The 57,671-nt window shown below is 45.9% G+C and carries 50 protein-coding genes and 1 pseudogene (1 of these 51 running past the window's edge); 19 read left to right on the forward strand and 32 right to left on the reverse strand.

Annotated features, from left to right (window positions below; genetic code table 11):
• The coding region (gene tnpA / locus B5X68_RS13830; RefSeq protein ID WP_141110303.1) for an IS66 family insertion sequence element accessory protein TnpA at positions 1 to 264 on the reverse strand (264 nt) is incomplete at its 3' end.
• A 62-nt stretch (positions 265 to 326) separates the two neighbouring features.
• Between tnpA and B5X68_RS13835 the strand changes: the two are divergent.
• A pseudogene (locus B5X68_RS13835) lies at positions 327 to 728 on the forward strand (TIM barrel protein); the annotation flags it as partial.
• 55 nt (positions 729 to 783) lie between these two features.
• Entirely contained in the window at positions 784 to 1,713 is a 930-nt protein-coding gene (locus B5X68_RS13840; protein WP_082215364.1) for a ThuA domain-containing protein, read from the forward strand.
• A 133-nt stretch (positions 1,714 to 1,846) separates the two neighbouring features.
• On the opposite strand, the gene B5X68_RS13845 is transcribed toward B5X68_RS13840, so the two are convergent.
• From B5X68_RS13845 to B5X68_RS13890, 10 genes are all read right to left on the reverse strand, one after another.
• Entirely contained in the window at positions 1,847 to 4,543 is a 2,697-nt protein-coding gene (locus tag B5X68_RS13845; protein WP_212568009.1) for an ABC transporter permease, read from the reverse strand.
• Positions 4,544 to 4,549: 6 nt separating this feature from the next.
• The gene (locus tag B5X68_RS13850; protein WP_082215366.1) at positions 4,550 to 4,882 is read right to left on the reverse strand and encodes a PadR family transcriptional regulator; all 333 of its coding nucleotides are present in this window, start codon (positions 4,880 to 4,882) and stop codon (positions 4,550 to 4,552) included.
• 123 nt (positions 4,883 to 5,005) lie between these two features.
• Positions 5,006 to 5,212, reverse strand: a complete 207-nt coding sequence (locus B5X68_RS29470) for a hypothetical protein (RefSeq protein WP_082215367.1) — start codon at positions 5,210 to 5,212, stop codon at positions 5,006 to 5,008.
• A gap of 402 nt (positions 5,213 to 5,614) precedes the next feature.
• Positions 5,615 to 6,298 carry a hypothetical protein gene (locus tag B5X68_RS29235; protein WP_229208412.1) on the reverse strand — a complete coding sequence of 228 codons (684 nt, stop codon included), beginning with the start codon at positions 6,296 to 6,298 and terminating at the stop codon, positions 5,615 to 5,617.
• 90 nt (positions 6,299 to 6,388) lie between these two features.
• Positions 6,389 to 7,921, reverse strand: coding sequence for an arylsulfatase (locus tag B5X68_RS29240; protein WP_229208413.1), 1,533 nt, complete (start codon positions 7,919 to 7,921; stop codon positions 6,389 to 6,391).
• Positions 7,922 to 7,950: 29 nt separating this feature from the next.
• Positions 7,951 to 9,519 carry a RagB/SusD family nutrient uptake outer membrane protein gene (locus B5X68_RS13870; RefSeq protein ID WP_082215369.1) on the reverse strand — a complete coding sequence of 523 codons (1,569 nt, stop codon included), beginning with the start codon at positions 9,517 to 9,519 and terminating at the stop codon, positions 7,951 to 7,953.
• 68 nt (positions 9,520 to 9,587) lie between these two features.
• A complete protein-coding gene (locus B5X68_RS13875; RefSeq protein ID WP_229208414.1) occupies positions 9,588 to 12,647 on the reverse strand; it encodes a SusC/RagA family TonB-linked outer membrane protein in 3,060 nt (1,019 codons plus the stop codon).
• Between the two features lie 129 nt (positions 12,648 to 12,776).
• Entirely contained in the window at positions 12,777 to 13,847 is a 1,071-nt protein-coding gene (locus tag B5X68_RS13880) for a sterol desaturase family protein (RefSeq protein ID WP_082215370.1), read from the reverse strand.
• Positions 13,848 to 14,329: 482 nt separating this feature from the next.
• Positions 14,330 to 15,643: an MFS transporter gene (locus B5X68_RS13885; RefSeq protein ID WP_082215371.1), complete on the reverse strand. Its 1,314-nt coding sequence runs from the start codon at positions 15,641 to 15,643 to the stop codon at positions 14,330 to 14,332.
• Between the two features lie 79 nt (positions 15,644 to 15,722).
• Positions 15,723 to 16,187, reverse strand: a complete 465-nt coding sequence (locus B5X68_RS13890; RefSeq protein ID WP_082215372.1) for a hypothetical protein — start codon at positions 16,185 to 16,187, stop codon at positions 15,723 to 15,725.
• 199 nt (positions 16,188 to 16,386) lie between these two features.
• Between B5X68_RS13890 and B5X68_RS13895 the strand changes: the two genes are divergently transcribed.
• A complete protein-coding gene (locus B5X68_RS13895) occupies positions 16,387 to 17,994 on the forward strand; it encodes a T9SS type A sorting domain-containing protein (RefSeq protein WP_229208415.1) in 1,608 nt (535 codons plus the stop codon).
• Positions 17,995 to 18,006: 12 nt separating this feature from the next.
• Complete coding sequence (locus tag B5X68_RS13900; protein ID WP_082215374.1) at positions 18,007 to 20,022, forward strand: thioredoxin domain-containing protein; 2,016 nt, start codon at positions 18,007 to 18,009, stop codon at positions 20,020 to 20,022.
• Positions 20,023 to 20,072: 50 nt separating this feature from the next.
• Here B5X68_RS13900 and B5X68_RS13905 read toward each other — a convergent pair whose 3' ends face one another.
• From B5X68_RS13905 to B5X68_RS13915, 3 genes are all read right to left on the reverse strand, one after another.
• Positions 20,073 to 21,107, reverse strand: a complete 1,035-nt coding sequence (locus B5X68_RS13905; RefSeq protein WP_082215375.1) for a Fic family protein — start codon at positions 21,105 to 21,107, stop codon at positions 20,073 to 20,075.
• Between the two features lie 192 nt (positions 21,108 to 21,299).
• On the reverse strand, positions 21,300 to 21,824 hold the full coding sequence (locus B5X68_RS13910) for a DinB family protein (RefSeq protein WP_082215376.1): 525 nt from the start codon (positions 21,822 to 21,824) through the stop codon (positions 21,300 to 21,302).
• A 13-nt stretch (positions 21,825 to 21,837) separates the two neighbouring features.
• The gene (locus tag B5X68_RS13915; RefSeq protein WP_141110304.1) at positions 21,838 to 22,344 is read right to left on the reverse strand and encodes a DUF6265 family protein; all 507 of its coding nucleotides are present in this window, start codon (positions 22,342 to 22,344) and stop codon (positions 21,838 to 21,840) included.
• Positions 22,345 to 22,484: 140 nt separating this feature from the next.
• On the opposite strand from B5X68_RS13915, the gene B5X68_RS13920 reads away from it, so the two are divergent.
• The 3 genes from B5X68_RS13920 to B5X68_RS13930 all read left to right on the forward strand — a co-directional run bounded on the left by B5X68_RS13920 (position 22,485) and on the right by B5X68_RS13930 (position 25,658).
• Entirely contained in the window at positions 22,485 to 23,036 is a 552-nt protein-coding gene (locus tag B5X68_RS13920) for a hypothetical protein (RefSeq protein ID WP_141110305.1), read from the forward strand.
• A gap of 142 nt (positions 23,037 to 23,178) precedes the next feature.
• Positions 23,179 to 24,102, forward strand: a complete 924-nt coding sequence (locus B5X68_RS13925) for a hypothetical protein (protein WP_082215378.1) — start codon at positions 23,179 to 23,181, stop codon at positions 24,100 to 24,102.
• 2 nt (positions 24,103 to 24,104) lie between these two features.
• Entirely contained in the window at positions 24,105 to 25,658 is a 1,554-nt protein-coding gene (locus B5X68_RS13930; RefSeq protein WP_082215379.1) for a phosphatase PAP2 family protein, read from the forward strand.
• Between the two features lie 74 nt (positions 25,659 to 25,732).
• Here the strand turns inward: B5X68_RS13930 and B5X68_RS13935 are convergent, their stop codons facing one another.
• Positions 25,733 to 27,895 (reverse strand): xanthine dehydrogenase family protein molybdopterin-binding subunit, encoded by a 2,163-nt coding sequence (locus B5X68_RS13935; RefSeq protein ID WP_082215380.1) that lies wholly within the window; start codon positions 27,893 to 27,895, stop codon positions 25,733 to 25,735.
• A 29-nt stretch (positions 27,896 to 27,924) separates the two neighbouring features.
• Complete coding sequence (locus tag B5X68_RS13940; RefSeq protein ID WP_082215381.1) at positions 27,925 to 28,416, reverse strand: (2Fe-2S)-binding protein; 492 nt, start codon at positions 28,414 to 28,416, stop codon at positions 27,925 to 27,927.
• A gap of 169 nt (positions 28,417 to 28,585) precedes the next feature.
• Between B5X68_RS13940 and B5X68_RS13945 the strand changes: the two genes are divergently transcribed.
• Positions 28,586 to 29,821 (forward strand): DUF819 family protein, encoded by a 1,236-nt coding sequence (locus B5X68_RS13945; protein ID WP_082215382.1) that lies wholly within the window; start codon positions 28,586 to 28,588, stop codon positions 29,819 to 29,821.
• A 27-nt stretch (positions 29,822 to 29,848) separates the two neighbouring features.
• Complete coding sequence (locus tag B5X68_RS13950; RefSeq protein WP_082215383.1) at positions 29,849 to 30,541, forward strand: molybdopterin-dependent oxidoreductase; 693 nt, start codon at positions 29,849 to 29,851, stop codon at positions 30,539 to 30,541.
• Between the two features lie 65 nt (positions 30,542 to 30,606).
• Here B5X68_RS13950 and B5X68_RS13955 read toward each other — a convergent pair whose 3' ends face one another.
• A complete protein-coding gene (locus B5X68_RS13955; protein WP_082215384.1) occupies positions 30,607 to 31,368 on the reverse strand; it encodes an MBL fold metallo-hydrolase in 762 nt (253 codons plus the stop codon).
• A 5-nt stretch (positions 31,369 to 31,373) separates the two neighbouring features.
• The gene (locus tag B5X68_RS13960; RefSeq protein ID WP_082215385.1) at positions 31,374 to 31,751 is read right to left on the reverse strand and encodes a response regulator; all 378 of its coding nucleotides are present in this window, start codon (positions 31,749 to 31,751) and stop codon (positions 31,374 to 31,376) included.
• A gap of 185 nt (positions 31,752 to 31,936) precedes the next feature.
• Between B5X68_RS13960 and B5X68_RS13965 the strand changes: the two genes are divergently transcribed.
• From B5X68_RS13965 to B5X68_RS13990, 6 genes are all read left to right on the forward strand, one after another.
• Positions 31,937 to 32,596, forward strand: coding sequence for a DUF1684 domain-containing protein (locus B5X68_RS13965; protein ID WP_082215386.1), 660 nt, complete (start codon positions 31,937 to 31,939; stop codon positions 32,594 to 32,596).
• 136 nt (positions 32,597 to 32,732) lie between these two features.
• Positions 32,733 to 35,162 (forward strand): phenylalanine--tRNA ligase subunit beta, encoded by a 2,430-nt coding sequence (gene pheT / locus B5X68_RS13970; RefSeq protein ID WP_082215738.1) that lies wholly within the window; start codon positions 32,733 to 32,735, stop codon positions 35,160 to 35,162.
• 37 nt (positions 35,163 to 35,199) lie between these two features.
• Positions 35,200 to 35,544: a hypothetical protein gene (locus B5X68_RS13975; RefSeq protein ID WP_082215387.1), complete on the forward strand. Its 345-nt coding sequence runs from the start codon at positions 35,200 to 35,202 to the stop codon at positions 35,542 to 35,544.
• Entirely contained in the window at positions 35,541 to 35,852 is a 312-nt protein-coding gene (zapA, locus tag B5X68_RS13980; RefSeq protein WP_082215388.1) for a cell division protein ZapA, read from the forward strand. The genes B5X68_RS13975 and zapA overlap by 4 nt, the downstream gene beginning before the upstream one ends.
• A gap of 123 nt (positions 35,853 to 35,975) precedes the next feature.
• Positions 35,976 to 37,547, forward strand: a complete 1,572-nt coding sequence (gene rny / locus B5X68_RS13985; protein WP_082215389.1) for a ribonuclease Y — start codon at positions 35,976 to 35,978, stop codon at positions 37,545 to 37,547.
• Positions 37,548 to 37,561: 14 nt separating this feature from the next.
• Positions 37,562 to 39,097 carry a P-loop NTPase family protein gene (locus tag B5X68_RS13990; RefSeq protein WP_082215390.1) on the forward strand — a complete coding sequence of 512 codons (1,536 nt, stop codon included), beginning with the start codon at positions 37,562 to 37,564 and terminating at the stop codon, positions 39,095 to 39,097.
• A gap of 73 nt (positions 39,098 to 39,170) precedes the next feature.
• On the opposite strand, the gene recA is transcribed toward B5X68_RS13990, so the two are convergent.
• Positions 39,171 to 40,238: a recombinase RecA gene (gene recA / locus B5X68_RS13995; protein WP_026631583.1), complete on the reverse strand. Its 1,068-nt coding sequence runs from the start codon at positions 40,236 to 40,238 to the stop codon at positions 39,171 to 39,173.
• Positions 40,239 to 40,579: 341 nt separating this feature from the next.
• Here recA and B5X68_RS14000 point away from each other — a divergent pair, with 341 nt between their 5' ends.
• Complete coding sequence (locus B5X68_RS14000) at positions 40,580 to 41,647, forward strand: aminopeptidase (protein WP_141110306.1); 1,068 nt, start codon at positions 40,580 to 40,582, stop codon at positions 41,645 to 41,647.
• Positions 41,648 to 41,660: 13 nt separating this feature from the next.
• Positions 41,661 to 42,467 (forward strand): DUF3108 domain-containing protein, encoded by an 807-nt coding sequence (locus tag B5X68_RS14005; protein WP_082215391.1) that lies wholly within the window; start codon positions 41,661 to 41,663, stop codon positions 42,465 to 42,467.
• Here the strand turns inward: B5X68_RS14005 and B5X68_RS14010 are convergent.
• Complete coding sequence (locus B5X68_RS14010) at positions 42,442 to 43,431, reverse strand: GNAT family N-acetyltransferase (protein WP_082215392.1); 990 nt, start codon at positions 43,429 to 43,431, stop codon at positions 42,442 to 42,444. The two genes, B5X68_RS14005 and B5X68_RS14010, sit on opposite strands and share 26 nt — an antisense overlap.
• A 57-nt stretch (positions 43,432 to 43,488) precedes the next feature.
• Positions 43,489 to 44,916, reverse strand: a complete 1,428-nt coding sequence (gene dnaA / locus B5X68_RS14015; RefSeq protein WP_082215393.1) for a chromosomal replication initiator protein DnaA — start codon at positions 44,914 to 44,916, stop codon at positions 43,489 to 43,491.
• A gap of 258 nt (positions 44,917 to 45,174) precedes the next feature.
• On the opposite strand from dnaA, the gene B5X68_RS14020 reads away from it, so the two are divergent.
• On the forward strand, positions 45,175 to 46,563 hold the full coding sequence (locus B5X68_RS14020) for a methylmalonyl-CoA mutase family protein (RefSeq protein ID WP_082215394.1): 1,389 nt from the start codon (positions 45,175 to 45,177) through the stop codon (positions 46,561 to 46,563).
• A complete protein-coding gene (gene scpA / locus B5X68_RS14025; protein WP_082215395.1) occupies positions 46,560 to 48,704 on the forward strand; it encodes a methylmalonyl-CoA mutase in 2,145 nt (714 codons plus the stop codon). Before B5X68_RS14020 ends, scpA begins: the two co-directional genes overlap by 4 nt.
• A gap of 8 nt (positions 48,705 to 48,712) precedes the next feature.
• Here the strand turns inward: scpA and B5X68_RS14030 are convergent, their stop codons facing one another.
• The 11 genes from B5X68_RS14030 to B5X68_RS14080 form a co-directional block, all read right to left on the reverse strand.
• A complete protein-coding gene (locus B5X68_RS14030; RefSeq protein ID WP_082215396.1) occupies positions 48,713 to 49,909 on the reverse strand; it encodes a beta-ketoacyl-[acyl-carrier-protein] synthase family protein in 1,197 nt (398 codons plus the stop codon).
• 2 nt (positions 49,910 to 49,911) lie between these two features.
• The gene (locus B5X68_RS14035) at positions 49,912 to 50,178 is read right to left on the reverse strand and encodes a phosphopantetheine-binding protein (protein WP_082215397.1); all 267 of its coding nucleotides are present in this window, start codon (positions 50,176 to 50,178) and stop codon (positions 49,912 to 49,914) included.
• A 98-nt stretch (positions 50,179 to 50,276) separates the two neighbouring features.
• Positions 50,277 to 51,554, reverse strand: coding sequence for an ABC transporter permease (locus B5X68_RS14040; RefSeq protein ID WP_082215398.1), 1,278 nt, complete (start codon positions 51,552 to 51,554; stop codon positions 50,277 to 50,279).
• Position 51,555: 1 nt separating this feature from the next.
• A complete protein-coding gene (locus B5X68_RS14045) occupies positions 51,556 to 52,305 on the reverse strand; it encodes an ABC transporter ATP-binding protein (RefSeq protein WP_082215399.1) in 750 nt (249 codons plus the stop codon).
• 10 nt (positions 52,306 to 52,315) lie between these two features.
• Complete coding sequence (gene darH, locus B5X68_RS14050; protein WP_082215400.1) at positions 52,316 to 53,347, reverse strand: BtrH-related acyltransferase DarH; 1,032 nt, start codon at positions 53,345 to 53,347, stop codon at positions 52,316 to 52,318.
• 4 nt (positions 53,348 to 53,351) lie between these two features.
• Positions 53,352 to 53,750, reverse strand: a complete 399-nt coding sequence (DarG, locus tag B5X68_RS14055; RefSeq protein ID WP_082215401.1) for a flexirubin biosynthesis protein DarG — start codon at positions 53,748 to 53,750, stop codon at positions 53,352 to 53,354.
• Between the two features lie 14 nt (positions 53,751 to 53,764).
• Entirely contained in the window at positions 53,765 to 54,907 is a 1,143-nt protein-coding gene (gene darB, locus B5X68_RS14060; RefSeq protein ID WP_082215402.1) for a dialkylresorcinol biosynthesis protein DarB, read from the reverse strand.
• Positions 54,908 to 54,909: 2 nt separating this feature from the next.
• A complete protein-coding gene (locus tag B5X68_RS14065; protein ID WP_082215403.1) occupies positions 54,910 to 55,818 on the reverse strand; it encodes a hypothetical protein in 909 nt (302 codons plus the stop codon).
• A gap of 25 nt (positions 55,819 to 55,843) precedes the next feature.
• A complete protein-coding gene (locus B5X68_RS14070) occupies positions 55,844 to 56,326 on the reverse strand; it encodes a hypothetical protein (RefSeq protein ID WP_082215404.1) in 483 nt (160 codons plus the stop codon).
• 50 nt (positions 56,327 to 56,376) lie between these two features.
• Positions 56,377 to 57,435, reverse strand: coding sequence for a methyltransferase (locus B5X68_RS14075; protein WP_082215405.1), 1,059 nt, complete (start codon positions 57,433 to 57,435; stop codon positions 56,377 to 56,379).
• A 9-nt stretch (positions 57,436 to 57,444) separates the two neighbouring features.
• Positions 57,445 to 57,671, reverse strand: the 3' end of a protein-coding gene (locus tag B5X68_RS14080; RefSeq protein WP_229208416.1) for a YdcF family protein. It continues 499 nt past the right edge of the window; the window shows 227 of its 726 coding nt (coding positions 500-726); the start codon falls outside the window, past its right edge; it ends in the stop codon at positions 57,445 to 57,447.

Consider the following 57,671-nt stretch of genomic DNA (forward strand, 5'->3'; position numbering starts at 1 on the left):
GCCCTTTTTTGCGAAAAGTTCTTTAAGAATTTGATTGTCCAGGCTCAGGTCGGCAAACATCTTTTTCAGGCGTGAATTTTCCTCCTCCAAATCTTTCAGCCGTTTGACGTCAGATGCTTCCATTCCTCCATACCGGCTTTTCCAGTTATAAAAAGTGGCCTCAGAAATGCCATGCTGCCGACAAATCTCCTTAGTAGTGATGCCGGTTTCCTGCTGTTTGAGGATCGAAACGATCTGGGTTTCTGTGAATCTCGTCTTTTTCATCAGTTTAAAATTAAGTGATATTCTCTAATTTCAAACTGTCTGTCATTTAGGGACACTTACACACCGCTGAAAAGCACAATGTTACGCTGGTAATGGAATTGCTCAACAGCAAAGTAAACCATAAGGATTACATGTGCGACCGCACTTCATGGGGCGCAGGTTTGTGTGAAATGGTGGGTTCCGAGAAATTCAAATTGCTGTATGACATTTATCACATGCAGATTATGGAAGGCGACGTGATCGCAACCATTAAGAAATACCATCAATACATCTCGCATTACCATACCGGCGGCGTTCCGGGCAGACACGAAATCGACGAAACGCAGGAGCTGTATTATCCGGCGATCATGAAAACGATCGTGGACACGGGTTACAAAGGATTTGTGGGCCAGGAATTCATTCCGAGCCGGAAAGATGACATTGCATCCCTAAAACAAGCCATCGGCATTTGCGATATTGCATAATGTCCATCACCTTTGTATAGACAGGAATTTTATAGTTCAACATAAATGATGACAGATGAAAAATAGATTTTTTCTCGCCGGGCTTTTCATACTGTTCGCAGTTTTATCAGTTCAGGCACAAAAGAAAATTAAGGTGATGATCCTGGACGGCGAATCGAATCCATATCACCGCATTGACATTGGTACACAAATCCTGAAAAAGCTCTTGGACGAATATCAGCCATTTGAAGTAGAGGTTGTTTCTGCACCCGGCAAGGATGGTGATTTTAGTAATTTTATGCCAACATTTACTGATTACCAGGCAATTGTTCTGAACTATGACGTACCAACCGAGCGCTGGCCTGACCCGTTGAAAAAATCATTTGAGCAATATATGTCCAATGGCGGCGGACTTGTCATTATACATGCGGCCAACAATTCTTTCCCCGGCTGGGTTGAATTCAATAAAATGATCGGCGTCGGCGGCTGGCGTGACCGCAACGAAAAAAGCGGCCCGTACTGGTATTACAAAGACGGAAAACTCATAGAAGATACCAAGCCAGGAAGTGCGGGAAGCCACGGTGCCAGAACACCTTTTCCGATCAAGCTGGTCAAAACGGATCATCCGATTACCAAAGGATTGCCCCCGGTTTGGATGCACCACAATGATGAGCTTTATGCCAAACTACGCGGGCCAGGTGAAAATATGACCATTCTGGCGACAGCTTATTCCGATCCGGCCAATCAAGGAACAGCTTACGATGAGCCGCAGGTCATGGTGCTGGATTATGGGAAAGGAAGGATTTTCCACCATACCATCGGACACGATGCAGTAGGCATGAGTTCCGTCGATTTTGGCGTCTTGCTGCTTCGGGGAACAGAATGGGCGGCCACCGGAAAGGTAACCCAAAAAGTACCCGCTAACTTTCCAACTGCAACTACTGCTTCTTATCGTACAGATATTGCAGCAATGAATCCCTTGCCTGTCAAGCCTGCCACAAAGTAAACGGTCTAGCGATATTCCATACAAAGACATGTACTACACTTCCATAGCCTTACATCAACCGTGTAAGCTTATGGAAGTGAATGTATCAATCGCTGTCAAGAAAAATTAAAAAAACAGTATTTCCCCTGCCCTTTTACTCCGACCTGAGAGTCTTCACCGGGGTCATCAATGCGGCCTTGATGGCCTGGTAACTCACCGTGAGCAGAGCAATACCGGTTGTTATCACGCCAGCCAGTGCAAAGATCCACCACTCTACGCCGATGTGATAAGCATATTCCCGCAGCCACCAGTTAGCGCCAAACCACGCAACAGGGAATGCAAAGCAGCAGGCGATCAAAACCAGTTTCACAAAATCCTTAGAGAGCAACGCCATAATGCTTAACAGATTGGCACCCAGAACTTTCCTCACACCGATTTCCTTCAACCGTTGTTGTGCCGAGTAGGTAGCAAGTCCGAAGAGACCCAGGCATGCAATGACCACACTGGCCAGGGCTACCCAACCGAGAATCGTTTGGCTGCGCTGATCTTCCATGTAGAACCGGGCGAGCTGCTCGTCAAGGAAGTGGTATTCGAAAGGCTCGCGTTCATCGTTTGCTAGCATGACTGCTTTAAGCTTTTCGAGGGTAGCCTGAATGTTCTGCGGTTGGATCTTCACAGAGTAATAATCGATTGGATAAATCGGGTTGTCGTGGTAGGCAATGATCAATGGCTCTATCTTCGCCCGCAGCGATTGAAAATGGAAATCCTTCACGATGCCTACCACACGCGGTTTAAACGAAGCGTTGATATCGTCATAAACCGGAGCAAAAGAGGAACCGCGGGCACTTTGTGGAATATTAACGGCTTCATTGGAAATATGAGTAATGCCGAGAATCTTTGCGGCCGCCTCGTTGATCAGGATTGCCGAGGTGTCATTCTCATTGCTGAAGTTCCTGCCTTTGAGCAACTCGATCCCATAGGTGGCCAGAAAATCCTTATCCGCGCCAATCACATAGGCTGTGTGCAGTTGATTGCTACCACCATCCTTTTTGAGTTTGACTCTCACTAATGTTTTCCAATCCCCGGGCACGTGCGACGTTACAGACACTTGCTCTACGGCGGCAATCTTGGACATCTCGTTTTTCACCCAATCAAAGTTGGAGCGGGCCTTGAGCACATTCACGTCGATGACCACCATCAGGTCTTTGTTGAAGCCCAGGTTACTCTCGTTTAAAAAACGTACCTGCCGGAAGAGCACAATCGTACCAATGATCATTACAGTCGAAATTGTGAACTGCAGGACGACCAATGCTTTGCGCACCGAGAAATCACTACCACTTTTGAGCACCAGGCCTTTTAGTAATGAAACCGGTTTGAAATAGGAAAGCAACAGGGCGACGTAACCGCCGGAAAGCAAACCCATCGCAATGATCAAGCCTGCCGCAGCGGCCCAGAAACCTAAGCCCACCGAGGAGAAAAGCGAAAACTTTTTATTGACAAATTCATTGAATGAAGGCAGCAATAACGCAACGATGAGCACAGCAAACCCGAAAGCGATCACCATTGTGATGAAGGATTCGACCAGAAACTGCCAGATCAGATTGCTACGCACGGCTCCGATCACTTTTCGGACACCGATTTCCTTAAGCCGGCTCGAGGCCCGGGCTGTGGTCAGATTTGAGTAGTTTATTCCTGCGATCAGCAAGACAAGAATGGCTGTAAATAGGAACACTGTTACGTATACAGGATTGCCTTGCGGAATAGGATCAACATTTGAATTTCTTGCGCCATCGATAATTCCTTCAGATTTCAAGTGCACGTCCTTCAATGGCTGAAGGCTGTACGAAAGTTTTGTGCCGGGTTCGAGCGATGCATTGGCTTGGACCAGGCCAGTGATTCTGCTGGAAACAGAATCAGCATTCACACCAGGCTTTAACAATGCATAGACGGTGTAGTTCTGTGAAGCCCAGTCACTCAGGGCGTCACGCATGAATTCTTCATTGGAATACCGCGTCGACTCCGACAGCACACTGGTAAAAGTAAAGCTGGAATTCTGTGGATGATTTTTCAAGATCGCCGTGATCTTTACTGGATTATCCATGTGGCTGAACTGCAAATTTTTATTGATTACATCAGTCCTGCCGAAGATTCTCATAGCAAGGTCTTCGGTAATAACAATAGAATTCGGCTCTTTTAACGCAGTACGCCGATCGCCCTCAAGAAGCGGGAAATCAAATACCTCAAGCAAATATTGATCCGCGACAGTAATGGCCTCCTGTACATTGACAGGATTTTCGGGATCCACAAGGTTAGCCCGCCCAATGCGTTGCATGCGTGTTGTCTGCTCTACATTCGGGAACTTTTGTTTGGTTTCTTCGGCCACCATATAACCAGCTGCGGCGACTGTTGCAGCTTCATTGTTGGGGCTTTTTTCGTGGGTAATGACACGATAAATTCTTTCCGCCTTACTATGCTGGGTATCGAAGTTGAGCTCATCATATACATAAAGACCGATCAACAGAAAACAAACCATTCCGAATGTGAGGCCCAGCACATTGAGCGTCGAGTAAAGTTTGTTTTTCCGGAGGTTTCTCCACCCCATCATAAAATAATTCCTGATCATACCGTTGGAGGGTATAGGTTGGTGAATGCTAGCCGATCGGATAATTCCCGGTCTAAAGAGGAACAGCACGTCTTTGCACAAGTGCAGGTTTGCCCGGGCTCTCCCCCAGGCTGCTACCCGTCTATCGTAGATTTCAAGCAGGTCTCCTTCGATATCGGCATGATATTCGGGCTTGCAAAACCATTCCAGGAAACGCAAGATGAAACGAGGTGGCTCAGCGCTTTTCATGGCCTTCTATTTAAGATTAAGCACCAGTTGGGGCAGCGCCTTCCAAAGCTCGTCGCGCGATTCTTTACAATAGTCCAGGGCTCTTTTCCCATAAGCTGTGACTTCGAAGAAAAGCTTTGGTCGCCCGCGCCGGCTTTCGGTTGAATCCCCGGGCGTTGAATTCAGGAATCCTTTCGATTCCAATCTTCGCAATGTAACCTGTAAGGAACCGACGGTTACCTCCCTTTTAAGGCGTTGTTCGATCTCATCCTTGATCGTTACTCCGTATGCATTGCCATGCAGCACGCCTACTGTAAGAAGGACAATTTCCTCGAATTCACCGAGCTGAAAACGTTTCATGAGTGAATAATACTATTATGCAGTAATAATAGCGAAGATTTTGTATAAATACTATTTAGTAGTAATAACTATTTTTTGGCGATGTTGAACCCCAGCTGATTGCCTGCCGAGTATGAAGCCTTGTTACATTTTTGACATTCCACGAAATGGTAGGATGAATCCTTTCGCTTCCAGGCTTTTTAGGTAAGCTCCTGCTGTTTTAAGATTTCCTAGACCCGAACTTTCAAGGAAATTCCGTTTAACATAGGGCAGTCTGAATAATACTTCCAGCAGATCCTTTGAATATACTTTGGGCAAGACTTCCTTTATTTGTTCACTCATCTCACTCATCAATTGATCAATTTTTTCGATGCGATCATCTGATCAGTGGCAGGATTAGTCAATTGTGTTGCCGGCAGATTTCGTATTCCCGATCCATTCTCTTTGACGATCCGAACGATTGTAAGCCATATCTGGTGGATTAAACAAGGGCAAGATTTGCCCTTGTAGTCATAACGAGGGCGAAAATAGGCAAAATTCGCCCTCGTTTTTGAGATAATCGCTGCAATAATGTCAAGGGTCCATTTTAGCTTGAAGACTAAATTTCCCGCTTCTATACCAAAACCCTCACTTCCTATAAAAGTTAGCGGCCTTGCTATAATTCGCAAAACGCCATTTCTCCCCTCGGATAGATTTGCAATGTACTCGCGGCTCAATGACGAGATCCGCCACTTTCCTGCGCCAAAGTAAGCCTTATTTCAAGCTGCTTTGCTGGCCGGGATTGTAATCAATGGTTACGTGATTGATTTTCCCAGTAAAGGCAAATGGGACTTTGTAAGTGTCTGCAACAGGCGTCAGGTCATCAAAACCAACATTAACCCCTTCATGCAGATAAACATAACCCGTTGTTTTTTCCAGCTTTGACTCCCCTACTTTGGAATTATTGGCAAACAGAGTGATCTGACCTGCTCCATTATCATCGTATTTTACATCGGCCCGAAGCTGCACTTTCCCTTGCGGCAGAGCCGCATTTTCAGATGTGACCACGTATTTAGTGCCATCACCAACCGCATAAACAAAGTTGAGCTTACGGTTCTGGATAAAAAAGCTCAGTCCTCCCTCAAACCCGCCGCGCGAAAGCAGCACGCCCTGGTCTTCTACGCCGCCAAGGTCCACATCGGCAATCAGGCTGAATGATTTTTTCAAGGCAAATGGCCCTGCAACATCCACGATCGTAGACTGACCCGGATACAAAACAACGCGGTCCAGATCCTTATAGGCAGTTTGCAGCGTGTAACCCTGGGTGCCGTCTTTCAATGGAAAGACATTGTATTTGGTGGCTTCACTGTCAAACAACGCCCGCAGCTCTTTTAATTTCGCGGGCTGCTGCGCCGAAAGATCAGTAATCTCATTGAAATCATCTTTCAGATTATACAATTGCCAGCTGTCAGCATTGAAATCCTGCCCTTTTACGTGCAGGGATCCCGCTTTCCAGCCATCTTTGTAAATGGCGCGTGAGCCGTGGATTTAGTAATACTGCACATTGTGGCGGTCCTTGGCGGCAGCATCATTCAGGCTGTAAGCCAGGCTGGTGCCCTCGATAGGATCTTGTTTGTAGCCGTTGATGTGCTCTGGAACCTTGGCCTGAATCAGTTCCAGTGTCGTAGGCAACAGGTCAATGATATGGCTGTATTGATTGCGTATGCCTCCTTTTTCTTTAATGGCCTTTGGATAAAAAACGATCAGCGGATTATGGGTGCCGCCTTCGGAGTTGGCATCCTGTTTCCACTGACGGAAAGGCACATTGGTGGCCGCTGCCCAGCCCAGGGGATAATTCACTTTGGAGAATTCCGAGCCGATCAGATCTATATTTTCCAGGTTCTTTTTCAAACGCTGCTCCTCGGTAATGCCGGCCCCGTAATGGTTGACTGTTCCCACAAAGGTTCCTTCTTTACTGGCGCCGTTATCGCCAACAGAGACAAAAATGAGCGTGTTTTCCAATTGCCCTGATTCTTTCAAATGGCTGATCACGCGCCCGATCTCGTAATCGGTGTACTCGATAAAACCTGCATACGTTTCCATAAAACGCGCATAAAGCTTTTTCTCGTCGGCACTCAATGTGGCCCATTCTTTCACGCCCACATTACGCGGCGGCAGTTTGGCATCCTTGGGAACTACGCCCAGCTTGATCTGATTGGCCAAAACCTTCTGGCGATACTCGTCCCAGCCACCATCGAATTTGCCTTTGTATTTATCAGACCACTGTTTGGCAACCTGGTGAGGCGCATGTCCGGCTCCCGTGGCAATGTACAGGAAAAATGGTTTGTCAGGATTTCCAGCTTTCTGACCGGAAACATAGCTGATGGCGCGGTCGGCAATCAGCTCATTGAAGTGCTTTCCATCCTGCTGGTCTTTCTGGCGATGCGTTCCTTCCCAAAGCTCAGCATGCCATTGGTCGATGCTTCCCCGGGAGGGAAACCCGTAAAACTGCTCAAATCCACGGCCCGTCGGCCAGCGGTTGAATGGCCCGGCTGGCGTCAGATCGGCCAGAGGCGTAATGTGCCATTTACCCAATGCAAATGTATTGTAGCCGTTCTCCTTGAGAATTTCGGCAGCAGTTGCTTTCTCAAAGGGGATCTGCGCATCATAACCCGGCGTGCCAATAGCAGTTTCAGGAAACAGGCCCATATGCGCTGAATGCGAGTTGCGGCCCGTCAGCAGCGCAGCGCGGGTTGGAGCGCAAATCGCAGTTGTATGAAAATTGGTATAACGCAGCCCGTTATTGGCCAAACTGTCCAGTGTTGGCGTGTTAATAAGCCCTCCAAATGTGCTGATGGCCCCATAACCCACATCATCGAGCAAGATCCAAACCACGTTGGGTGCTCCCGAAGGCGCTTTTTTCTTTTCCGCCCAGGACTCGCTGGTTTCCTTAATGGTTTTACCAATTTTGCCTTTATAGGGCTGGATGGGCGTATGTTGACCGTTGGCAGACTGGCCTGTGCCCATCCACGCCATGGCTGCCAGCACAAGGGCTTTTGCCGGAATTAAAGATCTTTTCATTGTATGGATATTAGCTGTGATTAATGTTTTTATTCAAATCCCGGATTCTGAACCAGTAATTTATTGTTATCAATTTCCGACTGCGGCAGCGGGTAAAGCCTGTGCTTGTCGGCCGCATTGGTTTTGCCGACCTTATGCAGATTGCTCACAAATGTGGATTTACCGCTGCCATCTTTCTGGCGTATCAGATCAAACCACCTTTGATATTCGTAAACCACTTCCAGGCGACGGTCCAGATACAGCGAGTCGCGGAACTGATCTTTGGAAAGCCCTGCGGTAAGATTGGGCAAACCTGCTCTTGTCCTGACCCGGTTCAGCGATTTATAGGCTTTGGCCGTTGGCCCGTTGGCTTCATTTTCCGCCTCGGCGTGGATCAATAGCAACTCTGCATATCGGATAATGGGCACATTAGCGGCCGACTGGTTGGTAACTGCCGTCGAAGCCGGGTCCCACCATTTGCCCCAAAACGGCGTAGAATCATTAGGCACGGCCGGATTGGCGATTGGCAGCGCATACACGCGGCCATTGGCCGGACTCGTAAAGCTTCTTGTGAAAGTGACGGCCCTGCGCTTGTCCTGAGGCTTGTATAACTTGTAGATGCTGAATGATTTGTCATTGCCGTTGGTATAAAACCTAACCATATGAGCATAGTTACCATTCAGTCCAGGAATCCCTGAAAGTATGGCGCGCGGATTCTCATTGTTTCCCTGATTGAGCGAATTGGACTTGAATTGGGCTGAGAATATGTGCTCCTTATTGTTTTTGAAAGCCGGCAAAAACACTTCTGCATAGTTGGAAACAAGCTCATACCCATAAGCGCCCGTTCCCCCATCCGCTGGTGAAAGCGCCTGCTCAGCGGTTGCAATAGCGTCCTTGTAATGCGCTGCAACACTTAATGGCAAAGACGCTTTGGTAAGATAAACTTTTGCAAGGATTGCCTTGGCCGCCCCCGAAGTGGCCCTGCCGACATTTGGCGAGGAATAAGACGCGGGAAGAACGGCAGCGGCCTGGATCAGATCTTTCTCGATGCTGGCATAAACCTCGGCAGAAGCAGATTTTGCGATCTCATATCCGGCCGGGTCAACTGACTTCTGATAATCCGTGATCAGCGGAACATCGCCGTAAAGCCTTACCAGGTTAAAGTAATAAAGTGCCCTTAAAAATTTGGCCTCACCCAAAAGACGCTCTTTTAATGCATTATCAAATTCAATGGCAGGGATCTTTTCCAAAACCACATTGGCCTTTTTGATGGCCGCATAATGCTGCTGCCAGATTTCATAGATGCGCAGGTTGGTTGCTGAATGCGCCAGAACCGACAGTGAGCGAACGTCCGGGTTTGTTGCCCCTGGCCCCGGGTCCTCGTCATCACCGGCCATGTTCATTCCGGTATTAAAAAGCGTGTTATAAGGCGTCTGAACCGAGCTGCCTCCTGAATTCAGAAAGAAATAAACAGCATTTACCGCGTTGATGGCATCGGTCTGTGTTTTGTAATACTGGTCCTCAGAAAGAAAGGCTTCCGGCTCCTCTTTGAGAAACTCCGAGCACGAGGACAGGCCCAGTGAAAGCAGGGCAATCGGAATATATTTTAAAATTTTCATTTGAATTTTCTTATTTAAATGCTTAGTCATCAATGCATTAATATTGGTTTAAATCGCTTTCCTTTATCTTAGAATGACAGAGAAAGGCCAACCTGATAGGACTTATTATTGGGATACACACCTTGGTCGACGCCCTTGTTGATCAGCGACTGGCCGTTCAGGCTCACTTCCGGATCATAGCCTGTATAATTTGTCCAGGTAACCAGGTTTTGCGCAGAGAAATAAATGCGCAGGGCGTCTATCCCCACTTTTGAAAGCACTGATTTGGGCAAATTATAGCCGAATGAAAGGTTTTTCAGCCGGTAATAAGTGGCATCTTCAATGAAGCGGTCAGAGATGGTAATGGCAGGATCCTGGAATGCAGCCTTAACATCGGTGTTGGTGTTGACAGGCGTCCAGCGGTTAAGCATCACATCGGATGCATTTACGTAACCTGTGCCCAATTCAAGGTTCGCGCGGTTGGCATTATAGAGCTTGCCACCGATGGAAGCCTGAAAGAATACGGTCAGATCGAAGCCTTTGTAACTAAATGTGTTGGTAAGGCCTGTGGTAAAACCGGGCTGGTTATCAATTACAACCCTGTCGCCTGCCTGGGTAATGACTCCGTCTCCATTGATATCCTTGTATTTCTGCCCCCCCGGGCTTTTGTTTTGCTGCGGGGTAAGGGCCTGATCTCCCTGCTGAATGATGCCGTCTGTTTTATAGACGATGAAAGAACCCAGCGGCGAGCCCACTTTGGCAATGGAAGGGGCGGATATTACGGGAATGATCTGGTTTACATTCTCGCCCAGGCTCAGGATCTTATTGGTGTTTTTAGCAAAAATAAAGATCGTATTCCACTTGAAAGCACCCGTTGTGTTTTGCGAATTTACATACAGTTCAACACCCTGGTTACTGACCTCGCCAATGTTTTGGTATACCACCGAAGCCTGCCCGTTGTAAAAATCCGAAAGTCCCGAGGTTCCTGCCACTGTTCTTGTCAGCAGCAGATCGGTGGTTCTTTTGTAATAATAATCGGCAATAATGCTGATGCGGTTTTTAAACAAACCCAAATCAATCCCGGCATCAACCTGAAATGTTTTTTCCCAGCCCAGGTTGGGGTTAGGCACTGTATTGGGCGCGTAACCTGAAATGGTGGTATTGGAAAAATTATACCTGAAATAGGCCAGCTGCGAAAGCGATTGATAGGGAGGAATACTCTGGTTACCAGTTGATCCGGCGCTGAGTCTTACTTTGAGCAGGCTGATCTTTTTGAACTGCTGAAAGAATTTTTCATTGTTCAAATTCCATCCGAAAGCGGCAGATGGGAAATATCCCCATTTGTTTCCCTCACCAAAACGTGAGGATCCATCGGCGCGAAGCGTGAATGTTAACAGGTAACGGTCATCAAAAATGTAGTTGACGCGTCCCAGGTAAGAGGCCAGTGACCAGGCGCTGGCCACCGAGCGTGGCGCAACGTTGGTAATTCCCGTAGCCAGGTTATTGTATTCAAATGCATCGGTTGCAAATCCGGCAGCCTCTGCGATAGCTCCTTTCGACTGCGAGGTCTGGGCAGTGAAGCCGACCACTGCATTGATCCTGTTTTTATCATTAATGTCCTTATCATAACTTAATGTGTTCTCATTAAGCCAGTTAGTTGTAAATATCGACCCAACAATCGCATTACCGCTTAATGCCTGACCTTCGGCTGTGGTGCTGGGCAGATAGCGGTTTTGCTTATTGCCAACCACATCGGCGCCGATCAGCACCTTGGCCTTCAAACCGTCCGCAATGGTGTATTCACCCGAAATATTACCCAGAAAACGGTTGGTAATGGTCTCATTGAGCTGGTTATAAAGGGAGTTGATCGGGTTTTGAAGCGCTGATTCAAAAGGGCTGTTGACAACAAAGCTGCCATTGTCCTGATAAATAGGCAATGCTGGCGGCGTTTGCAGCAAATTACCCACAATGGCATTGGGAGCCACATTAGCCTTGGTATTGCTGGCGTTTAAGCTGGCAAAAATCCGGAAACGATCATTATAGTGATGGTCCAGGTTCACCCTGGCGGAAAACCTTCTGAAATCCGTGTTTTGCAGGATCCCGTTTTGTTTGAAATAATTACCTGAAACAGCCAGCCTGGTTTTCTCAGAGCCTGAAAGAATAGACAGGTTATGGCTTTGCTGGGACGCTTTTCTGAAAGCGGCATCCTGCCAGTCGGTTCCCGCCCCGGTTGTATCCAGCGAGTATCCGCTGATATTGGGGATGGAAACCGTTTTGCCCGAATTGGCGGCAGCATCCTTGCGAAGCGCCCACCATTGTCCTGCATTCAGAAGCGGAATGGTGCGGATCACCTGCTGGGTGCCGTAAAAAGCATCATAATGAATGGATGATTTGTCTTTGGAGCCGCTTTTAGTTGTGATAATAACCACACCATTTGCCCCGCGTGAGCCGTAAATGGCAGTTGCTGATGCATCTTTAAGCACATCAATGCTTTCAATGTCGGCCGTGCTCAGTGAGGATAAGGGATTGATCTTTGAGCCGTCGGTAACGCCCGCATCGCTCAGGCTGTAATCGTTATTAATTGGAAAACCATCGATTACATAAAGCGGGTCGCTTCCGGCAGTGATGGAGTTGTTTCCCCGGATCTGCACGCTAACGCCCCCGCCGGGCTGTCCCGAAGTCTGCGTTACCACGGCGCCTGCAACCGAGCCCTGAAGAAGCCGCTCGACGGACGCCACCGGCTGGCTTTTTATTTCAAGCGGAACAGAGGCAATCGAACCTGTGATATCCTTTCGTTTTTGCTCTCCGTAGCCAATTACGACCACTTCATCGAGCAGGTTGGCGGTTTTGAGAACAAGTTCAACCAGTTCTGTGGGCAGCTCGTAGATTTCTATCTCCTGCTGCTGAAAACCGGTAATGTTGACCTGAATGGTAAACGGGAATTCCTTAGCTGCCGGGATGCTGAACTTGCCATCCAGGTCTGTCTGCACATATTTGGAACTGCCCTTCTCGACAACGGTTGCTCCGGGCAGTCCTTGTCCGGTTTCGTCTTTGACAATTCCGCTAATGATGTCCTGGGCCCTTGCCAAAGTGGAAGTAAAAGCCAGCGCACCCAATAGCAAAATCAGGCGTAAGTTTTTAATGATCATTTTCGGAGTAGATAATTGTAGATAGTGATTGGAACTGTTTTATTTAAAAAATTGGGCAAAGATTTCCCGGCGCACGTATAACGGAGTTTGCTATACGTGCGAAGGATTTGATAAGTAAAATGCAGTTAATTAACTGGCTGCTTTCGTTTCCAGGAGCGGCTCGATCTGGATTTGTTTCACAGGGACTTGATCGCCAACCATAGGTCCATCAGCGGAAAGCTCACTTCCTTCTTTTTTGGATTTGAAAATGGGCCACAAAAATTGGGCATACCATTCCTCTTCTTTGTAATGCTTGATGCCAAAAGAGCTCGGGTAGCGGCGCGTTATAATGCCTGTCCCAAAGATAATATCCCATAGAAAGAACATATTTCCGAAGTTTCCCTTGTAATGCCCTACCCCGTCGTCGGTTGTGTCGGCGTGGTGCGCGTAGTGCGTTGCTGGTGTGGAGATAAACCTTTCCAACACCCAGCCAATCGGGTTAAGCCACTTGATCAGGTAAAATGGCTTGTCCCAGGGAATGCTTGAATGCGCTCCGGTAACGATCAGCGATTTAACAACCTTTACAAACAATGCCGCGTAACCCAGGCCCATATAGGTAAGGGCTACGGTCAGATAAGTCTGGGAAAAGAAAATGGTGTAAATGACATTCTGTCTTCCGGCCATGGCCATACCCATGTAAGGAGCACTGTGGTGGGTGCGGTGAAAGCGCCATAGCCAGGGCACCTGGTGGTGCAGGCGGTGATACCAGTATTGCGTGAGGTCATCGGCAACGGCAATAATAGCAAAAGCCCACCAGAATGGAACCCAGGAAAAGCTGTTTTTGGCACCTGGAAGCCATTGCGGTAACAACTGCAGGCTGTAATAGGCCACAACGGGCGGGATTATGATTTTGGGTATTACAAAGCAGACAATGTCCAGGATCCGCTCATTTTTGGTCCATTTGGTCTCGTACAGCCCGGCTGCAAATTCAACAACGCCAATGGCCAGAATGATCACCGGCAATCCCCAGGAGCTGAGATTTTGAAAAACCCCTTCGATGAATGCAGGCACCTTAAATGGTAAACCATTGCTGATTGTCCAGGGTTTGTGATCGGTCAGATGAAAGGTTACAAACATCAGCGCAATAGGGGCCAGATAAAGCAAAATACTGACAAGTGCATCACGCCATATTTTTTGCGTAACATGCTGTTCAATTTTCATAAAGAGCAGTGATTAAATAAGGTTACAGATTAATTGAGAAGACTTTGCGCCAGCCAGATCCCGCCCGCAATCAATGCGAACGGCACCAGGGTCAGAAAAATCCCGACTGCAATTTTTTTTACCAACAGAAGTACATCAGAAAGCGTCATAGCAATGCATGGTTATTGAATTGAAATTTCAAAAGGGAATATTGACAAACGGGCACGGGTAACCATGCCGGATGTTCAGGAGGCGCGTAAGGAAGTTATTGCCCTGAGCTGGTCAGCAACAACAAGGCTGGCTACATCCAGCCAGAGAAGAAAAATTGCGGGTAAAATACCACCTGAATGCCATAGCTGACAATTTTGTTTAAAACAAAAAAAACTTTACAACGAATGTGTTGATGCCTAATGCCTATCTCTCGGGTGGTTCAATTGATAAGCCTACTAAAATGATAGACAAAGTAAAGTAGATTATTTTTATTAAGCAAGAATGGCGAAAATTTAATTCTCACTGTCCTGCATCTGATAGTGATAAGCCTTTTTGGAGGGAATGCGGTAGAGCAAAATCAGACCGAAGATGAATATGACTAAAAGTGCGAGAATGCTGTTTCGCATGCTTCCTGTGAGATACTCGACAGTTCCGTAGATGAAAGTACCAATGACGATGGCGAGCTTTTCGGTGACGTCGTAAAAACTGAAATAAGAGGCGGTGTCTGAGACGTTTTCAGGGATCAGCTTGGAATATGTCGAGCGGGAAAGGGATTGGATGCCGCCCATGACCATGCCCACAGCGCAGGCCACAAAGTAGAACTCCATGGCTTCGGTGGTGTAATATGCGCCGGTGCAAATGCCGATCCAGATCGCGACGCCAACCATCAGCGCAAAAATATTGCCTATCTTTCCTGATAGCCACGCAAATGTGAATGAGCCGATAATGCCCACGATCTGAATTAAAAGAACGGTCACGATCAGGCTTTGAGAAGGCAATTTCAGCTCGGTTGCACCAAAAATCGTTGCTACATACATGACAGTCCTCAGGCCCATGGTGTAAATGAAAAAGGCACTCAGGAATTTAGCCAGAAAAGGCTGTTGTCTCAGATTAAAATAAACCTTCCTTAACTCAGCAAACCCGTTAAAAATCCAGTTTCCCGACTTTTGCTTTGCTGGCTTGTGGGCTGGTAAATATCTGAATGGGATCTGCGCGAAAAGGATCCACCATAATCCGACGGTAAAAAACGAGATCCGGGCAGGCAGTGCTTTATCGGTAATGCCATAGAATGCAGGCGCCAAAATCATACTCAGATTAAAAATCAAAAGCAGCACGCTTCCCAGGTAACCCAGCGAAAATCCCCGGGCGCTATAACTGTCAAATTTATCCTCCGTGGCGATCTCGGGCAGATATGAATCATAAAAAACAATGCTCCCGCTCCACCCTATCAGACTCAATCCAAACAGCAAAACAGAAGGCACCAGAGTGTCTTTGGTAAAAAAATAAAGCAGCATGCAGCTAACAGCACCCAGGTAGCAAAAAAACTTCATAAATCTTTTCTTCTTACCACTATAATCGGCCACTGCCGTGCACAGTGGGATCAAAAGCGCCGTGATCAGAAAAGAGGCCGAGACTGTGTAGGAAAACAATACCGAGCTTTTGATGTGAAAACCCAGAAAATCACTGTATGCGGTCCCGGATGCTTTTAGTGCCGTGGCGCTGAAATAAACGGGAAAAATGCTGGATACAATAACAAGTGCGTGAACCGAATTAGCCCAGTCGTACATACACCAGGCGTTTATAATTTTGGGATCGTTCTTTCTCATCAAAGTGAATTTGGCACAAAATAAGAAAAGCGGCAGAACTAATCCGCCGCTTTTTTGAATTATACCAAAATTTGAGTGCTTATTTGATCACAGGCTCAAAAACCATGATCGTTTCCTGCTCAACGCCGCTGACAGGCATTTTGCTTTTTAGCCTCAGCTTGCTGTTTGTGAGCTCTTCAACACCAAACTCACCTGAAAAGCCGGAAATTTTGATGTCAAGCGTCTTATTTTCGTTTTTCAAATACCACGTTCCGCCGTTGATAACCTGCTTGGAACCCTGATCGATCGCCTTGGTAACATTGTTTTGCAAAAACTGAATGTCCATTACTTCCTTAATGGCGCGCGTCTGGGTATTGAGCTGATTAACGGGAATGTCTTTGCCTGCCAGATCGGTCACCGTTGACATGCGCCATGGATAATTGATCAGTATTTTGTCCTTTTCGGAAGGCTCAGGCGTTGGATTTGGATTGTCGGGTTTGTCTTTGTCGCAGGCCATTAAAAACAGGGCCAGTATAAAAGGGGCAAGCAGCAGTAATCGTCTCATATTGGTTTATATTTTATGTTCCAGGCAATTTCTTTTCTTACTTTGTCATTAATATAATTGAAGTGTCGGGCGTTTCGCGGAAAGCGTTTCGCGGAAAACGTTTCCCGGAAAGCGTTTCGCGGAAAAATCAAATTACCGACGCTGCAAAAGTAACGAATTTGTCCGGTCAATTCTTATGGTTCATTTTACCTATATATATGTGAGAGCTTTTTACACCGCATTATTTTATCTTATGGTTCAATCCTGGCCATTGTATGCGCAGGATTGCCAGCCCGCTTATATACTAAACCCGGTCACGGCCAACAACACGATCGAATGGGGCAAGTTTCCCGAATTTACCCTTCCCTTTAAAATCATTTACAATGCTACGCGCTTTGGCGATACGCAGTCCCAGCCCCTCAAACATGGTTTTAGCCACCTTGCAACCTTCTCGGGACCCGAGCCCGGATCGTTAACGAATGCCAACCGGGCCTTGATCTGGTACGGCGTTGCCACTTCTAGCGGCAACCAGCCCTGGGCGGATAACACGCTGCGCAGTCCGTGGGGAAATGATACGGCCGCTTACCGCAGTTTTTGGGACAATTACGCTGAAACGGCCAAAGGTTACGACATTATCTGCATGGACATTGAGCGCATGCAACGCGAGGACCGCGACATTCTTGCCTTAAAATCCAATAGTAAGATTGCACAGAATTACCGCAATTTATCGGATGCGGATTTTTTGGCAACCTATAAAAGGGACATGAGATGGTGGTATACCGAGGCTGCCAACAGATTAAAATTAAAAGGTGTTAATGCCCCATTGAGCAGTTACAGCGATGTTCCCGTGCGCAACACATGGCTGAACATTACCGCCAACAGCTGGCAGGACTGGACCACCAATGCCGGCCGCACGCATTACCTGGTCCAGGACAATGCAGGCAAAATCGGCGGCAGCTTTTATAACGCGCAGCAGTTTCTGACACCTTCTCCTTATTTTTATTATGGTTACGATAACCCCATCGGAAAGGATTATCTCTCTTACCTGCTTTTTAACATTGAAGTCAACCGCGCTTGGAGCGACAAACCCATTATCCCCTTTGTGTGGATGCGCATTCATGACAGCTATGATCCCAACACGCCGATGATTGCTCCTTTTGTGGCGGAAGCGACAGCGATTTTTCCTTTTTTTTCCGGGGCCAAAGGGTTATGGCTTTGGGAAAATCCGGGCTTCCCAGGCAGCAGACAAGAAAATTATGCGCCTTATGAGCGGTTCATTTACGGACTTTACCGGCTGTCGGCTTTCAAAGATATGTTTGAAGGAAGCTATGAGCTTGTTATCCCGCAATCTGCCCGCGATTTGATGGAACAGCAAAGCCCGATATGGCGCGGTGTTGTGAAAGGGAGCGACATTCTGGTCGCTGCCCAAAATCCATATGCGGCAGATAATGCTGAAACCGAGATCGTTGTTTCACACCAGAAATGGGTTAAGCGCATTAAGCTGAAAGGCAAAGAAGTTTTCCTGTGCAAATTTGATCTCAATGACACGGTTAATTCAACCGAACCGCATCTTTCCGATGCCTTTGTGTATGCCAATCCCGTCGAATTTGAAATGAATGTGGTTTTAAATGGCGTAAATGGCCTTACTGATGTGGCATTTTCTTTATTGAACACGAAAGGACAGGTTGTTGCAGAAAAACAACTTAAAGCCATTGCCGGAGAGACGCGTGAAAAGATTGATTTGCCGCACTTAACTGCTGGCATATATTTTGCCCGCTTCAAGACCCAGAACCGGACCATTACCAAAAAAGTGGTCATTCATCAATAACTTCCTTTGATTATGAACTGTCTGAGCCAGCAAACCAGCCCATATTTACTTCAACACGCACACAATCCCGTTGACTGGTTTCCCTGGGGCGAAGAAGCATTAAGCAAGGCAAAAACCGAAAACAAGCCGATTCTGGTCAGTATTGGCTATTCGGCTTGCCATTGGTGTCATGTGATGGAGCGTGAATGTTTTGAAAAAGAGCCGATTGCCGCCGTAATGAATGAACATTTTGTCTGCATTAAGGTGGATCGAGAGGAGCGCCCTGACGTGGATGCCGTGTATATGGATGCAGTGCAGGCGATGGGCGTGCGCGGCGGCTGGCCGCTGAATGTTTTCCTGTTACCCGACAGCCGGCCGTTTTACGGGGTTACTTATCTGCCTGCGCAAAACTGGGTGCAGCTTTTAAAGAGCATTGATAATGCATTTAAGAAGCATTATGATGAGCTGGCAGGTTCTGCCGAGGGATTTGTGCAAAATATGCTGGTCTCTGATACAGAAAAATACGGGCTTGTAACTGGCAGCGGTGATTATGCCTCTTCCGAGCTGGATATCATGTTTGAGCAGTTGCAGCGCAATTTTGATACGGAAAAAGGTGGAATGGACCGAGCGCCGAAGTTCCCTATGCCCTCAATCTATAAATTTTTGCTGCGTTATTTTGATATAAGCCAAAATCCCCAGGCACTCGCCCAGCTGGAATTGTCCCTGGACCGCATTGCTTTGGGTGGGATTTATGATCACGTTGGCGGGGGATGGGCCCGGTATTCTGTTGATGACGAGTGGTTTATTCCTCATTTTGAAAAAATGCTCTATGATAACGCCCAGCTGCTGAGCATTTACGCCGAAGCCTATTCACTAACCAGAAATCCGCTGTACGAAGACCGTCTTTTAAGCACAATTCAATGGCTGCAAGACGAAATGCGCAATGAGCAGGGCGGTTTTTATTCAGCGCTTGATGCAGATAGCGAAGGCGTTGAGGGTAAATTTTATATTTGGACAAAAGCTGAGCTGCAGCAAATCCTGGGCGAAGATTTTGAATGGTTTGCCAAACTTTATAACGTCTCTGAGCACGGCAACTGGGAAGACGGCCATAATCATCTGCATTTGACCAACACTGTGCGGCAAACAGCCAGTGCATTGAAGCTAGATGTGGCTGATCTTGAAACAAAATACAGTGCCGCACTTAAAAAGTTGGTTGAAAAGCGCGAAGAGCGTATCCGGCCAGGTCTGGATGACAAAACGCTCACATCCTGGAATGGGCTGCTGATCAAAGGATTGGCCGATTCCTACCGGGCGCTGGGCAACGAATACATTCGTGAAATGGCTGTTTCGGCTGGCGTTTTTATCCGCGAAAATATGATCGTGGCCGGCAAGCTCATGCACAGCTACAAGAACGGCCAGGCCACGGTGACTGGCTTTTTGGAAGATTATGCGGCAGTCATCGAGGCATATCTGGCCCTTTACCAGATCACTTTCGATGAACAGTGGATCACGCTGGCCAAAAAACTGGCCGACTACACGATCCACAATTTTTACGACCAAAAAGAGGGCTTCTTTTATTTTACCGACATTTACGGAGAAACGCTCATTACCCGCAAAAAGGAGCTTTTCGATAATGTGATCCCCTCTTCCAATTCGATCATGGCCCACAATCTTTACCTGCTGGGCATGATGCTCGATGAAGATGAATACGCCAGGATTTCGGACGCAATGCTCTCAAAAATGAGCAAAGTGCTTCTGGCTGATGTGCAGTGGGTAACCAATTGGGCCGCATTATATTGTATGAGGGCCTCCCCAACCGCTGAAATCATCATCGTTGGAGCTGAGGCCGACGATATGCGCAAAGATTTTGACCGCTTCTTTGTGCCTAACAAACTGGTAATGGGAACAACCAGCCGCTCAGATCTCCCACTCTTAAAAAGTCGCACAGACATCAATGGTAAAACGGCCATTTACGTATGTTACGATAAAACCTGCCAACTGCCTGTTACGCAAGTAGAGTACGCCCTGGATCAACTGGCCGGGGTTTGAAGGTTGGACTTGACTTTCCCAGTAGTTACTAAATCGCACAGTGAGCGCAACTAAAAATAGGTTTTTACTGCAAACCTGAACTGTTCAATGAAAATTTTCTTAAAAACACTGATATTATTCTGCTCGTAAAAGATCAGCATTGCTTTTTTGTATTCGACTGCGTCAACAGTCCGGAAAGAAATTGGGCAATGTTGGTGAGCAATTAGGATAGCATTACCAATGATGCGGGCTGTTCTTTTATTTCCATCATTAAATGCCTGGATATAGGATAGCAGAACCAAAGCCAGCAATGATTTTTCAAATACATTTTCTTTTCGATTGATCAGCCTGCACATATCTTCCAATGCTTCCCTGATCTGGTGCTCGTTATCCAGTGGTTTGTAGTTGGTTCCTGAAATACCTACCCGACGGCGTCTGATATTTCGGTCCACTTCAAGATCCTTAATGAGAAGGCTATGAATGTCCTCTATCCGTGCAATAGATAATGGAACCACATAGTCCGGGTTGTCAATAATAAAGTTGAGTGCTTCCTTGTGATTCAACAGCATTGTCGCATCATCCTTAGGCTTACCGGCAGCTGTCTCCTTGTCCTTCAACAAACGTTCTGTTTCAAGCAGCGAATAAGTATTACCTTCAATTTGCGATGATTTCCAACTCAAATCAATAGCCAATCTTTCCATCTCCTTGTTATAAGCGGCCGTACTCATATCGTTTACATTCTTGCGAAATTCTTTCTGCAAGTTGGTAAGGCCATTTACCTCGTCTGCTGTAAACAGGTCAACACTACTTAATATCTCGGTGATCAGCTGAAAATTAAAGTCCTCACGGATCTGGCGCTCATCTATCTCCTGCTTAAAATATGCGTCCGTATCAACAGGACTGAAAAGCTGATTTGCTGCGCTCAGGAAATACCTTGTGGCTCTGGTCTGACCTCGGGTCGATAGTTGGCCGGTTTCAACCAGTGCAGCTATCGCTCTTTTGATTGTTGCAAAAGAACCTCTGCCGATCGCCTTATGGATTTCAGCGGACGAACTGAGAGGATGATCCTTTACAAAAAGAAGAATGTCAGAATTTAATGATGACATAAATTATAGCTCGTCATAAAATCAATTTTGGCTCAAATATATACAGATTTGAGCCAAAATTTTTCAAATTTGAGCCGCATCGTACTTTAAGCTCAAAAATCCGAATGTTTAAGCTCACTTTAGGCACTTTTTGAGCCGTACTAAAACTTAACTTGATCCGCAAATTAATTTACTTTGGCTCCAAGATTGAAACTAAGCTAAAAGCAACGGAAAATAACGCTCCTGGATCACCCGCATGTGATGAAGCGGGTGGCCGATGATGACAAATCCTAATGCCAGTGCTGAAATGTCTGATTTGTAAGCAAACCCCGAACGCAGGATCATTTGATGATCCATGCTTTTGAAAAGGGAAATGGTGCTTTGCCTTACCTGGCCGAATTCCTGCATGAGATCTTCAATGCTGCGCTGATTGGCAATGGTGTTTGCTGCCAGAAGCTCTTCGTCATAACCGGGAAGGGTCGTTTTGTCATTTCTGGAAAAGCGCATAGCACGGTAAGCCATAATGCGCTCATTGTCAATTACATGTTGTAAAATATCTTTCACCGTCCATTTACCCTGGGCGTAGGCAAGGTCTTTGAGAGCAGTCAGCTTATCTATGTCGGTGTAGACCTTGCCAGGAGTATATTTGTCGAATGCTTCGATAATGTCCATATCCTCGACCAGATTAATGTAGCGGTCGAAAAACTGGGGCATTGGGTTAATTGCGGATTTCTTCATAAACGGTAAGCTCTTATCTGAGTTTTGAATATTTGTAATCTATATGTCTGGGTTTTGAATCAATAGTGCCTTCAATGTAGGCATGAAGTGAGTCTGCGGGTAAAAATGCATAGCCAATGCGCTGGGGAAAATCGTGCTTGGGATTTTCAAAAATAAACTTTTTCCCTTCAATTGATTTCAAATCGAAAAGTACTTCCTTTTCATCATTCTGTCCAAAAGCAACCGGAGCGTATATAACCCTACGGTTACTTAAATACAGCCGGACTGTTTCAAGCTTAATGGTGTCCCCATTTTCAATCTTATAACTGATGCCCGAAAACTCAACGGGCGAGACCCTGCGCCAGGTTTCATACATATTACCTCCCGAACGCTGCATTTTCCATGAGCCCACGATGGCACTGAGCTTTTCAAAATCACTTTTGGTAAATCCCTCGCCCTGAATCATTGCCGCCGATGCAAGCAGCAAAACCACTAAGCCATTACGCATCACACATTTGGAAAAACCTGTTTGCCTGGTCATTGACAGCGATTTTATTTCAGGTGGTAATTTAAGCAAAATCCGCAGCATGCATTTGCAGAGACGTTGATATATAGTATTTTAAACAACATTTGCTTAATTGGATCGAACTTGATTACATTTGAATATAAATCCTCTTCAAATTGAAAAGACTGTTACCGATAGGATTGTTGGTTCTTTTGCTCTACAACACGTTTGGGCTAACTTTTGCTGTGCTTTTCTTTGATAACCACTATCAGCAATCGTCGGTTTCTTCGCTGGGTGACGAATTAAGGGTCGTTAAAATGCATTTGCCATCTCTGCCCTACTCGGGCGACCTTCAAATTACGGAGGCACCCCAGGGACTGATCCGTCAGAATGATCAATTTTATAACCCTACCCAGGTCCTGCATCAAAACGACACACTTTATGTGACGCTGAAATCAAACCAGGCGGCTCGTGATGAATTTGTTGCTTTGGCCAATGCGATGCAGATCATAACTGATCCGAGCGCCAAACTTCCTGAGGACCCTTACAGCAAAGCCATTAAATTGTTGGATAACTTGCTGAAAAATTATGTTTCAAATGTTGCTTCAATAAGCTTTCCGCCTGCGTCATTTACGGATCCGTTGCCTTTATCAATGGGCGGACGCTCCAAAAATATCTATTCAGCCATCTTCATTCAGCTAACAAGCCCGCCTCCCGAGCTAAGCTGAATCCTTGGCGAGCCTTACCTACCGGCCGCAAGCTTGTTTTTCATTTCGTCAAAATTGCCTTCAAAGCGCAGTATCCATTCTGGTATTGTAAACGCACGGCATTATCCCTCAGTAAAAACAAATGCATTATTCTTTACGAAAAATGAAGCAATCACTCATTTTGCTTTCAATAATTGTCCTGTGCGCAACAGGACGAGCTTTTGCCCAAATGCCCAACGACGCCATCTATATGTCGAAAAATACGGCTTGCCTTGCCCTGTCTTACGGGCATAGCTCCTGGGATAAATACTGGGAAAACAGCCTAAAACGCGAAAATCTCAATATAGGCACCCATACCACGCAAAGCGCAATGGCCATGCTGGCAGTGGGTGTAACCAAAAATCTGAATGTCATTGTTGGCGTTCCATATGTGTGGACGCAGGCCAGCGCGGGTAACTTAAAGTGGCAAAATGGCTTTCAGGATGCGTCTCTCTGGCTTAAATACCGTTTTATTAATAAATCAGGGTTCTCCCTGCATGCCATAGGCGGCGCTTCCATTCCCATGGGCGATTATATCCCTGATTTTTTACCTATGTCGATTGGTATACAATGCAAAACAGCGACGGCAAGGCTGCTGGCCAGATATCGCCATCCCCAAACAGGCATTTATCTGACGGCTTCGGGAAGCTATATTTTCCGCAGCAACATTAAGATCGATCGCGACTCTTATCTCTCAGAGGGTAAGCTGCACAGCACAAATAAGGTAAGCGTGCCCAATGCCTATGATGCCTCTGTCAGACTCGGATATTCCAAAGCTGCCATCCAGGCGGAAGTTTTTGCCGAATACGGCGCATGTGACGGCGGTGATAATATTCGCCGCAATGATATGCCCTTCCCTACCAATAACATGAAAAGCACCGTGGGCGGCGTTTATGCCAAATTTCAGCCAAAAAACATTGGCGTTAATGCCCGGGCCGCCTATGTTTTAGACGGGACCAATGTTGGCCAGAGTACATCTTTTTCTGTTGGCGTGCTGTATCAGTTCCGGTACATCAAGGCTGATAAAAACCCAAACATGCATCAGTAACAATGAAAACATATATATCAAAAAGCAATCTTCTGATTGCGTGCGGATTGCTTCTCACACTGGGGATTTCTTCCTGCACCAAAACGGTCGACGAACCCACAGCTTCTGTCAACAATCCTTCCAGCATGGATGCCAATGCAGGCAACTGGAAGCCATATGTGCTTACTTCATCCAGCGAAATAACGGTTGCAGAACCCAAGGCTGCTTCTTCGGCTGACTATAAGGCAGAAATCACCAAGCTAAAAGAGACAACCTCCAAAATCACCCCGCAGCAGAGAGAAATTGTTAATTACTGGGGCGCTGGGGCAACATTCCGCTGGAATGAGATTGGTCGTGAGCTCGCTGCCCGCTATAATACACCGCCTGCATCTAACCAGGATGGTAAATATCCGCTGCCAGATCCGGCTAACCCGCTTGCAGACCCTAAATTCCCCTTTGCCAATCCGCCCTACACGGCGCGCGCCCTGGCTTATCTGAGCGTGGCGCAGTACGACGCTCTTGTGAGTGCCTGGAATTATAAGTTCAAATTCAACCGCAAAGCGCCTTCAAAAACAGATGAGTCTGTGCAGGCGATTTTGCCGGTGACCGATCTTCCTTCCTACCCTTCTGAGGATGCGGTGGTAGCCGAAGCATCGGTTGCCATTTTAAAAGCAATGTTTCCGGGCGAAGTGCCTTTTTTGGAGCAAAAGCTTGCAGAACATAAAAACAGCCGCTTATGGGCTGGTATGAACGTGGAAAGTGACATTGCTGCCGGCGCAGAACTGGGCAAAGCTGTGGGCGCCAAAGTTATGGCAAGAGCAAAAACAGATGGCATGGGAACAGCCAACAACCAGGCTGCAACGGCTGAAATGATCGCAAATGCAAAAACGATCGGCACTTCTGAGCCTTGGGTGAGCCAGGAATCGCCTGCCCGTCCGCCAATGCTGCCCACTTACGGCTTTGTTACGCCCTGGAATTTTGATAAGGCCACTGTTAAGACAATGCGTCCAGGCCCGCCGCCAGCAATCGGCAGCGCGGAATATCAACAAAATATTGATGAGCTTTTAACCATTGCCAAGAAACAAACCCGCGATCAGGCGCGCATTGCCAGCTTTTGGTCAGATGGTGTGGGAAGTTATACGCCTCCTGGGCACTGGCACAGAAGGGCTGCTGACCTTTGCCATAAGAATTCTTTCAGCGAAGTAAGAACGGCCAGAACCCTGGCGCTTCTGGGCACAACACTGCAAGATGCAGGCATCTGCTGCTGGGATGCGAAATATTATTACTATTACCCGCGTCCAAACCAGATGAACAGAAAAATTAAAACATCTGTGGGTTTGCCTAACTTTCCGTCATACACTTCCGGCCACTCGACGTTCTCAGGTGCAGCGGCTGAATTACTGGCTTACATCTTCCCGCAAGAAAAACAGAAAATCGACGATATGGCCCAGGAAGCTTCTGTATCCCGGATTTACGGACTGATCCATTACCGCTTTGACTGCGAAGCTGGTCTGCAATCCGGGCATAAAATCGGAGAGTATGCAGTGGCAAGAGCAAAATCTGACGGTGCTAAGTAGTTGTTCCAAACCTTATAAAAAATGGCTTCCCGATTGCTCAGGAAGCCATTTTTTATTTATCCAAAAACAGAATACTAGCCCAGATTAGCAATGTCAAAGGGCAGCTTGCGAAGGCGCTTGCCGGTTGCGGCAAAAACCGCATTGCCCAGTGCCGGAGCGATCGGGGGCAAGCCGGGCTCTCCTACTCCGCCAGGCGCAGCACCGCTGTCTATAATGTGGATCTCCATTGCAGGCGTCTCATTGAGGCGCATAATGTTGTATTGGTGAAAATTGCTCTGGTCGCTTACGCCGTTTGTAAATGTAATGCCGTCTTTGATTGCTGCCGTAAGTCCCATGACAATGTTACCCTCGGTTTGCGCTTTGACATTATCAGGGTTCACGTAATGTCCGCAGTCAATCACTGAGACCACTTTATCGATTTTAACGCCCTGATCTTTTTTTGAAACCGTAATGCAACATGCTGAAATGCTGTTAAATGAGCTGAAAACAGCAAGGCCCTTACCAGAACCTTCGGGTAGCTTTTCTTCCCAGTTCGCCTTTTCTGCCAGCGTTTGAAGCACTTTCTTAAAGCGATCATCGGTAAGGATTTCCATTCTGGCTTTCAAAGGATCTTTCTTGGCCAGATGCGCCAGCTCATCCACAAAGCATTCCTGTCCCCATCCAAAGTTAGACGCATATACAGACCGCCACCAAACCACCGGGATGTCTGTTTTTACATTGGTCCAGCTTACTTTGGAGGCGCCCTCAAAGCGGTATTTGTTATTTTCAGTTGCGAGCTCACCGCTTAACCACGGGTCTGCTTCTGTATCTTTCAACTGCTTAAAGACCTGGCCTGCAATGGATTCGCCAATGGCGTGATGATGAAAACCTGTAATTTTTCCGTCATCGACAAAACCCTGCATGTGGCTGAGCATTCCCGGGCGGTAAGGGCCCTGTGAAATGTCGTCCTCACGCGTCCAGATCACTTTAACTGGCTTTTTGACAACTTTGGAAATATGGCAGGCTTCCAATACAAAGTCGTGATATGCTTTGCGGCCAAATGCGCCTCCCAGCAATGTAACATTGATTTTGACCTGCTCGGGTTTGACTTTCATATATCCGCAAACATCACGCAGCGCCCAGTCGGGTCCTTGAACGGGCGCCCAGATCTCCACAGTTCCATCGTCCTTTACATGGGCAACTGCATTTTCAGGCTCTATGGGTGCGTGTGCCAAAAATGGCGTTTCATAATTGGATTCTATCTTATCTTTGGCAGCGGCATATTTTACCGCAAAATCGCCTTTTTCTTCTGCATTGATCCCCTCTTTTTGAGCTGCATCATAAGTGGCGGCATAGTAGCTGGCTGTACTCAATGTTTTCTCCAAATCGCCGTTGTCCCATTTAACCACCAGCGCCTTTTTGCCTTTCAAAGCCGCCCAGTAATTGGTAGCCACCACCGCCACAGCTTCCGAAGTCCGGTGCGGCATAGTCCTTTCCGTCTTGATGACCTGCAAAACGCCCTGAATCTTTTTTGCCTCCGTATCATCAATAGAAGCCACTTTGCCGTGGATCATGGGTGAATGAAGAATGCTGGCATAGACCATTCCGGGCACATCGACATCAATCCCGTAGACCGCCCTGCCGTTGACACGCTCGGGCACATCGAGCCTTTTGTTGTATTTACCAATGATCTTGAAATCCTTGGCTTCTTTCAGTTTCGGGTCCTTTGGAATTTCCAGCTTGGATGCATCATCGGCCAACTCGCCGTATGTCAGGCTTTTGCCGCTGGCCTTATGCATGATTTTTGCATCCTCAGCGTGGCACTCCGAAACGGGCACATTCCATCTTTTGGCTGCCGTAGCAGTGAGCATTTCCCTTGCGGCGGCTCCCGCTTTACGGATCGGGAACCATAACTCTCGTACAGAACTGCTGCCTCCCGAAGTCTGGCTGCCGTATTTGCCCATGCCATCACTTTGAATGATGAGCACTTTTTCCAGGTTTACTTCCAGTTCTTCTGCCAAAAGTGAAGGGACGGCTTGCGTAGATCCCTGACCCATATCAGGCCTTGGGTTAACAAGGGTAATGTTGCCGTTTGTATCAATGATAATAAATGGGTTGATTTCCAGCCTGAGCACCGCCGGGGTAATCTTTTTTAAGGACGCATCCCTGGTGAAACCCGAAATACCCAATGCGAGCCCGAACGTGGTGATCCCTGAGGCTTTCAGGAAATCGCGCCGTGAAGTTTGTATCTTTTCCAATGTTTTTAGAGCTAATGTTTAGGATCTTTTTACCGCTTTCCGATGCCCGCCTCAGAAACTTTCATTTCTGCCGCTGCCTTGTGAATGGCTTTTCTGATTCGATCATATGTTCCGCAGCGGCAAAGATTTCCGCTCATGGCCGAATCAATATCGGCATCCGTAGGGTTTGGATTGGATTTAAGCAGGGCTGTTGCTGACATGATCTGGCCCGACTGGCAGTAGCCACATTGCGGAACCTGCTCTTCAATCCAGGCTTTTTGAATGATATTCAGTTTGCCATCCCCGATGCCTTCAATGGTTGTAATTTTGTCATTTTTACCCACACCGGAAACTGGTAGCTGGCACGAGCGCGTGGGCTCGCCGTTCAAATGCACCGTACAAGCACCGCAAAGCGCCATGCCGCAGCCAAACTTGGTGCCTTTTAATCCGGCAAAGTCACGGACCACCCACAGCAAGGGCATGTCTGGCTCAACATCGACTTTTACCTTTTTTCCATTTAATGATAAATTATATATCGCCATAGTAAAACATTATTGATGTTATTGCTTACAATCTGCATGTAAATTACGAAAAATAGGAATTTTATAAATTTAAATTTCGCTGGATCAACCTTTTACAGGATGAGTGGACAAACGTCTTTCGTCGAAACAAAAAACAACGCTATTTTTACCTGATTCTCATTCGCAATCAATGATAAAAAACGACGCAGTTGTACTTGGGATATTAATGCTGATCCTGGCGGCAATCTTTTATACAGCCTCTATTGAACGCCCTGGCTGGAAAAAGTTCTATGCGCTGGTGCCCCCGCTTTTGCTCTGCTATTTCATTCCGGGTTTACTCAATTCTCTGGGCATTGTCAACGGCAGCACCTCACAGCTTTATCCGGTTGTTTCCAAATATTTTCTCCCGGCATGTCTTGTGTTTTTCACCATCGGCATGGACTGGCGCTCGCTTAGCAAACTTGGTCCCAAAGCACTCATTGCTATGCTCGTGGGCACGTTGGGCATTATGATAGGCGGGCCATTTGCCTTGTGGATCGTGGGCATGGTCAGCCCGCAGACCGTGGCCGGAGAAGGAGCCGATGCGGTTTGGCGCGGACTTGCCACCATTGCAGGAAGCTGGATCGGCGGCGGAGCGAACCAGACAGCATTAAGGGAAGTGTTTCAGCCGAGCGACGCGCTATTTTCACAAATGGTTGCCGTTGACGTGCTGGTCGCAGAGCTTTGGATGGCTTTTCTCATTTACGGCGCCGGCGTCGCCACTCGCATTGACAGCTGGCTTGGAGCCGACATCAGCCAGATCGAAAATATCAAACAACATCTTGATATACAATATAATGCAAATGAAAGAACACCCGGCATGCGGGATTATATCTTCCTTGGTGCGGCAGGGTTTGGCGCAACCGGCCTCGCCCACTTTCTCGCTGACATGATCACGCCTTATCTATCGAAAAATTATCCGTTTTTAGATAGATACAGTCTTACTTCGCCGTTTTTCTGGGTGGTTACCATAGCGACTTTCATCGGAATTGCCCTTTCCTTAACACCACTCAGAAAACTTGAACATGTGGGCGCGTCCAAGTTGGGTTCGGTTTTTCTGTATGTGCTCGTGGCAACGATCGGTATGCAGATGGACCTTGGCGCGGTTGCCGCAAACCCGGGACTTTTCGCCATCGGCCTGATCTGGATCCTGACGCACGCTGTTATTTTGATACTGGTTTGCAAATGGCTCAAAATCCCATTCTTTTTTCTTGCCGTGGGCAGCCAGGCAAATGTTGGCGGGTCGGCCTCTGCATCCGTGGTGGCCGCTGCATTTCACCCTTCGCTGGCAACAGTTGGCGTTTTACTTGCTATCTTAGGTTACGCAATTGGTACATATGGCGGTTATCTGACCGCCCTGGTTATGCAGTGGGTCAGTGAAGGGTAAGCTCGCCGTCTTTAACTTAATAACAACATGGAAGAAAATAGCAAACTCGATAAAATCGTAGATGCCAGAATGAAGCTGAAGGCTCGTTTTGAGCAGCAAATGGCTCTTACACCTTCGGTCTCAGATTTGCGACCGATGGGGACAGGTGAAATAAATCGTCATGGCATGCCCAAACTGCCCGCCGGGCAAGTAAGAACAGAGAAATGGCCTGTGCTGGACCTTGGTTTCAAGCCCGAAATTTCGCATCAGAAATGGAAGCTGGTTATTGACGGGGAAGTAGAGTCGCCCATTACACTTAGCTGGGAGGACTTTATGGCATTACCGCAGGCTGAGGACGTCAGCGATTTTCATTGCGTTACGACCTGGTCGAGAATGGATGTGCCCTGGGCAGGCGTTCGGTTTTCAGATCTTGCTGCCCTTGTCCAGCCCAAGGCCAGCGCCAAGCACATTCTTTGCCATGGATATGATAAATACACAACCAATCTTTCGCTTGAAGAGGCCCTGAAAGATGACGTTCTGCTCGTTCATACGGCCGATAACAAGCCATTGGAGCGCGATCACGGCGGCCCGGTGCGCATGATCACACCGCAGCTTTATGCCTGGAAAGGAAGCAAATGGATCAGCAGAATCGAGTTTTTGTCTGCAAACAAGCTTGGGTTCTGGGAATTAAGAGGTTATTCCAACACCGCTTATCCCTGGCGTAATGACCGTTATAGCTAAAAGTTCTTACTGAGTTCAGGGAAAACCTTTTTCCAAGGTTTAGCCAATTGGAAGTCTTAGTATGGCTACAAATCCAGCACCAGGCCATCGTAAGCCAGATGCACATTGTCAGGCAGCTCGTTTTCAATGTCTGCGTGCTTTCCCAGCCTATGGCTCATATGAACCAGATAAGCGCTGGGAACCTGCAACTTTTTGATTAGTGCCAAAGACTGGCTTAATGTGAAATGCGAAAGGTGCGGCTCTTTCTGCAGCGTGTCCAAAACCAGCACTTTCGAACCGATTATCTTTTGCTGCTCGGCTTCTGAAATAAAATTGGCATCGGTAATGTAGGTGAAGTCTCCGACCCGGTAACCGTAAACCGGCAATTGATGATGCATGGCTTCAATAGGTGTAAATGTCACACCTTGCACATCAAAAGGCTTATTTTCAATGTTATGCAGCTCAAAATGAGGAACACCTGGATATCTTTTTTCGGAAAATGCGTAAGAGAACTCGTTCTGAATCTGCTTTAAAACGCTTTCTCTTCCGTAAAGCGGAATGTCTCGCTGGTTGCGGTGGTTGAAGGCACGGATGTCGTCAAGTCCGGCGGTGTGGTCCTTGTGCTGGTGTGTAAAAACGGCAGCATCAAGATCCTTTACATTGGCCCTAAGCATTTGCTGACGAAAATCGGGGCCTGTATCAATAACAATAGATTTTCCTTTGGCCTGGATCCAAACGGAGGTCCTTAAACGCTTGTCGCGTGGGTCATCGGATTGGCAAACGGCACATTCACAGGCAATAACCGGTATTCCCTGTGATGTGCCGGTCCCTAAAAATGTAATCCTCATCAGGTTTATTCTGTCAAATGCGCGACCACTTCAACCAGACGGTCAAAATTCAAAGGTTTCATCAGCGCATCATCAAATCCTGCTTGCTTAAAATCTTCTTCCGAATAGTTTTTGGCGTTTCCGGTAATGGCAACGATCGGCGTTTTGGCCTTTTTCTCGTTGGGCAATTTACGGATGCTTCTTGCGCACTCCATTCCATCCATCACAGGCATATTGATATCCAGCAAAATAATATCGAAATCCTCTTTTTCAAGAAGTTGCAAAACCTGCTCTCCGTTTTTTACAGAAGTAATCTCGTAATGTTGAAATTCCAGAATCTTCCTTGCCAGATTTTGAATAACTGAGCTGTCTTCGGCAATGAGTACTCGCTTGGTGTATGACATATGATGGGTCAGGTATTGTGTTTAATAATTTGCCAGGTCAATTTAGGGATAAATCATCCAAAGTCGCAACCTGGCCCGGTGCGAAGATTCAAAATTATCATAAAAAAGTAAATAAACATCCTATACTTTTTCAAAGCACGCTTTCGGATGTAAGTTTGTGATCCGTTCATAAATTTTGCAGCCATATGTTTAAAAATAAGGTAATCCGATACAGCACAATCGCCATGATCATTGCGATCCTGGCCTATTTTATCATTGAAAATTTCTCCGGGGCAGGCCTGAATGGCGCAAGTGAAGACCAGATCGCCAGTAATCCCGAGCAGTATAAAACCACGATCCTCAATGAGCGCGCGGCCAAGGATGAGCAGTTCCGCACCACCGAAGACTCTCCTATTGCCGACAAAGAAAGCTTCCACGGTCTGCATTACTTCCAGCCCGATCTGACTTACCGCATCAAAGCCAACATTTCTCCGTATATGAAAGATGATAAGGAAGTTGTGGTTAATTACACAGATGGCACTTCCGAAAAATACGAGAAGTATGGTTATGCCAATTTCAAAATCGGCGACCAGGAAGAAAAGCTGTTACTACTTAAAAATGAAAGCGTTATCTCCGTTCTTTTCAAAGACGCAACCAGCGGAAAAGAAACTTATGGAGGCGGCCGTTATCTGGATTATCCCGTTTCTGAGATTAAAAACAATGTGATCATCCTTGATTTTAACAAAGCCTACAACCCTTACTGTGTATATCAGGAAAGCTACGCGTGCCCCGTTCCACCTAAGGAAAACACGCTTTCCGTGGCCATTTTGGCTGGTGAGCAACTGGAATCGGCGGTGCATAATTAACCACCCCATGCTTTTTTGTGTTTTATTAAAAAAACCAATTACTATTTAAGTCTGAGGGCGCTGTTCGACTTAAATCCTTAATTTTGTAATCCGGCTTAAATGCCGGTTGAAAACCCATTTTTTTGAAAGCATTCGCATGAAGATCTCCTACAAGTGGCTTAAAGAGTTAATAGAAATTACAGAATCCCCGGAAGAAATCGGTAAAATACTAACCGCTACCGGACTGGAAGTTGAAGGCATTGAGGAGATTGAATCCATAAAAGGAGGTTTGCAAGGTGTCGTGATCGGCGAGGTGCTCACCCGTGAAAAACATCCGGAAGCCGACCGTTTGAGCCTGACGACTGTTGATGTAGGCGGTGGAAATCCATTATCCATCGTTTGCGGCGCCGCCAATGTGGCTGCTGGCCAGAAAGTGGTTGTAGCGACCGTAGGAGCAACATTATATCCGACAGGAAGCGAGCAGCCATTGGTTTTAAAAAAATCAAAAATCAGAGGCGCGCTTTCGGAAGGAATGATCTGTGCAGAAGATGAATTGGGCGTTGGCACATCGCACGACGGCATTTTAGTGCTCGATACAGATCTTCCTAATGGCACACCGGCCAGTGAATATTTCGGCATTTCTTCTGATTACCTGATTGAAATCGGCCTTACGCCCAACCGCGCTGACGCTGCGTCACATTATGGCGTAGCGCGCGATCTGAAAGCCTATTTCAATCGTGAGATAAAGCTTGCGTCCGTTGATGCTTTTGCGGTTAATAATGAAAACCTGCCATTTGAAGTTGAAGTAAGGAATTCAGAAGCTGCACCAAGATATACAGGTCTGACCATTTCCGGCCTGAAAGTGGCTGAATCGCCCGATTGGCTTAAACAAAGACTGGCAACCATCGGAATCCGCTCGATAAACAACATTGTTGACATTACAAATTACGTTTGTCACGAGCTGGGGCAGCCTATGCATGCTTTCGATGCCGATAAGGTCATTGGCAACAAAGTAATTGTAACCATGGTGCCTGCCGGGACAACGTTTGTGACGCTGGATGGTGTGGAAAGAAAACTTTCGGATTCTGACCTGATGATCTGCAATTCGGGAACAAACGGAAATCCGGAGCCTATGTGCATTGCCGGGGTTTTTGGCGGGCAAACATCAGGCGTTACCAACGAGACGACATCCATTTTCCTTGAATCGGCTTATTTCTCGCCAATATGGGTTCGTAAAACGGCGCAGCGTTATGCATTAAAAACGGATTCCTCTTTCCGGTTCGAGCGCGGGACGGATCCTAATATGCCGCTGTATGCGCTGAAAAGAGCAGCATTGCTTATTCAGCAAATCGCTGGCGGAACTGTTTCTTCTAACATTACAGACATTTATCCCGAGCCGGTTGCTGATTTCCAGGTAAAAATGACTTACCGCAATATTGACAGATTGATTGGCAAATCATTGGATAAAACACTCATTGGCAACATTCTGAATGGCCTGGATATTCAAATTCAAAACCAGACCGAATCCGGTTTCACGGCAATTGTTCCGCCTTACCGCGTGGATGTGCAGCGCGAAGCGGATGTGATCGAGGAAATCCTGCGAATTTATGGCTTTGGGCAAGTTGAACTATCTGAGGCACTTAGCTCGGATTATTTGTCTGATTTCCCGGTTAATGATCCTGAAAAGCTGAAACTACGCGTTGCTGAACTTTTGGTGGCGAATGGTTTTAACGAAATGATCAATAATTCGTTAACGAAGCCTGATTATCACGTGGCAATTGCAGAAAGCATTCAGGGAAATCCGGTCAAAATCCTGAATTATCTGAGTGAAGATCTCTCGGTAATGCGCCAGACGCTGATTTTCTCAGGTTTGGAAGTGATTGCTTACAATAGCAACCGCCGCCAGAAGGATTTGAAGCTTTTTGAATTTGGCAAAACCTATAATGAGATCGGCGAAAAATATATCGAAAAGGAAAGGCTGGCTGTTTTCCTGACAGGCAACATTGGGCAGGAAAGCTGGTTTGAAAAGTCGCGGGAAGTGATTTTCCACGATCTGGCGGGTTTTGTAATGCAGGTTTTGTCTGCGCTGAAAATCAAAGACGTGGAAAGAACTGAGGCTGATGCTGCGATTTTTAAATTTGGAACAACGCTTACATTAAACCGCAAGCCGGTTGTCACATTTGGTCAGCTTCAAGCAAGCATAGCCAAAAAGCTGGACATTAAAGCGCCTGTTTTTTACGCGGATTTTGATTGGGATTATATGCTCAAACAATATGATGCATTTGTTCAGTACAAAGAAGTAGCCAAATTCCCCGAAGTGCGTCGGGATCTTTCGGTGGTGGTGAACAAAAAAATCACATTCGAAGAGCTGCGTCAGATCGCATACAAAACAGAAAGGCAGCTTTTGCGTGCTGTGAATGTGTTTGATGTGTATGAAGGTGCAAATCTGGAAGGGAAAAAATCCTATTCAGTAAGCTTCATTTTGCAGGATGACCAGCAGACATTGACCGACAAAGTGATTGACAAAACCATGCAGCGGTTGATTTCTGCTTACGAGAGGGAATTTGAGGCCGTGATCAGAAAATAATAGAGTTTTGGTTTGACAGCATTATTAAGGCCAAAAAATGGAAAGGAGCATCGAGCGCATCATTGAACACAAGTTGTCCGACCTTGAGAAAAAACTCGAGTTCCTGATCAACATTAAGGAGAAACTAAACTGGTCAATATCAGAGCTGCAACGCGAAAATGCGGAGCTGCGAGCCTCGAATAGCAAACTCAAGGAAGAAGCAAAAGAAATAAAGAAAAAATACACTAGTTTGGAAAAAGACTTTAATAAGTCTAAAAGTTTCGCTAAAATTGTCACTAGTAAACTGACACCAACAAGCGGAATCGCCGAACTGAAAGACTCAGTTGAAAGATATATACAAGAGATCGATAAGTGCATTGAATTGCTTGAAGATACCTTATGAAAAAAAATAGCATACCCAATCCGGACGTTTCTGTCTTTATAAAACTGCTGGACAGGGGTTTCAAACTGAGCGTTCCGGCGGATCAGGAGAAATTCTACAGGGATGGGTATGAGGTGTTCATGCAACGCGTGCAGCAGCATAAATTAAAAGGAAAAGTTTACGGTGACATTGAAGCAATTGCACTTACTTCTATTGAATGCCTTGTAGCATTACAAAGGAACCAGGAGCAAATGGATAACTTGGTGATGGCTTTTAAAAACAGGGTAGAAAAGCTTGATGAAACCATTACCAGCGCAATAGAAAGCTAAACGCTCAACACCACAAAACCTTTATTTTATACGGATTACTCTTTATCTTCTTTCAATACTTCCAACTTCGGCATTTTCACGCGGTTTAGTCGGTAAAACCAACTATATATAACCATTACTGAAATGTCAAATTCATTAATTTTCATCCTCGTCCTGTCCGACATTATCGCCATTGGTGTGGGGATTTTCGCAGGCAAGTACATCTTTCAGCGATCCTTTGATCAGAAAGAAAAAGAAGCGCAGGAACGCGCAGCCGAAATTCTCCGTAATGCCGAAAGTGCTGCCGAAAACATAAAAAAAGACCGTATCCTTGAGGCCAAGGAAAAATACCTGAGACTAAAAGGCGAATTTGAAGAAGATGCCAATAAAAAACGTGTGATCCTTCAAACCAACGAACAAAAATTAAAGCAACGCGAGCAAAGCCTGAACCAGACCATTGAGGCAAATAAACGCCGCGAAAATGAGCTTGAAACCCTAAAAACAAACCTGAACCAGCAGCTTGAAACGGCAACCAAACGTCGCGAGGAAGCAGAAAAATCACTGCACCAGCAAGTTGCCCAGCTCGAAAAAATTGCAAATCTTACGGCTGACCAGGCGCGTGAACAACTCATTGACGCATTAAAAGCCGAGGCTGACACAAGGGCCGGATCCTATGTGAAAAGTGCGATGGAAGAAGCCCGCCTTACTGCCACCAAAGAAGCGAAAAAGATCGTTATCGAGACCATTCAGCGCACTGCTGCGGAACATGCGATCGAAAACTGCGTTTCTGTTTTCAACATTGAAAACGACGATATCAAAGGAAAGATCATTGGACGCGAAGGACGTAACATTCGCGCTCTGGAAGCTGCTACCGGCGTTGAGATCATTGTGGATGACACCCCGGAAGCTATCGTTATCTCCGGATTTGACCCGGTAAGAAGGGAAATCGCAAGACTTTCGCTGCACCGCCTGGTTCAGGACGGAAGGATCCACCCGGCCAGAATTGAAGAAGTCGTTGCCAAAACACGCAAGAACATTGATGATGAAATCGTTGAGATCGGCGAAAGGACAGTGATCGACATGGGCATTCATGGTCTTCATCCTGAGCTTGTTAAGATGATCGGGCGCATGCGTTTCCGTTCTTCTTACGGGCAAAACCTGCTGCAACATTCACGTGAAGTGGCTAAGCTTTGCGCTACAATGGCCTCAGAGTTAGGACTAAACACGAAATTGGCGAAGAGAGCAGGGCTTTTGCACGATATTGGTAAAGTTTGGCCGGAAGAATCCGACCTTCCACACGCGATATTGGGTATGGAGCTTGCAAAAAAATACAAAGAAAATCCTGAGGTGTGCAACGCAATCGGCGCCCACCACGACGAAATTGAAATGACAAGCATTCTCTCCCCGATCATTCAGGTGTGTGATGCGATTTCAGGATCTCGCCCGGGTGCACGCAGGGAAATGATGGAGTCTTACATTCAGAGGCTTCGTGATCTTGAAAACATGGCATTGTCATTTGACGGTGTTGAAAAATGTTATGCGATCCAGGCGGGCCGTGAGTTGCGCGTGATCATTGACGCAGATAATGTTTCGGATGAAAAAGCGGGAATGCTTTCTTTTGATATTTCTCAAAAAATAGAGAAGGAAATGCAGTATCCCGGACAAATAAAAATTACAGTAATCCGTGAGATGCGTTCAGTAGCGTATGCGCGTTAATCAGCTTAAAATACATGAGTTACTCACTTCTTAGGAGTTCAGAGCTGCTGGAAATCCAAACGCTCGGTGAACTTAAAAAAGCAGGCTATCAATCCCGGTCCATTAAACAGGAACTGCGTGATAACCTGATCGTTAAGATTAAAAATAAAGAAAATATCTTCCCTGGCATCTGGGGTTATGAGGAAACGGTGATTCCTGATGTTGAGCGTGCGATCCTATCGATGCACAACATTAATTTTCTCGGTTTGCGTGGTCAAGCCAAGACGCGTATTGCCAGGATGATGACGAGTCTGCTGGATGAATACATTCCTTATGTACAGAACTCGGAACTGCATGATGATCCATTGCAGCCTTTATCCAGGTTTGCAAAAGACGCTGTGGAAGAATATGGCGATGACACAGCCATTGCCTGGCTTCACCGTGATGAACGCTATACCGAAAAATTAGCGACACCAGACGTATCCGTAGCCGACCTTATCGGTGATGTGGATCCAATCAAAGCAGCGACCTTGAAACTGCCTTATTCGGACGAGAGAGTTATCCATTTCGGCCTTATTCCCCGCTCCCATCGTGGTATTTTCGTCATTAATGAGCTTCCTGACTTGCAAGCCAGGATCCAGGTGGCACTGTTTAATATTTTGCAGGAGGGGGACATTCAGATCCGTGGCTTTAAACTACGCTTACCGCTTGATATCCAGTTTGTATTTACCGCAAACCCGGAGGATTATACCAACCGCGGAAGCATTGTCACTCCATTGAAGGACCGCATTGAAAGCCAGATTGTTACGCATTATCCGAAAACAATTGAGACCGGCAAGAAAATCACAGAGCAGGAAGCAGTTGTTAAAACCGAGCAGGTTGGCCTGATTAAGGTGAATGAGCTTGCGAAAACATTGATTGAGCAGATTGCATTTGAAGCGAGGGAAAGCGAATATGTGGATAGCAAAAGCGGCGTTTCTGCACGTTTGACAATCTCGGCTTATGAAAGCCTTTTGAGCACTGCTGAAAGGCGAGCGCTGATTAATGGAGAAGAGAGCACCTACGTGCGCATTTCCGACCTTTACGGCGTCGTATCAGCAATTTGTGGCAAGGTGGAGCTTGTTTATGAAGGTGAAGTGGAAGGCCCGGTTATTGTAGCACAAAATCTGATCGGCAAAGCAATCCGTACGCAGTTCCTTAACTTCTTCCCGGATCCTGAAAAGAGCAAAAAAAGCAAGATAAATCCGTATGCCAAAGTAATCGAATGGTTTGGTTCAGGCAACGAAATGGAAATGCCCGGTGATATGACGGATCGCGAATACATGGCGCGCCTGAAAACCATTGATGGACTGGATGATTTCGTGGATATGCTTAGCGCTTATTCGAGCGCTGAGGAAAAGCTGTTCATGATGGAATTTGCACTGCACGGCATGGCGGAATTCTCACTGATCGGCAAAATGTCACTGGATCAGGGCATGAAATTCCAGGATCTGGTGAGCAGCATGTTTTCCGGTCCCGGAGAAGACGATTACGATTTTGACGACGATGACGACGATCGAAAACCATTTTGATATACAACAAAAAATGCCCGGCAAATACCGGGCATTTTCTTTATGAGCTATTTCTTTAATCAGCTATTTCAGATCAAAGCGGAGCGCCTTCGTCTACAACATTAGGCTCGCTTGTATCAATCAAAGCATCCGGCTCGTTGTTCACTTTTGCACGAACTTTCGCTTCCAGTTCATCCATTAATTCCGGATTGTCCTTAATAAGCGCTTTTACCGCGTCACGGCCTTGTCCAAGACGGTTACCGTCGTAGCTGAACCATGAACCTGCTTTTTTAACTATATCAAGTTCAACTGCAAGGTCGATGATCTCTCCTACTTTGGAAATTCCTTCACCGTACATGATATCAAATTCCACCACTTTGAAAGGTGGTGCAACTTTGTTCTTAACAACCTTCACACGCGTACGGTTACCCAGGATCTGATCAGCACTTTCTTTAATCTGGCCAACGCGACGGATGTCCAAACGCACAGAAGCATAATATTTCAATGCGTTACCACCCGTTGTCGTTTCAGGGTTACCGAACATGACACCAATCTTTTCACGCAACTGGTTAATGAATATACAGCAGCAGCCGGTTTTGTTGATCACACCTGTAAGCTTACGCAATGCCTGTGACATCAAACGAGCTTGCAAGCCCATTTTGCTGTCACCCATTTCGCCTTCTAATTCTGCGCGTGGCACAAGGGCTGCAACAGAGTCAATTACAATGATATCTACGGCGCCGCTGCTGATCAAATGCTCAGCAATTTCCAATGCCTGTTCACCGCTGTCCGGCTGTGAAATCAGCAAATTGCTTGTATCTATACCCAATTTCTCAGCGTAAGACCTGTCAAATGCGTGCTCTGCATCAATAAATGCGGCAAGTCCGCCTTTTTTCTGCGCCTCGGCTATGCAGTGCATGGATAATGTGGTCTTACCAGACGATTCAGGTCCGTAAATTTCCACAACACGGCCACGCGGAACGCCGCCTACTCCAAGTGCCAGGTCAAGACCCAGCGAACCAGTGGAAATGACCGGAATATCCAAAACCTTGCTGTCGCTCAGGCGCATTACTGTGCCCTTTCCATAGGTTTTGTCCAGCTTTTCCAGCGTGGTTTGTAATGCTTTAAGTTTGTTGTCTTTATCAGTGGTTGGTTGTGCCATAAAAACGGTTACAATAATTTAGTTTGTTCATAAAAAAACGGCCTTTGGTTCACAAAAACCGCTTTATACCTGGTCTTTTTTGATGTGTAAAAATACCGAATTATACGCAAAAATCCAACGGCTTATTCTTATAAAAATATAATTCCAGACTTAATAAATACAGATAATATCAAGAGGAATTTACAACTTACAGCATCCGATTATTTGCCGTTAACAACAACTTACCCACCGGCTTTCAGGCTTGATAAACGGTAAATAATTCCCGGCCATTTTCTATAATTTTGCAACAGTAATATCTGTTTTACAGATTGGTTATGCCCACTTGACTTAATTCCGCATTTGTGTTAAAGAAAATTCTGCTTGCTGTTTTAGTGCTTTGTGTTCTTACAGGGATTTATTACCGGGATCTGCTTAGTTACGGCTGGATGCAGGCTTCCGGTCAGGTGAAGATCCTGATGAACGTGGAGGATGTCTCAGATGTGATGAATGATCCCACCTTTCCCGATTCGTTAAAGGCGCGTATCCGACTGATTGAGGAAATAAAGCAATTTGGTGTTGATTCGCTTGGATTAACCCCTTCCAAAAATTACACAACATTCTATAATCAGCACGGAAAACCATTAATCTGGCTCATTACAGCTTCCGAAAAATATAAAATCGAACCCTATAAATGGAAGTTTCCTATCATTGGCAGTTTTCCTTACAAAGGTTTTTTTGATTCCACCCGTGCAGTAACCGAAGAGCGTCAATTGATGCAGCAGGGCCTGGATACGGACATTGGTGAGGTTTCAGCATGGTCAACTTTGGGTTATTTGAAAGACCCTATTTTATCGAGCATGTTGAAAAGAAGAGCCGGAAGCCTTGCGAATCTGATCCTGCATGAACTTACCCATGGAACGCTTTTTGTGAAAAATAACCTGGAACTGAATGAGAACCTTGCAAGCTTCATTGGCGACCAGGGCGCAATCCGGTTTTTGAAGTTCAAATATGGTCTGGATTCACAGGAATTACGTACATACGAGTATTCGAAAAAATATAACGATGCCTATTCTGGGCATATGCTTAGGGGAATTGCCCGTTTGGACAGTCTTTATAAGACATTCGGTGAAAATCCGGTAGTTAATGTTCACCGCGATTCGCTGAAAAATAACTTGATCATGACGATCCTGGATGATGCAGACACACTTCTTTCCGGGAAGCGGACGTTAACAAACAAAAATCAGCAGGTGCCGAGCCGCCGGGTTGTGAGCCGCTGGCCCGATGGAAAGTTACCTAATAATGCGTATTTCATCAGTTACCAGACCTACAAGTCAAAACAAGACATTTTTAAAATTGAGTTTGAACAAAAATTTGGAGGAAATATTAAAAAATACCTGGCTTGGCTGAAAGAAAAATATCCCTCTCTATAATTACAGTTTTAGCATGAAGAGATCGTACATTGTTATAATTGCTTTAATAACTTTTTCGCTTTTTTTCTCCTTTCGGCAGTTCGAACAACAGGCAGCCGAGAATAGGGTTATATCCAATAAAAGCTTCGGACCGGGTGAAAGAGTGGAATATAGAGTGCATTACGGCTTTATTAATGCTGCGGAAGCAAAGGTTGAAGTCGGTAAATCGGTGTCGATGATTAACAACCGACCGTGTTTTAGGGTCAATGTCTCTGGCCGTACAGTGGGCGCATTTGACCTCATTTCACGCGTGCGGGACACATGGCGCTCCTATATCGACACAACGGCAATCCTGCCACATATGTTTGAGCGTCAGATCCAGGAAAACAAATATCGCAAGGAGGAACGCGTGATGTTTAACCATAACCGGGACCAGGCCGTGTCGAGCATTAAGGACGAGACGAAGACATTTAATGTTCCCAACAACATTCATGACATTATCAGTGGCTATTTCTATTTGAGGACAATAAATTTTGATAGAGTGTCAGAAGGCGATGTCATTGAAGTTCCTACTTTTTTTGATGGAGAAGTCTATAAGCTGCGCGTTCGTTATGTTGGGAAAGATGTGATCAAAACCAAATTCGGAAAAACAAAAGTCCTCAGAATCAACCCGCTAATCCCAGACAACAAGTTTTTCAAGGGCGAGGGCGCAATGAAACTATGGGTTTCAGACGACTCTAATAAAATCCCCTTAAAAGCAGAAGTCGAGCTGAAAATCGGCTCTTTGGAAATGGACCTGAAATCTTACAAAGGACTTAAAAAAGACCTTGTATGGTTCTGAAAAACCGTTTTCGCCAATTCTGAATCTGCTTAAACGGAAACCAGAGGCCGTTCTGGCTTATCGCATAAAATAACACCGGCTTGCTTCCAAAACTTTTGTAAAACCCCGCTATTGAATCTACTTCCGGGCTTTCAAAATCGAAGATTAATGACTTGCCATTACAATTCCTGAAATATTGATCCAGCATTAATGTTCGTGCATTGCCTGTCCTTCCCTGTCGATCGGCCGCATTGAAGAGATAGATAGCTCTTCCCGCAAATTCCACAACGAGTATCCCCGCATGAATTTGCCCATTATATAAGGCATAATAAATTTCCCCTTGCCTCCTGGCCCGCAATGAATTGAAAAGTGCTTTAAGACGAATAAACGCCGTCGGATTTACACCTCCCGGAATGCGTTCGGTTTGATTCTCCGCAAATAATGTGATCAACGGGTCAATGTCTGCGCTCGCTTGAATCTGCCAGTTTAGTGCCTTACCACGTTGCAAATTACGCTTCCTATCCCTGGAATAATCTGCATTCATTTCCGCATAATCGCCTCGAATTTGTAACCAGTGCGTATGTTTTTCAAAGAATTGAAAATCAGATTTTACCGAAGCAAATTCTGACATTCTAACCGAGTTCTCCGGATTAAAGTGGTAAGCCGATATGTAAGAGAATTCCCATGACAAAAAGCGGATGAAGGATTCCAATTCAAACGCAGAAAGCGGCTTCAAGGAAAACAAGCCCAGATATTGGCAAAAAAGCGGTTGATAAATGACCTTAAAGCCCATTTTTCGCTGCATAGGAAGCGGCATGACGATTTCAGGATGCTCAATGGATGGCCAAACCAGCGCTTTCCAACTTTCACAAACAATGTCCAGGTAAAAAGTCTGGGCATAGATCACACATTGAAGCGACTTGCAAATATGTTCATTCCAGGATGCGTCACAGATTTGTGCGCGTTCGACGAGTATTGGCGTCATTTGTACGTTTTTCAGGTTTGAAAAAATTATTATTTCAAACCGTTTAGACGCCAAATGTTATTTAAAGTAACTGCGAAGTTTTTGTAAAGTTTCTTCCACGTCGGGCGTTTCGTCCATGAGCAGGTTAATGCTCTGGATCGAGTGGATTACCGTGCTGTGATCACGGCCACCGAAATGGTATCCGATGGATTTTAGGGGAAGATCGGTGTATTCTTTTGCTAAAAACATGGCCAGCTGACGCGGATAAACCACTTCTTTTTTGCGGCTCTTGCTTTTTAAATCGGCAATTGTAACCTGGAAAAAATCGGCGATAACCTCCTGAATTGTATCAATGGTCACCTCCTTATCCTCATTCATTACAATGTTCCGCAATGTATTCTTGGCCAATTCCACATCAATTTCCCGCCTGGTCAATGAAGCCTGAGCCATAAGCGAAACGATAACGCCTTCCAGCTCACGCACATTGGAATTCACGCTATGCGCAATGTATTCGATCACATCATAGTCAATGGAAATGCCTTCTGACTGGATCTTTTTCTGAATAATAGCAATACGCGTCTCAAAATCAGGCGTTTGCAAATCCGCAGTCAAGCCCCATTTAAACCGCGACAAAAGCCTGTCCTGCAACCCCTGCAGCTCGCGCGGCGGGCGATCACTGGTCATAATGATCTGCTTACCCAGCTGATGCAGATGATTAAAAATATGGAAAAATGTGTCCTGCGTCTTTTCCTTACCAGACAAAAACTGGACATCATCGATCGCCAGCACATCCACCTTCATGTAAAAATCAGTGAAATCCTGCAGCGTGTTGTTTTTGATGGAGTTGATAAACTGATTGGTAAACTTTTCGGAGGAAACATAAAGCACCAGCTTATTTTCAAAGTGGTTCATAATGTAATTCCCGATCGCCTGCACAAGGTGCGTTTTGCCCAGCCCTACCCCACCATACATCATCAGCGGGTTGAACGACGTGAGTCCCGGGCGCTGGGCCACGGCGAACCCTGCGGAGCGCGCCAGACGGTTACAATCGCCTTCAATAAAATTATCAAATGAGTAATTGGGATTCAGGTAAGTGTCCAGGTTCATGGAATCCTGATCTTTGTCCCTATGATTGGAACCTAACCTTGGATCCGTAACGAAATTGTCCGGCTTAGAGTAGTTTGTCGATTTTGGCGTGGAAACGTTCATCGTAAGCGGCTGATGCTTGTCGTTGCCCTTATCAACAATAATAGAATATTCCAATAAACCATCCCTGCCAATGGCGTAATCCAACGCTTTCCTTAAAAGATTGACATAATTATCTTCCAGCCATTCGTAGAAAAACTGGCTTGGAACCTGGATTGTAAGCACTTTACCGTAAAGTTTCAAAGGCCGTATTGGTTCAAACCACGTCTTAAAACTCTGATCAGGAATGTGCTGCTGAATAACTCTCAGGCAGGCATCCCAGATCTGGTCTACTTCTCTATGTGTGCTAACTCTTTCCAATGTATAATTTGCGGAATTCAGAATGTCATAATTTAAAAGGACGGCAAAGATATAAAAATACCTGATCTCTGCAGATTAAAACCAACGTTCAATTTAATACCAATGCAGGCTATCTGCAAACCCACAAAATAAAATCGGTGAATTAATGTCTTAGGTTTGCGGGAGGGGTGCTTTGTGCCAGAAACTGAAAAAGTAACTTCAAATTTGTAGCTTTGTTTACCAGCAAAAAATGCTCACTTCCAACTTATCCCGTTCAAAATGTCTGCCCGTTTATTTTCAGATTTCAGCCCTTCCGGTAAAGATGCCTGGGAAAAACAGGCTGAAAAAGAGTTGAAAGGAAGGCTCAAAACCTTATCTGACTGGACAATTGGAGCCGATTTGCATTTAGCTCCGTATCTGACGAATTCCGAAATCGATCCCGAAAAAATGGCAGCGATGCAGGCTTGTCAGAAAAAGTCACCTGGCTGGCAAAACGTTCCGGTGGTAAAGTTCTCGGAACCGCGGAAGACAAATGTCGGCATGAAGCATGCATTGGAAAACGGGGCTGATGCGATTCTTCTGGACTTGGGAAGTGCTGATGTCGCACATTGCGAATTCCCCAAATTACTACACGGAATCCGGTTAAGTGACACGGCAATTTACTTTCAAACGGCCGAAAATACTGCGGATGTTTTCAAGGAAATATCCAAAAATGCAGGTTACTATCTCAAAGGCGGCATTGCATCCGACCCGATCGCCGAGTGGATGCGCACTGGAAAACATTTCATTGATAACATTAACGCTATTGTTTCTGTATTAGACCAAACCCGCAATATGCGCGAGTTTCGCGTTTATATGGTTGATGGTCAACTGTTTCATAACAATGGCGCCTCGCCTGTTCAGGAATTAGCCATGATGATCTCTGGGATTGTTAATTATGTCGATCTGCTTACGGATAAAGAAATTTCTCCATTGACCGCCTTTAACCGGACAATGTTTTCCCTTTCGGTCGGTCCCGAATTTTTTGCGGAGATCGCGAAATTGAGGGCATTTCGCTTTTTATTAAGCAAAATTTCAGACGCATATCAATTGCCTCGGGCACTATGTAAGCCTTTTTTACAAGTGCAGACTTCTTCATTTTATAATGCGAATGTGGCTCCTAACACAAACATGATCCGCGGATCGTCCGAAGCTATGAGCGCGGTGATGGGCGGTTGCAACGCGTTAACCGTGAGGCCTTTCGATCATCCGTTTAGGGAACCAAATGACTTTTCTGAGCGCATTGCCCGCAATGTGTCATCCATTCTGGCCCATGAAAGCGCGTTAGCGTATGTTGCAGATCCGGCAGCAGGCTCGTATACGCTCGAAAAAATGTCGTTGGATATGGCGGATAAAGCGTGGGAATTGTTTTTGGACATGGAAGCAAAGGGCGGTTTTATCAAATGTTTTGAAACGGGTTTTATTCAAAACGCATTGAAGGCATCACTTGCTCAAAAAGCCAAAGACTTGGGTGAAGACAAGGTTATGATAGGCGTTAACAAGTTCATCGAGGATGCTGATTCCAGCTTTTTCGATGAAAAAGATCTTCATTCCAGTTCGTACAATTTAGCGGACAAAAACCTGTCGCAATGCTTTAAGGCATCCACACTAACAGCTAGTAAGCCATGAAACCGGATTTTAAGAACATTACGGCAGTAAAAACCGGCGATGCTTCACAGGAAGAAGAGAAAGCCGGCAAAGTGGCGTTTACCTCCGAGGGGATTAAACTGAAACCATTTTATAAGCCGAATGACCTCGAAGGAGCTGAACATCTGGAATTCGGCGCGGGCATTCCTCCTTTCCTGCGCGGGCCTTATGCCAGCATGTATCTGGAAAGGCCCTGGACTATCCGCCAATATGCTGGTTTTTCGACGGCTGGTGATTCCAACGCGTTTTATAAACGAAACCTCGCGGCTGGCCAGAAAGGGCTTTCTGTCGCATTTGATCTAGCCACACATCGTGGATATGACTCCGATCACCCTCGTGTAACCGGCGATGTTGGGAAAGCCGGTGTTGCAATTGACTCAGTGGAAGACATGAAGATGCTTTTTGACCAAATTCCTTTGGATCAAATGTCTGTTTCCATGACTATGAATGGCGCGGTGATTCCCATTATGGCATTTTTCGTCGTGGCTGCCGAAGAACAAGGCATATCACCCGAAATGCTCTCCGGAACAATCCAGAATGACATTTTGAAGGAATTCATGGTGCGGAACACCTATATATACCCGCCCGCGGCTTCCATGCGCATTGTAGGCGATATTTTTGCATACACCTCACGTTTCATGCCCAGGTTTAACTCCATCAGCATTAGCGGCTATCACATGCATGAGGCAGGCGCACCGGCACAGATTGAGCTCGCTTACACGCTCGCGGACGGACTTGAATACATTCGCACAGGTTTAGAAGCGGGCATCGGAATTGATGACTTTGCGCCCAGGCTTTCTTTTTTCTGGGGCATCGGGATGAACCATTTTATGGAAATCGCCAAAATGCGGGCCGGAAGATTGCTTTGGTCGAAAATTGTGAATCAATTCAATCCTAAGAATGAGAAATCATTAGCATTAAGGACACATTGCCAAACGAGCGGTTATAGTCTCACAGAACAGGATCCTTATAATAATGTCGCCCGCACGACCATCGAAGCCATGGCTGCTGTAATGGGGCATACCCAGTCGCTTCATACCAACTCGCTTGACGAGGCCATGGCGCTCCCAACAGACTTTTCCGCCCGCATTGCCCGAAATACGCAGCTTTTCATTCAATATGAAACTGATCTCTGCAAGGCGGTTGATCCGTGGGGTGGTTCCTATTATGTGGAATATCTAACAAAAGAGCTCACAGAAAAAGCCTGGCAACTCATCGAGGAAGTGGAAAAGCTTGGTGGCATGACCAAGGCCATTGAAACCGGGCTCCCTAAGATGCGCATTGAAGAAGCCGCTGCGAAAAAGCAGGCGCGCATTGATTCGGGAAAAGACATTATTGTGGGTGTTAATAAATTCAAAACGGACAGCAAAGACACATTTGATATTCTCCAAATTGATAATGAGGCAGTTCGCTTATCGCAGATCGCATCTTTGGAAAAAATAAGGAGGGAACGCGATTCCATTGCAGTTACAAATGCACTGAACAACATTACAGCCGCTTGCCAGCAAAAAGGCGGCAAGGATATGACTGCCAATTTGCTGGCGCTGGCCATTGAGGCAGCACGTAAAAGAGCTACATTAGGAGAAATTTCGGATGCGATGGAAAAGGAATTCGGACGTTATAAATCTACCATTCGTTCTGTTTCAGGGGTTTATCAGGCAGAAGCTTCTGATGACGAAAATTTTCGTACAGCATTGGAGCTGTCGGACCGGTTTGCGGAAATGGAAGGCAGAAGGGCGAGAATACTGGTTGCTAAAATGGGCCAGGACGGACATGATCGTGGCGCGAAAGTAATTGCAACCAGTTTCGCGGACCTTGGTTTCGATGTGGACATTGGTCCGCTTTTTCAAACGCCGCAGGAAGTTGCGCGTCAAGCTGCCGAGAATGATGTGCACGTTATTGGTGCGTCCAGTCTTGCGGCAGGGCACAAAACGCTCATTCCTGAACTCATAGCGGAGTTGAAAAACATCGGTCGGGCTGATATTATGGTGATTGCCGGGGGTGTTATTCCTGCCCAGGATTACGAGTTTCTTTACAATGCTGGTGTAAAAGGAATTTTTGGCCCGGGAACCATTATTTCCATCGCCGCCCAAAAGATTTTGAAAGAACTAATGCAGCCGTAAGCCGGGCCTTACTTGATACGCCCAAAAACCAGGGAAGTGCAGTTTCCGCCAAAGCCGAAAGAATTGGAAAGCGCGTAATTCAATTTTTTGTCAGAAACAAGTGCAGCAACAGGCCGTGCGCTATGCGTGCTCATCGGCGTTTCTACATGTAAACTGGCAAAGATCTCATCGTGGACAATACTCAAAATACTGAAAATTGCCTCCACCGCTCCCGCAGCGCCCAACGTATGACCCGTATAAGATTTTGTAGAATTAAAAGGCGGTATTTTATAAAATAACCGGCTCATCCCGAACAGCTCAACCTCATCATTATTAGGCGTGCCGGTTCCGTGTGCATTAATATAATCAATGCGATCGAAGCTGATGCCTGATGATTCAACGGCTTCCCGCATGGAACGAATTGCCCCTGTTGCCTCGTCCGACATAGCAGACGGGTGATGTGCATCATTTGCATTACCATAACCTGCCACTTCTGCGTAGACCTTTTTTTCACCAACAACGTCTTCCGCTTCCAGCACGAGATAGGCAGCCGCTTCGCCAAGATTGAGGCCATCGCGGTTTTCATCAAAAGGCTTGCAAGCTTTGGAAGAGAGAATTTTTAGCGAATTAAAACCATTAACCGTGTATTTGGCTAAACTGTCAACGCCACCCACAATCACGCGTTTGGCCCTTCCCGACCTGATAAGCCGGGCGCCCATTAAAATGGCATTGGCAGAAGAAGAACAAGCGGTGTTAATGGTGTCAGAAAAACCCCTGATCTTATAATTTTCCAGCAATTTAATTGTGTGGGCAGCGCAACTGTAAGCTTCCAGATATTCCGAGCCGCTCGTTTTCAGATTAGCGTCCTCGTAGAGTTGATCTGTGAGGCACATTCCACCCACGGTTGTTGCGGAAATTAATGCCGTGTCGAATGAAGAAATTTGTTCCTGTGAGAGCTTTGCATCTTCGATCGCTTCGGCAAATGCTTTGCTGGCAAGCAGATCGGTTCGGGTATAACCCCTGCTGTCTTGTAAATTCAACAAAGCTATCAAGCGCTCGTTGCTGCATTCACATTCACCAAAAGGCAATAACGCAGCATAACGCGACTCAAAATGGGTAGCATTTGAAATGCCTGTTTTTCCCTGTCGCAAACTGGCGTGATTTTCCGAAAGATTTTCACCAATGGCAGAAATTATGCCCATTCCGGTCACCAGCACCCGTCTCATTTTCAGGCCGTTTTTGTATTTGCCAAAATATATTCAGCCATATGGTTCACATCGACGAGGATTTTCCGTCCTTCGGCCGGATTGGTTATTTTAATACCATATTCTCTCTCGAGAAGCACGACCAGCTCCAGCGAATCGATCGAATCCAATCCCAGGTCACCGCCAAAAAGCGGTTCGTCATCCTTAATATCTTGTGGATTAATGTCTAACAAATTCAAATACTGGACTATCTGACCTTTGATAATGGGTTTTAAGCTTTCTATGTCCATAATTACTGGTGATCGCCTGTGATCTGGCTTATTTACTTTTATAATTGAGGTGCCAGAAGCATTAAGCCGGAAGGTTTAATATTTTTCTGAATTCAAACTTAAATAATTCTTTCCATCCTTAGCTTAAAATATGTACCAAGTTGACAAATCAGGATAAATATCCCCAGGAAAGCGAAGACATTTTTCAGTTCCTGCCAGCTGCCGCCTTTGAGAAAAAGAATGTAGAAACCTTCCAGGCACCAATGCAATGGCGAAAAGTTGCTGACAAACTGCATAAAGCCAGGCATAACAAACGTCGGCACCAGGATCCCGCCAATCGCGCCAAAAATAATGATTGAAATAGCACCAAAACCATTGGCTTGCTGCTCCGTGCGGGCATAAGCGCCGATCATTAAAGCGTAACTTACGGCCGCCATACTGCTGATCAGGATCACGCACCCGAATGCGAAAAGATTCGAAGGGATTGTCAGTTTGGGCAACCCTAGTTCCGGCAGGATCCAGATGCCCATTGAGAAAGTGAGCGCCACCTGAAAAACCGCAACAATGACGTAAATCGCCATTTTACTAAACATTACGAGCATAAATGTCGTCGGCATGGTTTTCAGACGAAGAAAACTGCCATTGACGCGCTCCTTCACAATGTTGCTTCCCAATGACACAACCATGAAAAACATGGCGAAAATGGTCCAGGCGGGCACATTATGCTGTGTAGAGTTAGGAATAGCGGTGGAATTATTATTACTGGCCACGATCTGGTTGATCTTCACGCGGTTCGAGATCATTTTATCTTTTAGTTTTTCAGATTGTCCGCCGAGATCCATCGTGGCGTACATTCTGTCGATCATCAGCGAATTCTCGATCACGCTCATGTAGGACTGGATAATGCCCATGACCGAATAACTGTAATTTTCCTGCAACACCGGATCATTATAAAAAGAGAGCGTGGGCATGGACACCTTTCTTGTGCTGACGGAATCACGTTCCAGCCCCAGGTCATCGATGAGAATGTTGCTGACATCGCTCGCATTGCTTTCCAAGCCTGCGGAAAATGTTTGGGGAATGTAAAGGCCGATTAACTTACCGCGCGATAGTAATTCCGATTTGAGTGATTTTTCGGGAACAGCGTCTTGCGAATCAATTTTGAAAAGCCCCGATTTGGTCAGCAGCGCAACAAGCTTCTCGCCTTCCTCGCCTGCGTCGTGATTGACAACTAACAATGGGATCTGATTTTCATTGACCATTTTATAGGCGCTATCCTGAATGATCGTAATGATAAAAACGAGCAAAAGCGGCATCAGAAACATCAAAGCCAAGCCCACCTTATCATTAATAAGGAGCAAATATTCTTTGCGTAATGATGAAAAAATCTTGAACATATTAATCTCTATACTCCTCCCCTGTCAGTTTGATAAATAACGATTGCAGATTAGAAACCTCGTGCTCGTTTCTCAGGGCAGTAAGATCACCCTTTGCAATAACCCTACCATGATCAATGAGCGCAATGTGTTTGCAGAATTCTTCTGCTTCTGACATGTGGTGGGAAGTGTAGATAATGGTTGTGCCGGTGCTATTAATTTCGCGTAAATAACGGATAATGGCGTTGCGGCTCTGCACATCGACCCCAACAGTCGGCTCGTCGAGAAACAAGATGTCCGGTTCGTGGATAATGCCAATGGCGAGGTTCACCCTCCGCTTCATCCCGCCCGAAAATGATCCGACTTTTTTATCCGCAAACTTGCTAAGTCCTAATATTTCCAGCAAATGCTCGCGCCGTGTTTCAAGATCAATTTTAGCCAGATTATACATGGCTCCAAAATAATCGAGGTTCTGACGCGGCGTGAGTTCCTGATAAAAAGCATATTCCTGGGGCACAAAGCCAATGCGGCTTTTACGTTCCTGCCCGGAAACAGGTTGATTTTCGTGGTAAAAGTTGATCGTCCCGGAAGATTGTGGGATAATGCCGCAAAGAATAGAGATCAATGTCGTTTTTCCCGCTCCATTGGGCCCTAGCAGCCCGAAGATGTCAGACATTGCAATGTTCAGGGAGACGTCGGTGAGGCTGTTTTCCTGCGCAGATTTGTATTTTTTAGAAACATTTTGGATTTCAATGCAAACCGGTCCGGTCATATTATCGTGCTCAATTACCAAGATTCAGCCGTGACAGCTTTTGAAACGCTTCTTTTTCTACGGCTCTGATGTCTATCAGCATATCAGCAATTTCATCAAAATCCTTCTGCTCGGTAAGGCGACCTTTGTAAACACCCGCCATTTTTATTGCGCTTGCACGCCACATATCGCCTGCCTTTGTGAAGTCCTCTGAAATAACAGACAACCGCTCATCCTGCATGTAAGCCGACGCTTCTTCCAGAAAAGCGCCATACAGGAAACGAAAACCGCCTCCTCCTGTGCCTATTTCTTCCTGCATCCGCACAATCTGGCCCAAATAAAGACTTGCTTTTTTCAATCCCAATTTGTCGCGCCATTTACGAATGTGGCCGGCTGTGTGCCTGATGCCGTCTACACCAGCGAAATTGCCTGGAATTTTGAGCATATCTCGGACATTTCGGCGGATTCCCTTTACAATTCCTTTACGGATCACATCATCTGTGACCGGTTTTACCCGCTCAGGAAAATAAATGTGTCCTTTTGGCGCCAGCGGGCCCTGTGCAAAACGCACGCGGCTCAAATCCGACTTTGACAATGTCGTAACGTCTTCCATCACCGGATCGCTGATCAGGTAATTGCTATCTTCCTGTCCGAAAACGATCAGGTTATGTGCGTTGAAATGAAAACGATATTCTTTTGGAAAATAAGTCAAGTGAAAAACGCCCACCTGGCAGCCAACCGGCACGCCTTCCCGGACTTTATGATCTAAAAACGCTTCGGCTGCGGCAACATTAGAGAACTTTTTTCTGGTAACATCCACACCCAGCGACTTGCAAGTCCGCTTGAAAATAGCGCCCGGCATCGTCCTAAATGAGATAGCCGGCCCATTATTTACTGTTAAAAAAGGAATTTGTATATAAAAAAGCCCCGAACCCATTCCGAAGGCAAGCGGTTCGGTCATGAAATCCATGCCGTGATAGCGCAATAATGCCGTAGTTACCCCATTCTCACAATGCGCCGTCTGAACATGGCGAAATTCATCCGTTTGGCTATCAATATTCACTGGATCAACCTTTAAAATTTTTCAATTCGTGCAATGTAACGTCGAATGCGGCGGCATATTTCTCCAATTTGCGATCGCTTAATCCTTTAAAAACAGAAGGCTTTAAATGTCTTTTGATAAAAAAGGGAAAGAATCCGGTGTAACCCGAAAGGACCGGCAGATCCATTAATCTGAGTTCCATAAAATAGTGGATCGGGCTTTTTTCTCCGCCTGCAACCGCTTTTCTGGCCTCTTCAATTCGCTCGTTCACATCATCCCAGGCGCTGTCCAAAGCCTGCTTTTTTACCTCCCAACCTCTGCTCAAAGCAGTTTCGTACTTGCCCTCCGCATTTTTGACATAACACACTTCCCGCGTAAATTTGTCCAGTGCGCCGGGGTCTTGTGGAAGGTCTTCCTTTTTCATAGGTCAAAGTTGGATCAGCAAACGGTCAACATACAGAACATGTAAGAAAAGCGGGAGCTTTCGGGCACTGCCAGCAGGATTTTTTCACCCTTTTTCAGCGCGCCGCTGTAAAAAACTTCTTCCAGCATCATATAAATCGAAGCTGAGCCGACATTACCCTTGGTAACCAGATTGGTATACCACTTCTCTTTTGAAATCGGCATACCATTCTCATTACAAAAATCTTCAATTTTGCCTTCAAAGAAATAGCTCGACAAGTGGGGCAGAAAATAGCTCACTTCGTCCATGCTGATTCCTTTTCTTACAAGTATATCTTTCAGCTTGGCAAAACCCAATTTAACAATTTTTTCTCCCAAAAGCTTCACATCCTGCTTGATACTGAACACAGAATGTTCCTGGACCTGCTCACTTTTAAAATCTTTATAACTTTTCAGGGAGCCATCTTCGAGCTTGTCCGCGCCCATATACATGCAGGCCTCCTGCTCATTAGCGTAGGAACAGCCCTCAATCCAGTCGATTTTCAATGAAATGCCCGATGTATTAGGCTCTGATTCAACGAGAAACGCGCCTGCGCCATCGGAAAGCATCCATCTCAAAAAATCCTTTTCAAATGCCAGATATGGGTTTTTTTCCAGTTTTAAAAGTTGTTGCACCTCGTCCTCGAACTGATCCGACCGTAAAACGGGAGATAATCTTTCAGAAGCACAGGCAACGGCCTTTTGCTTTTCACCCAGCTTTACAGACATATATGCATACTTGAACGCGTGCATGCCCGCGCAACAGACGCCGGAAGGAGAAACCACCTCAATAGACCCGGCATCTTTAAGATAACCGTGCACCATTGAACCATGCGAAGGCATCAACTGATCCGGGCTTGAAGTGGCACAACTCAGCAAGTCCACGTCCTGTATTTCTGATGTATTTTTTTCAAAAAGCCTTGTCACTGCCAGCGCCGCCATCTCTGCATTGGTATGCGTGGCTGTTCCGTCTTTTTGCAGCGCATAGTATCTGCTTTTTATGCCGTTATTACGTAAAACAAGTGCTTTTGATTTGGAAGGTTTCCCATTAATATACCCTAAATATGCTTCCATTTCATCGTTGGAAACGGGCTCATTCGGCAAAAACTTGGCAATTCTGGTAATATATGCGTCTGACATTATTATTTGGTTTCTACACCACAAAAGTATTCTTTTTTCTTCTTAATCGTATTTCCGGTAAAAGGCACGATCAGCAAATTATATACGAAAAGAATCACCGGAGCGACCATAAACAACGCTATAAGGAGATAATATTTGAAAAAACCGACTAGTCTTTTCCGCTTAGCAGGCGTCGTTCCTTTTTTCTTGATGAGGCTGGCCCATATCCGGAAAAGTTTTTTGGCGCGCTGTTCAATAAACAGAATGTCTGTAGGGATGGCTATTAACCCCGTCGCCAAAATCTCTTTTTGCAAATTACTGTAATCCGATTTGGTTGCTGCACTCTTCACAATCGCTCCAAATTTCGCTGCGCTTTTAATATCCTCGTCACTAACGCCGGGCAGGGGAAAAATATTCCATTTACTGTCTTTTCTACCCGTCAGCATCCAATGTAAAATCGTAAAAGCGCTGATCAGATTGGAGGTGCGGTCCATAAGCGGAATGTTACCTACCAGCTTTCCGCCTACATTTTTAATCAGGTTTTTAATGCTTTCCTGTGAATTAAGCCACATATTTCTTCCCCCAATTATGGTAACAACAGGTGTGCCATTCGTGATGGATTGGAAATCCGGGTCTTTAAGCAGCGACGTCACAGGAGGCGACGGCGACAAAAACCACGGCTGATATCCGAGCACGATCAGATCATAATGCCGGGCCACAAATGGAATTGGTTTCAAAGGAATTGTATCTTCCTGCACACATTCGGGCATTTTATCAAAAAACTCCTCGGTAGTCCAGGGGAAAATAAATGGGGTAACCGGGTGGATCTGATGCCGTTCAATACTGTCAGGGTCGAATGGGGATAAAAACTGGTCGATGATTTCATTCAACTGTCCGGTTTGTGAGTAGTTTACGACTAGTATTTTTCCCATTTATCAATAATCCTTTTGCTTAACTTCACTTTAAATCTGCCGCACTCAAAACCTTGGAATCCCCTGCATAATCGATAACAACAGATTTCAAATCGCTATCCAACTTATTAAAGCCCGATATTACTGCCTGCTTGTCTTCGTCAAGCTGTTTATTGTATTTCAAAATACCGGGCGCGTGCTCTTGAATAGTCAGTCTTAAAAACCTGTATTCCGTGTTTGCCGGACTGTTTTTTATTTCATCTTCCAACAAATGAGCACCTGTTTTGAAGGTTTTCACTTTTCCTTTCACCCCTTTTACGAATCCTGCCTTTTTCATTGTCAATGCTCCTTTATATGCATTGATGCGCGGCGATTGTTTTTCCTTGCTCAGATCGGCCAGTTTCTGGTCGATCGCTGCTTCGTCTCCGCTGGATAATGCTTTATAAAACGCTTGTTTGTCTGACTGGATAAACCGAAAAGCAGTTAACGAAAACAGACAAGAGAAAATGATAATCAGTGATCTTTTCATGTAACTAATCGTATACTATTGTTGAAACAAATGATACGGACCTGATGTTCCTAAGCCCGTTTCCTGCATTCCAAAATGGTATGATAGCTATCTCCTATCAATGGATAAGTTTCCACGATTTCAAAGCCTGCCTCGCGTGCAAGATCTTTCATCACTTCAACGCGATACATTTTGCTGTTTCCATTCGCCATAATCGTGAAGTAAAGCGATGTTGCCACCAGGCTATGATGGGCAGCAGGATAATCCTGATTATCAAAAAATGGTTCCAGAATGTATAGCGTAGTGTTTTCGGAAGATGCGTTGCAAGCATTTTCAAGGATCTGGATGATCTGTTCTTTTGAAAAACAATCGAGAAACTGGCTCATCCAGATCACATCAGCTCCCTGGGGAATTTCCTGCGAACGGTCGAGTAAGTTAATCGGGTGGAAATCAATGCGATCCAGCAAGTCCCTTTCCGTGGCATTGGCTTTTGCGACTTTAAGCTGCACCGGAAGATCCAGAATTTTTATATTAACATTCGGATCGTGTTTGCAGCAGGCAAATGACCATTTACCCGTGTTACCGCCGACATCGAAAATCATTTTGGGGTTTTTCCTGAACACAATTTTAAGCGCCTCAGGAAATGCATTGTCTGAATAATAATGGTCAAACTCAAACCAGGAAGTCTTCGCGGGCTCGGGCAGGATCGAGAGGCCTTCGTAAATGGTCGGCCAGTCGCCCAGGACTTTCAAGCCTTCCGGCTTTCCGTTTTTGATGCTTTCGGTCATGCTTTTTGCCCCGAGATAACAAACATCATTCATGAAATTGATGTTAACCCGCGTCATTTCGTCCTTTAAAAGAAAAAAACCGACCTTTGTTATTTTTACAATCTCATCTTCAATTTCAACCACACCGAGCACTTCCGCGGCTTCCAGCAATAATGTTACGCCGTATTCCGAAACTTCGGTTTTTTCAATAATCGTCTCAATGCTGACACCTTTCCGATTGTTGCTGATAAACTGCAAGATACCCAGTTCTCTAAGCGCTACAACCGCCTGGAAATACATGGGGCCAAATGCTATTTTTTGTGCTTCATACTTGGCGTCAATTGCCGACAATTCTTTTTTCATTATAGACTTTTATGGTTCATTTTTTGCCGTGGAGGCGGGTATCATTCTGTCTTTGAATTTCCTTCTGTGTTTTTTCTTTTTGAGGTCTTCCTCGTGCCAGATAATGTATCTCCCCATTGTCCCTCTGAACCGCTCGAAGAAATTTTCCCTGTCCGAAAGCTTCACGAACTCTTTACGTGTCGCGGAATTGAGGTCCACTTTCGGTTCGTACAGGTTCATCACCTTTAATGTGTCGA

Origin of the sequence: Dyadobacter psychrophilus (assembly GCF_900167945.1) — a bacterium.
GTDB classification, from domain to species: domain Bacteria; phylum Bacteroidota; class Bacteroidia; order Cytophagales; family Spirosomataceae; genus Dyadobacter; species Dyadobacter psychrophilus.

Bases quoted from the DNA above. Each gene is read 5' to 3' on its own strand.
- B5X68_RS14065 (WP_082215403.1), bottom strand. From the start codon at position 55,818: ATGGGAAAAATACTAGTCGTAAACTACTCACAAACCGGACAGTTGAAT.
- B5X68_RS13870 (WP_082215369.1), bottom strand. From the start codon at position 9,519: ATGAAAATTTTAAAATATATTCCGATTGCCCTGCTTTCACTGGGCCTG.
- B5X68_RS13960 (WP_082215385.1), bottom strand. From the start codon at position 31,751: ATGTCATACACCAAGCGAGTACTCATTGCCGAAGACAGCTCAGTTATT.
- B5X68_RS13875 (WP_229208414.1), bottom strand. From the start codon at position 12,647: ATGATCATTAAAAACTTACGCCTGATTTTGCTATTGGGTGCGCTGGCT.
- B5X68_RS13915 (WP_141110304.1), bottom strand. From the start codon at position 22,344: ATGACCAGGCAAACAGGTTTTTCCAAATGTGTGATGCGTAATGGCTTA.
- zapA (WP_082215388.1), top strand. From the start codon at position 35,541: ATGAAAAAAAATAGCATACCCAATCCGGACGTTTCTGTCTTTATAAAA.
- B5X68_RS14010 (WP_082215392.1), bottom strand. From the start codon at position 43,431: ATGACGCCAATACTCGTCGAACGCGCACAAATCTGTGACGCATCCTGG.
- B5X68_RS13930 (WP_082215379.1), top strand. From the start codon at position 24,105: ATGAAAACATATATATCAAAAAGCAATCTTCTGATTGCGTGCGGATTG.
- B5X68_RS13900 (WP_082215374.1), top strand. From the start codon at position 18,007: ATGAACTGTCTGAGCCAGCAAACCAGCCCATATTTACTTCAACACGCA.
- B5X68_RS14045 (WP_082215399.1), bottom strand. From the start codon at position 52,305: ATGACCGGACCGGTTTGCATTGAAATCCAAAATGTTTCTAAAAAATAC.
- B5X68_RS13850 (WP_082215366.1), bottom strand. From the start codon at position 4,882: ATGAAACGTTTTCAGCTCGGTGAATTCGAGGAAATTGTCCTTCTTACA.
- B5X68_RS13925 (WP_082215378.1), top strand. From the start codon at position 23,179: ATGAAGCAATCACTCATTTTGCTTTCAATAATTGTCCTGTGCGCAACA.
- B5X68_RS14030 (WP_082215396.1), bottom strand. From the start codon at position 49,909: ATGAGACGGGTGCTGGTGACCGGAATGGGCATAATTTCTGCCATTGGT.
- B5X68_RS14020 (WP_082215394.1), top strand. From the start codon at position 45,175: ATGTCTGCCCGTTTATTTTCAGATTTCAGCCCTTCCGGTAAAGATGCC.
- scpA (WP_082215395.1), top strand. From the start codon at position 46,560: ATGAAACCGGATTTTAAGAACATTACGGCAGTAAAAACCGGCGATGCT.
- B5X68_RS13990 (WP_082215390.1), top strand. From the start codon at position 37,562: ATGAGTTACTCACTTCTTAGGAGTTCAGAGCTGCTGGAAATCCAAACG.
- B5X68_RS13890 (WP_082215372.1), bottom strand. From the start codon at position 16,187: ATGAGACGATTACTGCTGCTTGCCCCTTTTATACTGGCCCTGTTTTTA.
- B5X68_RS14075 (WP_082215405.1), bottom strand. From the start codon at position 57,435: ATGAAAAAAGAATTGTCGGCAATTGACGCCAAGTATGAAGCACAAAAA.
- B5X68_RS13950 (WP_082215383.1), top strand. From the start codon at position 29,849: ATGGAAGAAAATAGCAAACTCGATAAAATCGTAGATGCCAGAATGAAG.
- B5X68_RS14035 (WP_082215397.1), bottom strand. From the start codon at position 50,178: ATGGACATAGAAAGCTTAAAACCCATTATCAAAGGTCAGATAGTCCAG.
- B5X68_RS13975 (WP_082215387.1), top strand. From the start codon at position 35,200: ATGGAAAGGAGCATCGAGCGCATCATTGAACACAAGTTGTCCGACCTT.
- B5X68_RS13885 (WP_082215371.1), bottom strand. From the start codon at position 15,643: ATGAGAAAGAACGATCCCAAAATTATAAACGCCTGGTGTATGTACGAC.
- DarG (WP_082215401.1), bottom strand. From the start codon at position 53,750: ATGAAAAAGGAAGACCTTCCACAAGACCCCGGCGCACTGGACAAATTT.
- B5X68_RS13940 (WP_082215381.1), bottom strand. From the start codon at position 28,416: ATGGCGATATATAATTTATCATTAAATGGAAAAAAGGTAAAAGTCGAT.
- B5X68_RS29470 (WP_082215367.1), bottom strand. From the start codon at position 5,212: ATGAGTGAGATGAGTGAACAAATAAAGGAAGTCTTGCCCAAAGTATAT.
- B5X68_RS13965 (WP_082215386.1), top strand. From the start codon at position 31,937: ATGTTTAAAAATAAGGTAATCCGATACAGCACAATCGCCATGATCATT.
- B5X68_RS29240 (WP_229208413.1), bottom strand. From the start codon at position 7,921: ATGAAAAGATCTTTAATTCCGGCAAAAGCCCTTGTGCTGGCAGCCATG.
- B5X68_RS14005 (WP_082215391.1), top strand. From the start codon at position 41,661: ATGAAGAGATCGTACATTGTTATAATTGCTTTAATAACTTTTTCGCTT.
- recA (WP_026631583.1), bottom strand. From the start codon at position 40,238: ATGGCACAACCAACCACTGATAAAGACAACAAACTTAAAGCATTACAA.
- B5X68_RS13910 (WP_082215376.1), bottom strand. From the start codon at position 21,824: ATGAAGAAATCCGCAATTAACCCAATGCCCCAGTTTTTCGACCGCTAC.
- rny (WP_082215389.1), top strand. From the start codon at position 35,976: ATGTCAAATTCATTAATTTTCATCCTCGTCCTGTCCGACATTATCGCC.
- darB (WP_082215402.1), bottom strand. From the start codon at position 54,907: ATGTCAGACGCATATATTACCAGAATTGCCAAGTTTTTGCCGAATGAG.
- B5X68_RS14040 (WP_082215398.1), bottom strand. From the start codon at position 51,554: ATGTTCAAGATTTTTTCATCATTACGCAAAGAATATTTGCTCCTTATT.
- pheT (WP_082215738.1), top strand. From the start codon at position 32,733: ATGAAGATCTCCTACAAGTGGCTTAAAGAGTTAATAGAAATTACAGAA.
- B5X68_RS13905 (WP_082215375.1), bottom strand. From the start codon at position 21,107: ATGTCATCATTAAATTCTGACATTCTTCTTTTTGTAAAGGATCATCCT.
- B5X68_RS13955 (WP_082215384.1), bottom strand. From the start codon at position 31,368: ATGAGGATTACATTTTTAGGGACCGGCACATCACAGGGAATACCGGTT.
- B5X68_RS13880 (WP_082215370.1), bottom strand. From the start codon at position 13,847: ATGAAAATTGAACAGCATGTTACGCAAAAAATATGGCGTGATGCACTT.
- B5X68_RS14070 (WP_082215404.1), bottom strand. From the start codon at position 56,326: ATGAAAAGATCACTGATTATCATTTTCTCTTGTCTGTTTTCGTTAACT.
- B5X68_RS13945 (WP_082215382.1), top strand. From the start codon at position 28,586: ATGATAAAAAACGACGCAGTTGTACTTGGGATATTAATGCTGATCCTG.
- B5X68_RS13840 (WP_082215364.1), top strand. From the start codon at position 784: ATGAAAAATAGATTTTTTCTCGCCGGGCTTTTCATACTGTTCGCAGTT.
- B5X68_RS13845 (WP_212568009.1), bottom strand. From the start codon at position 4,543: ATGAAAAGCGCTGAGCCACCTCGTTTCATCTTGCGTTTCCTGGAATGG.